Source organism: Dactylosporangium sp. NPDC005555, assembly GCF_040605635.1.
GTDB lineage: Bacteria > Actinomycetota > Actinomycetes > Mycobacteriales > Micromonosporaceae > Dactylosporangium.
In genome coordinates this window covers 1-57671 of record NZ_JBEXDG010000019.1, presented here as the reverse complement: position 1 = coordinate 57671, position 57671 = coordinate 1, and the positions used below count along the sequence as shown (strand labels likewise).

Sequence of the window (57671 nt, the reverse complement as noted above, 5' to 3'; positions counted from 1 at the left end):
GCAGGTGGAAGTGGTTCGCCGGGGTGGTCGGCACCGCGACCCGCATGTTGTCCTCGGCGCACAGCTGCAGGTAGCGCTCCAGGCGGCCCGACGTGTGGTCGGGGCCCTGGCCCTCGTGCGAGTGCGGCAGGAGCAGCGTCACGGCCGTGCGCTGGCCCCACTTGACCTCGCCGGAGGAGATGAACTCGTCGACGATCGACTGGGCGCCGTTGACGAAGTCGCCGAACTGGGCCTCCCACATGACGAGCGCGTCGGGGTTCTCCACCGAGTAGCCGTACTCGAAGCCCATCGCCGCGAACTCCGACAGCAGGGAGTCGTAGATGAAAAGCTTCGCGTTGCCCGTGATCAGCGCGGACATCGGCATGTAGTCGCCGCCGGTCTCGGCGTCGACGATGCCGGCGTGCCGCTGCACGAAGGTGCCGCGGCGCGAGTCCTGACCGGAGAGGCGGACGGTGACGCCCTGCTCGACCAGCGAGCCGAACGTGATGATCTCGGCGAAGCCCCAGTCGATGTCGCCCTCGGCGGCCATCTTCGCGCGGCGGTCCAGCAGCTGCTGGACGCGCTTGTGCGGGGTGAAGCCGTCGGGGAGCTTGACGTGCGCCTCGCCGATCGCCTGCATGACGGAGGGGTCGATCGCGGTCTCGACCACCGGCTCCGCCTCGGGCTCGCGGAGGCGGGTGAGCCGGGACGCCGGGTTGGAGGAGGCGTCGCGGGTCGCCTTGAACACCGTCTCCAGTTGCTCGTGGTAGTCCTTGAGCAGCGCCTCGGCCTCGGTGATCGGGATGTCGCCGCGGCCGATGAGCTCCTCGGTGTAGATCTTTCGCACCGAGCGCTTCTGGTCGATGATCGCGTACATCAGCGGGTTGGTCATCGACGGGTCGTCGCCCTCGTTGTGCCCGCGCCGGCGGTAGCAGACGAGGTCGATGACGACGTCCTTGTTGAAGGCCTGGCGGTATTCGAAGGCGAGCCGCGCGACGCGGACCACGGCCTCGGGGTCGTCGCCGTTCACGTGGAAGATCGGCGCCTGGATCATGCGGGCGATGTCGGTGGAGTACAGCGACGAGCGCGAGTACTCCGGCGCGGTGGTGAAGCCGACCTGGTTGTTGACCACGACGTGCACGGTGCCGCCGGTGCGGTAGCCGCGCAGCTGCGACAGGTTGAGCGTCTCGGCGACCACGCCCTGGCCGGCGAACGCGGCGTCGCCGTGGATGAGCAGCGGCAGGACCGTGTAGCCCTCGAGCTTGAGGTCGATCGAGTCCTGCTTGGCCCGCACGATGCCTTCGAGGACCGGGTTCACGGCCTCGAGGTGCGACGGGTTCGCGACCACGGAGACGGTCGTGGCGTGCTCGCCGTCGGGGTGCGTGAACTTGCCGGTCATGCCCAGGTGGTACTTGACGTCGCCGGACCCGTGCGCGGACTTGAGGTCCAGGTGCCCCTCGAACTCCGAGAAGATCTTCTCGTAGGGCTTGCCGACGATGTTCGCGAGCACGTTGAGGCGGCCGCGGTGCGCCATGCCGATGACGACCTCGTCGAGGCCGCCCTCGGCGGAGTTCTGCAGGATCTCGTCGAGCAGCGGGATCAGCGACTCGCCACCCTCCAGGGAGAAGCGGCGCTGCCCGACGTACTTGGTCTGCAGGAACGTCTCGAAGGCCTCGGCGGCGTTGAGGCGGTTGAGGATGTGCTTCTGCTCGGCGGTGTCGGGCTTCTCGTACGGCTTCTCGACCCGCTCGGCGACCCAGCGGCGCTCCTCCGGGTCCATGATGTGCATGTACTCGACGCCGACGCGGCGGCAGTAGGAGTCACGCAGGACGCCGAGGACGGCCCGCAGCTTCATCTTCTGCTTGCCGGCGAAGCCGCCGACGGGGAAGACCCGGTCGAGGTCCCACAGCGTCAGCCCGTGCTCGAGCACGTCGAGGTCGGGGTGGCGGCGGATGCGGAATTCGAGGGGGTCGGTGTCGGCCATCAGGTGGCCGCGGACCCGGTAGGCGTGGATCAGCTCGACGACCCGGGCCGCCTTGTCGATCTGGCCTTCGCTGGTGCGGGCGACGTCGCGCACCCAGCGGACCGGCTCGTATGGGATCCGCAGGGCGGTGAAGATCTGGTCGTAGAAGCCGTGCTCGCCGAGCAGCAGTTCGTGCATGACCTTCAGGAACTCCCCGGACTGCGCGCCCTGGATGATCCGGTGGTCATACGTGCTGGTCAGCGTCAGGATCTTGCTGATGCCGAGGTCCGCCAGGGTCTCGTCGGACATGCCGGCGTAGGGCGCCGGGTATTCCATCGCGCCGACGCCGATGATCGTGCCCTGCCCGGCCATGAGCCGCGGCATGGAGTGCACGGTGCCGATGCCGCCGGGGTTGGTCAGCGAGACCGTGGCGCCGCTGTGGTCCTCCATGGTCAGCTCGTTGCGCCGGGCGCGGCGCACGATGTCCTCGTACGCCGACCAGAACTGCCGGAAGTCCATGGTGTCGGCGGCCTTGATGCTCGGCACCACCAGGTTGCGCGAGCCGTCGGGCTTGGTGAGGTCGATCGCGATGCCGAGGTTGACGTGCTCGGGCTGCACCAGGTTGGGCTTGCCGTCGATCTCGGCGAACGAGTTGTTCATCTCAGGGTGCGCGGCGAGCGCCCGGACCATCGCGAAGCCGATCAGGTGCGTGAAGCTGACCTTGCCGCCCCGGCCGCGGGCCAGGTGGTTGTTGATCACGACGCGGTTGTCGGACAGCAGCTTCGCCGGGACGGCGCGGACGCTCGTGGCGGTCGGCACCTCCAGCGAGGCGTCCATGTTCTGCACGATGCGGGCCGCGATGCCCCGCAGCGGGGTGTGCTTGGCGCCACTGCGCGGAGCGGCCGCCGGCTTCGTCGGCGCGGGCTTCTCGGCCGGCCTGGCGACCGGCTTGGCCGCGGCCGGAGCGGGCGCGGCGGCGGGAGCCGCGGCCGGCGCGGTCTTGACGGGAGCGGGCGGAGGCGACGCCGCCGCCTTGGGTGCCGGGGCAGCGGGAGCGGTCACGGCCGCCGGCTCAGCCTGGGCGGGCGCCTCGTCGCCGCTGGGCTTGTAGTCGGCGAAGAAGTCGTGCCACGCGGGGTCCACGCTGGCCGGGTCGGCGAGGTACCTCTGATACATGTCCTCGACGATCCACTCGTTCGGGCCGAAACCCGCCAAGGGGTTCTCCTGCGAGTTGGTCGCTTGGGTCGACACGGCTGCTGATCGCCTCTTCCAAACGGAGTTGCTGGGGTCACGGATCCGCGTCAAGGCTACGCGCTGCCGAACGCCCGTTCGTCGCCGACGCCACCGGAGTGACCATGTCGACGGCGGTATGGGTCCGTCCCATACAGCTGTGGCCGCCATTCGGCGGCCACAGCTGTCCTAGATCTGCCTCAGGAGCACTAGGCGATATCGCGCTTCCGGGTGATCAGCGTGCCGACGGTGCCGAGCACGACGGCCCAGACGATGAGCACGAGCGCACCCGCCCAGCGCGGCGGCAGGTCGGTGTCGCCGAGCTGCGTGGCCAGGCCGCCGACGACGTGCATGGACGCCAGCGGCGGGATGTAGACGGCGCTCTCCAGGACCCAGTCCTTCTTGATCACCAGCTCGTGGATCAGGGTGAGGAAGATGATCGCGGCCCAGGTGCCGACGGTGTACAGGACCGCGGCGGTGATGGTCGCACCGATCTGGCTGCGGATCAGCACGCCCACGCCGATGCCGAAGACCGCCCACAGGACATACACCAGCAGGTTGAGCAGGATGGCCTGCTGTGCCGTCCAGTGCCCGAGGCTGTTGGTGAGGTCCTCGGCGCCGAAGTAGAGCACCCCGCCGACGACCGAGATCGCGGTGGTGATCACCCAGAACAGCACGCCCGCGAGGCCCGCGGTGATGAGTTTCGCGGTGATGACCTTGGTCCGCTTCGGCGTCGCGAGGAACGTCGCGGTCGCGGTCTGGTGGTAGAACTCGTTGGTGATCACCAGGATCGCCAGGAGCATCACCAGCAGCAACCCGAAGAACTGGCCCGAGGTGTAGATGTTCGCGGCGTACTTGGCGACCTGGCCGGCGGCGTGCGCCTTGGCGACCCGGGCCGCCTCCTCCTGCTCGTACTGCCGCTGGCTCGCCTCGAACTCGGCGCGCTGCTCCTCGGTCAGGTTCGGCGGCGGGTCGCCCTGCGAGTAGGCGGTGAAGTGGTTGGTCAGCTCCGACTTGGTCTGCTCGATGTTGATCCAGATGGCGAGGGCGGTGAAGACCAGCGACGTCAGCAGGAAGATCCACCACATGTTCGTGGTGCGCAACTTCAGCAGCTCGCTGCGGATCAACCGGGTCATGCCGTCACCTCCGCTGCGCTCCGGCGCCGGCCTGACCCCAAGCCTGCGCCCATGATGACCAACTCCTCGCTTCGCTGCGGGTCGTTCATCGGATGGTTGCCTTTCCCTGGGTCAGTTCGAGGAAGACGTGCTCCAGGTCGGGCCGTTCGTTGACCAGCTCGTGCAGCTCGATCCCGGCGGTGAGGGCCAGGTGGCCGACGGCCGGGGCGTCGAGTCCGGTGATCACGTGGCTGTCGTTGCCGTTGGGCTGGATCGTGGCGCCGGCCTCGCGCACCGCGGTGACCAGCTCCTGCAGGGCGGGGGTGCGGACCCGGGTGCGCGGCGCGCTGGAGCCGCCGCCGACGATCTGCTCGACCGGGCCCTGGGTGACGAGCTTGCCCGCGGCGATGATGACCACGTCGTCGGCGAGGATCTCCATCTCCGACAGCAGGTGGCTGGAGACCAGCACGGTGCGGCCCTGCTGGGCCAGGCCCTGCAGCAGCCCGCGCATCCAGCGGATGCCCTCCGGGTCCAGGCCGTTGGCGGGCTCGTCGAGGATCAGCACCTGCGGCTCGCCGAGCATCGCCTGGGCGATGCCGAGCCGCTGCTTCATGCCCAGCGAGTAGCCGCGGAACTTGCGCTTCGCGGCCGGGGTCAGCCCGACCAGCTCCAGCATCTTGTCGACCTGCGAGTCGGGGATGCCCGCCGCGGCGGCGACGATGCGCAGGTGGTTGCGCGCGGTGCGGCCCTTGTGCGCGGCCGAGGCCTCCAGGATCGCGCCGGCCAGCCGCAGCGGCTCGGCCACGTCGGAATACCGCCGGCCGCTGATGGTCGCGGACCCCGACGACGGGGTCACCAGATTCAGGATCATGCGAAGCGTGGTGGTCTTGCCGGCGCCGTTGGGGCCGAGGAACCCGGTGACCCGACCCGGCTCGACCACGAACGACAGGTGATCCACGGCCGTGACGTTCTTATAGCGCTTTGTCAGGTCGGAGACCACGATCTGTCCGTTGGACAACGTGCCGCTCCCTCCAAGAGAGTGAAGCCGTCAATATGGCACGTCCCGGCAACCGACGGAGCCCCGCCCCGGCCCTGGATCAAGGCGAGGAAAACTCGCCCATAGCGCACCGTATCCACGTATACACGAAAGGTGGCTTTCAGGATCGCGGTCGTGGCGCTGCTGCTCTTCCCGGCGACAGTGCTGGCAGGGGCGGGGGAGGCCGCCGCGGGCGCGGACGGCACCGTCGTCTACACGCCGGAGGCCGGGTTCTCCGGCGTCGACACGTTCGGCTACGCCGTCTCCGACGGCCGGGGCGGGCTCGGCACCGCGACCGTCATCGTCACCGTCTTCAACCAGGCCCCGGTGGGCGTCGCCGACACGCTGCGCGCCCCCACCGGGAGCGCGGTCGTCGTGCCGGTGCTCACCAACGACACCGACGCCAACGCCGACCCGCTGCGGGCCGTCGCCGCCACCGGCGCCGCGCACGGGACACTGCAGATCGTCGCCGGCACCGTCCGCTACGCACCGATGGCCGGTTACCAGGGCGCCGACGCGTTCACGTACACGCTGAGCGACGGCAACGGGGGGACCGGCACCGCCGCGGTGACCCTGACGGTCGGGGGCGGCGCACCGGTCACCGGCGCGGACAGCGCGACCACCACCGCCGGCGTCGCCGTGACCGTGACGGTGACGGGCAACGACAGCGACCCCGACGGCGACCCGCTCACGGTCACCGGCGTGACCCGGCCGTCCGGCGGCACCGCCACGCTCAACGCCGACGGGACCGTCACCTACTCCCCGGCGGCGGGCCGCAGGGGGACGGACACCTTCACCTACACGCTGCGCGACGGATCCGGCCTCGTGTCGACCGGCACCGTGACCGTGACCGTGACGGTGCCTGCCGCCGGTGGCGCGCCGGTCGTGGTCAGCACGCCGACCGTGACCACGCCGAGCGGCAGCGGGGCGCAGACGATCACGCCGCTGGACAACGTCAAGGACCCCGACGGTGACCCGCTCAAGGTCCTTGCCGTGACCCAGCCGGGCAACGGCACCGCCGTGCTCAACGCCGACGGCACCGTCACCTACACCCCGGACCGGGGCTTCGCCGGCGCGGACACCTTCGGCTACACCGTCACCGACGGCACCACGTCCGTGGCCGGCACCGTCGAGGTGATGGTCGGCTCCGTCGATCTGCCCGTCACCGGCGGCGCGGCGGCGCCGCACGCGATCGCCGGCCTGGTCATGCTGCTCGCCGGCTGGCTGCTTCGGGTCGTCACGCCCTGTCGGCGACCCGGATCACGTGCTTGAGCCCCGACCACACGTCGTCGATCGCGCAGACCTTGACGTCGACCCGGCCGTGCGCGAGGGCGAAGTCGCGGACGTGGTTCTCGTCCAGGTCGGTCGCCAGGCCGGAGGCGCGCTTCGGCCAGGCGACCCACAGCGCGCCGGCCGGTGGCGTCAGCCGGTGCAGCGCCGGCCAGCGCCGCCGCAACCGGGCCTGATCAGGGCAGAAGCAGACGATCACGTCGTAGAGCCCGGGCGCGGTGCGGCGGTGCAGCACCACGTCGGACGGCAGCTCGCGCAGCTCGAACCCGGCCGGAGCCCCGTCGAGCAGCACGCGGTGCCCGGCGCTGACGCCGAGCTTCTTGGGCAGTGGAGTCCCTGAATATCCCGCCATGCCTGACCACGGTAGTCATCGTTCACCCGCCCGCCATGCGGGTAACCAGTCATCGTCAGCCAGCCGCAGGGGTCGAGCCTTACACCGAAAGCATGACGATTCTCGCCGTCGCCGCCGACCCGGTCGGGGTCGACGAAACCGATCGCTACACCCTGCTGGTGGCCACGGACGGTGACCAGGTCCGGGCCGCACAACGGCTCCGCCACGACGTGTTCGCCGGTGAGCTGGGCGCCGCACTGCACTCCGGCACCCCTGGCCTCGACGTCGACGCCTTCGACGAGTACTGCGACCACCTCATCATCCGCGAGGAGCGCACCGGCGACGTCGTCGGCACCTACCGGATGCTGCCGCCGGACCGCGCCGCCGCCGCCGGCGGGCTCTACGCCGACACCGAGTTCGACCTCGCCGGACTGCACCCGCTGCGCGGCGACCTGGTCGAGACCGGCCGCTCCTGCGTGCACCCCGACCACCGCAGCGGTGCGGTGATCAACCTGATGTGGGCCGGGATCGCGCGGTACATGCACCTGCACGGGCACCGCTGGCTCGGCGGCTGCGCGTCGGTGCCGCTCGCCGACGGCGGCGCCACCGCGGCCGGGGTCTGGGACCTGGCGCGGCGCAAACACCTCGTGCCGCCCGCCTGGCGGGTCCGGCCGCGCAATCCCCTTGCGCTGCAGGGGCCCGTGCCGGCGAAGGTGGACGTTCCGGCGCTGCTCAAGGGATACCTGCGGCTCGGTGCCTGGATCGGCGGCGAGCCGGCGCACGACCCGGACTTCGACTGCGCCGACTTCTACGTGCTGCTGTCGCTGGACCGCGTCAACCCGCGGTACATGCGGCACTTCCTCGGCGAATCCCTCGGCCGGGACCTCGGACAGGGGTGACGCCGTGACGGTCGTCGACTCCCTCTGGCTGCCGCGCTCGACCTGCGACGTGAGCTGCCTGCCGGCTCGCTCCGACGAGCACGTCCCGGTCGCGACGATCCTCAAGCGGGTCGTCGTGACCGGGTCGGTCCTGCTCCTCGGGGTCCTCGCGGTGCCGATCCTGGCGCTGCTGCCGCAGCGCGCGCTCATCGTCGTCCAGCGCTACCTGGCCCGCGCGATCCTCGCCGGGCTCGGCATCTCCCACCGCGCGATCGGCCGGATCCCGCAGGGCGGCGCGCTGCTCGTGGCCAACCACGTCTCGTGGCTCGACGTCGTCGTGATCCTGGCGCACGCGCCGGCCAAGCTGCTCGCCAAGCGTGAGGTCCGTGCGTGGCCGCTGATCGGCCGGCTCGCGGCCACGCTCGGCACGGTCTTCGTCGACCGGTCCCGGCCCAAGACCCTCCCGGCGACCGTCGGGCGGATCCGGGCCGAGCTCGCCGCCGGTGGCGTCGTGGCGGTCTTCCCGGAGGGCACCACCTGGTGCGGCCGGATGGGCGGCACGTTCCGGCCGGCGATGTTCCAGGCCGCGGTCGACGCGTCCGCCCCGGTCGTGCCGGTCCGGCTGAACTTCGCCCAGGGCGGGACGCCGTCGACGGTCGCCGCGTTCATCGGCGACGAGACGCTGGTGACCTCGCTGAAGCGGGTCGTCGCGGCCAGGGGGCTGTCGATCGAGCTGCGGGCGCACTCGAAGCTGTATCCCGAACCGTCCTCCTCGCGCAGGCTCCTCGCCCGGGCGGCGACGTCGGTGGTGCTGTAGACGCGACAGTCGCGATGTATCGCGTTTGTCTGCTACCTTCGGTGGCATGACGACGTGGAACATCGCCGAGCCGACGCGGCTCGACCTGAAAGGGGAGGTCAAGGATCTCCAGGTGCGGCTGGTCGGCGGGCGGGTCAACGTCGTCGGCGCCGACGGCCCCCCTCGCGTCGAGGTCTCCGCGATCGGTGAGCGCCCGATCACGGTCACCCTCGACGACGCCGGCGTGCTGCGCGTCTCGCACGGGAACATCCCACGATGGCCCGGCTTCTTCTGGTGGCTCTTCCACAGCCGGTTCAAGGTCGACGTCTCGGTCATGGTGCCGTCGCAGACCCCGGCCTCGCTGCGCGTCGTGTCCGGCTCCGTCATCGTCTCCTCGCTGCGCGACGGCGTCCGGGTCGACACGACCAGCGCCCGCGTCACCCTGCTCGGCCTCGACGGCCGCGTCTCGGCCAAGGTGATCTCCGGCTCAATCGAGGCGCTCACCCTCGACGGCGAGGTCGACCTCGAGACGGTCTCCGGTGAGATCGTCGTGGCCGACTCGACCGCCCACAAGGTCCACGCCCGCGCGGTCTCCGGCTCGATCACCTGCGACCTGGACAACCCGCCGGTCGGCACCGACGTGCGGCTCGACACCGTCTCCGGCGAGATCACCGCCCGGGTCCGCGAGGACAGCGACCTGCGCGTCCACCTCAACGCCGTCTCCGGGCGGGTGGTCAGCGCCTTCCCCGGCCTGGAGCGGGTCGGCCGCAACACGGTCGTCGGACAGCTCGGCGCGGGCACCGGCCGCATCGCCGCCAACGCGACGTCTGGCACGATCACCCTGTTGCGCAGGCCGGTCGACCTGGACGAGGAATCCTCATGAGTGCGGTGTTCAGCCACGGCCGTCTGCGCCTGTACCTGCTGAAGCTGCTCAACGAGGGGCCCCGGCACGGGTATGAGCTGATCCGGCTGCTGGAGAACCGCTTCCACGGTCTCTACGCGCCGTCGGCCGGCACCATCTACCCGCGCCTGCAGCGCATGGAGGCCGACGGGCTCGTCAGCCACACCGCGTCCGGCGGCCGGAAGGTGTACGACATCACCGAGGCCGGACGGGCCGAGCTGACGCAGCGCGCCGCCGAGCTGGAGACCCTCGAGACCGACATCAACGCCTCCCTCGCCGACCTGTCGACCCTCGCCGACGAGGTCGAGCAGGGGGTGCACGGCTCCGTGCGCGACCTGAAGCGGGAGCTGAAGGAGGCCGGCAAGCAGGCCCGCAGCGCGCCCGCCTGGGGCTGGGGCTACCCGCCGCGCCCCGGCGCCACCGGACCGTCCCGGCCCGCGCCCGCGCCCGGCGACGCCGCGGCCGAGCTGGAGGAGAAGGCCGCCCAGCTGCTCGCCGAGGTGCGCAGGCTGGCCCGCGCCGGCCGCGCCGGCCAGGAGACGATGCGTGCCACTCTGGTCGTCCTCGACGGCGCACTGGACCAGGTGCGGCGCCTTCTGCGCTAGCTTTGGGGTGACGGGACGGGTTGCTCAGGAACTTCCCAGGCAACCATCAGCCCCACTCCAGCAGGAGGCGGAAAGATATGCGCATGGGGGTACGAGGCGGCGTCGCACAATCCGGGGGTGCTCCGTCGCCAGGCGTGGCGCAGGCTGAGGCGAAACTGCTCGTGGTGGAGGACGATCCAAATATCCGCGAGCTCCTTTCGGCCAGCCTGCGTTTCGCCGGCTTTGCGGTTGAAGCGGTGACCACCGGTGCCGAGGCGGTCACCGCTGCCCGCGAAGCCAAGCCCGACCTGGTCGTCCTCGACGTGATGCTGCCCGACCTCGACGGCTTCGAGGTCATCCGGCGGCTCCGCGAGGGCGGCGTCCGGCTGCCGGTCGTGTTCCTCACGGCCCGCGACGGCACCGAGGACAAGGTCCGCGGGCTCACCCTCGGCGGCGACGACTATGTCACCAAGCCGTTCAGCCTGGAGGAGCTCACCGCGCGCATCCGCGCCGTGCTGCGCCGCACCGCCGGCGACCCGGGGCCGAACCGGCTGGTCTTCCAGGACCTGGAGCTCGACGAGGAGACCCACGAGGTGTCCCGCGCCGGGCAGACGATCGCCCTGTCGCCGACCGAGTTCAAGCTGCTGCGGTATCTCATGCTCAACGCGGGGCGCGTGCTGTCCAAGGCGCAGATCCTCGACTTCGTGTGGAACTACGACTTCCGCGGCGACGACAGCATCGTGGAGTCGTACATCTCCTATCTGCGGCGCAAGGTGGACATCGCCGAGCCGCGCCTGATCCACACCCTGCGCGGCGTGGGCTACGTCCTGCGCCTGCCCGTCTGAGGCCCGCCGATGGTGCGGTTCATCGCCGACGTGCCGCTGCGGGTCAAGCTGATCGCGGCCGTCCTCACGCTCGTCACCATGGCGCTGCTGGTCATCGGCGTCGCCAGCGCCCTGGTCATGAAGAGCAGCATGTTCGACAAGGTCGACCAGCAGCTGCGCACCATGGCCGAGACCGTCGACCTCAGCCGGCTCGCCACCACCACCAGCAGCACCGACTCGATCCTGCAGAGCAACTACTACATCGCCTGGGTCACCCAGCTGGGCTCCGGCAAACTCGTGACCGGCGTCGTCGGCACCCGTGAGCAGGCCGACGCGCCACCGATCCCGGACACCGTCGAGATGCTCGAGTCGCGGCTGGGCGTGCCCTACACGGCGACGACCGCGAAGACCCACGAGCGCTGGCGGATCCTGATCATCGATCGCGGGGAGACACTGCTGCTCGTCGCCGAAAGCCTGTCGATGGTCGACAGCGCAGTCGACGAGCTCGTCGCCGCGGAGCTGTTCGTCGGCGCCGGCGTCCTCGTCGTCCTCGCCGCCGTCGGCGTCGCCATCGTCCGGGCCAGCCTCCAGCCGCTGCGCGAGATCGAGCGCACCGCCGCCGCCATCGCCGCGGGCGACCTCACCCGGCGCGTGCCGGAGAGCCCGCCGGAGACGGAGATGGGCCACCTCGCCGCCGCGCTGAATGCCATGCTCGCCCAGATCGAGGGCGCCTTCAGGCTGCGTGAGGCGTCCGAGGACCGCATGCGGCAGTTCATCGCCGACGCCTCCCACGAGCTGCGGACCCCGCTGACCACGATCCGGGGGTTCGCCGAGCTGTACCGCCAGGGCGCCGCCCGCCAGCCGGAGGAGACCGGGGCGCTGCTGCGGCGCATCGAGGACGAGGCGGCGCGCATGGGCCTGCTCGTCGAGGACCTCCTCATGCTCGCCCGCCTCGACCAGGAGCGCCCCCTGGCCCTGGCCGACATGGACCTGCGCGTCATCGCCAGCGACGCGGTCGCCGCCGCCCGCGCCGTCGCCCCCGACCGCGACGTCCACCTGGAGATCGAGCGCGACGAGCCCATCGAGGTCCACGGCGACGAGTCCCGCCTGCGCCAGGTCGTCGGCAACCTCATGACCAACGCGCTCACCCACACCCCGGCCGGCACCCCCGTCTCGCTGCGCCTGCGCCGCGACGGCACCGACGCCCTCATCGAGGTCGCCGACCACGGCCCGGGCCTCACCGACGAGCAGGCCGCCCGCGTTTTCGAGCGCTTCTACCGCGTCGACAAGGCCCGCACCCGCAGCAAGGCCAGCGGCTCGCACAGCGGCAGCGGCCTGGGCCTGGCGATCGTCGCCGCCCTCGTCGCCGTGCACTCCGGCACCGTCTCCGTCTTCGTCACCCCCGGCGGCGGCGCCACCTTCCAGGTCCGCCTGCCTCTCACAGGCGGTTCCCAGGCCGCGGTCAGTGGTTTGCAAGCTGCCGTAGCCAAGCTCAAGTCATGAGCGAACAGCAGCAGGGATGGGCGCCGGACCCAGCCGACGAGCAGGGTCGGGCGTCGAGCCCGGCCGCCCAGCCAACCAGCACCCCGCCGGCGAGCACCCCGCCGGCCACCGCCCCCACCGACGTGTGGGCCTCGTCCGCCGCGCCTACCGCCCCGCTCGGCTCCGCGCCGGTCGACGCGCCGGCCGCCCTGCCGGGCTCGCCGGCCGCCGACGCCGCTGCCGGGTCCATGCCGTTGAGCGCCGCGCCGCTCGGCTCCGGGGAGGACGGCCCGCGGGGCACGCAGGGGGATCTGCCGGGCATGCCGGCTGGCTCGCCTGCCGCCGTGGCGCACGACCACCCTGTGCGCGCCGACGGTGTGCACGCCTGGCCGATGAACCCGGCCGACCCGATCAGCCCGGCCGCCCCCGCCATCGCCGCCGGCAACGTCCAGGACACGACCCGCACCTGGCCGACCGCGCCGCCCGCCGCTCACGACTTCCGGCCGGCGCAGCACGCGCAGCCGGCGCAGCACGCGCAGCCGACACAGCACGCGCAGCCGACACAGCACGCGCAGCCGACACAGCATGCGCAGCATGCGCAGCACGCGCAGCACGCGCAGCCGCCGCGGGACTTCCGGGTCGCCGGGCAGGGCAGCGGGCCCGCCGTCGGAGGACCCATCCAGACCTGGCCCACGTCACAGCAGCCCGGCGGCCTCCACGCCGTAGGGCAGGCTCCGCACGTCGGCAACCCCGACGCTCCCGCACAGGGTCACCGGCCCTTCGTGGACGGCCCGATCCAGACCTGGCCCACGGTGCAGCAGCCCGGCGCAGCACAGCCCCCGCGGGGCTGGGCGGCCGCAATGAGCGGCGCCGGGATGAGTGCGGGGCAGGAGCAGCCGCACCTGCCGACGGCGCAGTTGCCGCCGCACGTGCCGCACATGCAGCGGCCCCCGCAGTGGGCGCAGCAGCCGCAGCCGGGGTCGGTGTTCGTGGCGCCGGCGGTGCGCAGGCGGAGCAGGGTCGGGCTGGCCGTGGCGGGGATCGTCGCGGCGGTCGGGCTGTCGGCGGTGTCGGCGTTCGGTGGCGGGCTCGCGGCCCTGGAGCTGCGGCCCGGGACCTCCGACACGGTGGTGAGCGCGACCAACTCCTCGGGCTCCGGCACGCAAGCGACCACGACCCTTCCCGACGTCGCGGCGCAGGTGCTGCCCAGCGTCGTGTCGATCAGCACCGGCAACGCGGTCGGCTCGGGCGTCGTCATCACCGACGACGGGGCGATCCTCACCAACAACCACGTGGTGGCGACCGCTCGTGGCACGACGGTGCAGGTGACGTTCTCCAACGGCCAGACCGCGCAGGCGAAGATCGTCGGCACCGAGCCGAGCAGCGACCTCGCCGTGGTCAAGATCGTGGGTGGTGGCACGTACACGCCGCTCGCATTCGGTGACAGCTCGTCCGTGAAGGTCGGTGACACGGTCCTCGCCGTGGGCAGCCCGCTCGGCCTCGACGGGTCCGTCACCGCGGGCATCGTGAGCGCCGTCAACCGTACGATCGACGAGGGTCAGGACGGCCAGTCCGCGGCCGCGAAGATCACCGGCGCGATCCAGACCGACGCCGCGATCAACCCCGGCAACTCCGGCGGCGCCCTGGTCAACACCGCGGGTCAGCTGGTCGGGATCAACACCGCGATCGCGACCTCGGGCAACACCGCCGGCAACATCGGCGTCGGCTTCGCCATCAGCAGCAACACCGCCAAGACCGTCGCCCAGCGGCTGCTGAGCTGACCGTCACAGACCGGTTTCCCTCCGGAAAACAGAGATCCGGTGGTGCGCCTGGCGGGGCGCCCACCGGATCTCTGCGATACGGAGGACTAGGCCCAGCCGAACGACCGCTCGACCGCCTTCAACCACGAGGCGTGCCCGCGGTCGCGGGCGTCGGCGGACATGGCGGGTGACCACTGCCGGTCGGCCTGCCACTTCGAGCGCAGCGTCTCGGTGTCGGGCCAGAAGCCGACGGCCAGACCGGCCGCGTACGCCGCTCCCAACGCCGTCGTCTCCGACACCGTCGGGCGGACCACGGGCACATCCAGTACATCGGCCTGGAACGCCATCAGCAGGTCGCTCGCGGTCATCCCGCCGTCGACCTTCAGCGTCTCCAGCGGCACGGCGGACTCGGCCATCATCGCGTCGACGACGTCCTTGACCTGCCAGGCGGTGGCCTCCAGCGCGGCCCGCGCGATGTGGCCCTTGGTGACGTACCCGGTGAGCCCGGTGATGACGCCGCGCGCGTCGGGGCGCCAGTGCGGGGCGAACAGGCCGGAGAACGCGGGCACGATGTAGCAGCCGCCGTTGTCGGTGACGGTGGCGGCCAGGTCGTTGATCTCGGGTGCCGAGCCGATCAGGCCCAGGTTGTCGCGGAGCCACTGCACGAGCGAGCCGGTGATCGCGATGGAGCCTTCGAGGGCGTACACGGCGGGGGCGTCGCCGATGCGGTACCCGACGGTCGTCAGCAGCCCCCGCGTGCTCGGCACGGGCTGGTCGCCGGTGTTGAGCAGCAGGAACGAGCCGGTGCCGTAGGTGCACTTCGCCTCGCCGGGCGAGAAGCAGGCCTGGCCGAACAGCGCCGCCTGCTGGTCGCCGAGGGCGCTGGCCACCGGGACGCCGTGCAGCATCGTCTTCGCCTCGCCGTAGACGTGCGAGGAGGGGCCGATCTGCGGCAGCATGACCCGGGGGATGCCGAACGCGGACAGCAACTCGTCGTCCCAGTCCAGCGTGGTGAGGTTCATCAGCATCGTCCGGCTGGCGTTGGTGACGTCGGTGACGTGCCGGCCGGTGAGTTTCTCGATGAGCCAGGTGTCGACGGTGCCGAAGTGGATCTCCCCGGCCTCGGCGCGGGCGCGCAGCCCGGGCACGTTGTCGAGCAGCCAGACCACCTTCGGCGCGGCGAAGTACGTCGCGAGGGGCAGCCCGCAGCGCTCGCGGAAACGGTCGGGGCCCGCGTCGCCGGCGAGCGAGCGGATGAGGGCGTCGGTGCGGGTGTCCTGCCAGACGATGGCCGGGTGGACCGGCTCGCCGGTGGCGGCGTCCCACAGGATCGTGGTCTCGCGCTGGTTGGTGATGCCGATCGCGGCGACGTCGGCGCGGGAGAGGCCCGCCTGGTCCAGGGCGCGGGTCGACACGGCCTGGACCTGGTGCCAGATCTCGACGGGGTCGTGCTCGACCCAGCCTGGGCGGGGGTAGTTCTGGCGGTGTTCGCGCTGGTCGAGCGCCACGATGGCGCCGTCGGCGTCGAACACGATCGCGCGGGTGGAGGTCGTGCCCTGGTCGATGGCGAGGATGTACACGCTGCCATCTTCGCCGAAGAGTTGTCACGTTCGGGACGGAACCTTCCCGTGGTTGCGGCTGGGCCTTACGCTGCCTGCCGGAACAGTGGCCCTATCAGGAGCGATCGTGGCCGTCATCGAGACGCGCATCAGTGTCTGGGAGGCCCTCGCCGGGCGCGCCCCAGGGGTCCCGCTGGCCCCCGCAGACCACGGTCTGTGGCAGGCGGTCACGGACCGGCTCAACCCTGCACGGGCCCGGCCGGCGCTCCGCAAATCGGTCGAAGCGGTCACGCTGACGTCCGCCCGTGGTGCCGACTACGTGATGGTGCGCTCGCCCGACCGCGGCGAGGCCTGCTACCTGCGGCTCACGCCGGACGAGTGGAGCCTGGCGCAGCTCATGGACGGCACGCGGACCGTCGCCCGGCTCGTCGCCGACTTCGCCCGCATCTCCGGCCGGCTCGCCCCCGACCAGGTCACCAGGATCGTCGCCGACCTCGCCGGCAACCGCATGCTCGACGAGCTGCCCGTCGACGCGTTCCACCGGCTGCAGCGCGTCCACCGCCGCCCGTGGCCGATCCGGCTCGGCAAGGCGATCGTCGCGACCGCCCAGGGCCGCCGGGTCGTCATCGCCCGCGTCGACCCGGTCGTCACGTTCCTCTACAAGGCCGGCGGCCGGCTGTTCTTCACCCGGATCGTCGCCGTGCTCGCGGGCCTGATCGCGCTGGCCGGGCTCGGCGTCTTCGTCTTCAACTGGTTCCGCGCCGACCAGTCGGTGTTCCTCACCCAGGACTCGTACTTCACCGGCGCGCTCGTCCTGCTCGGGCTCAACGTCGTGGCGCTCGCCTGTCACGAGCTCGGGCACGCGCTCGGGGCGAAACACGCGGGCCGGAAGGTTCCTGTCGCGGGTTTCCTGGTGTACTTCGGCATCCCGTCCGTCTTCGTCGACACCACCGACGTGTGGATGGCCGGCCGGCGCGCCAGGATCGTCACCACGATCGCGGGACCGGCGACCGGCCTGGTCCTCGCCGGCGCCTGCCAGATCGTCGGCCTGCTGTATCCGGAGCTCCAGCCGTGGACGTTCAAGCTGGCGTTCGCGTGGTACCTCAACGCGCTGTTCAACCTGAACCCGTTCATGGCGCTCGACGGCTACTACCTGCTCATGGACTGGCTGGAGGTGCCCAACCTGCGGGCCCGCGGCCTGGCCTGGGTCATCGCCCGCCTGCGCCGGCGCCCGCCCCGCTTCGGCGAGCTCGACCGCGAGGGGCGCCTCGTGGCCCTGTACGGCATGCTCGCCGTCGTCTGGCTCGCGATCGCCGTCAACCTCATGTACCGCATCTACACCGACCGGGTCGCCGGCGTCGTCACCGGCCTGTGGAACGCCGGCTGGGCGGCCCGCGCCCTGCTCGCCGTCATCGTCGCGGGCCTCCTGGCGCCGCTGGTGTACCTGCTGTTCTCCTGGCTGCGCCGCCGGGCCCGCCGGGTCCGGGACCGGCTCGGCGAGCGCAAGCTGTCCCGTGACGAGCCCCGCCGGCTCGCCGCCCTGCGCGGCTCGAAGCTCGCCGACCTGCCGCCGGCCGCCCTCGCCAAGCTCGCCGAGCAGGCCCGGTGGGTGCATCCGCGGACCGGCGAGCAGCTCGTCTTCGCCGGTGCCGCGCAGCAGTCGGTGTACGTCGTCGTCGACGGCGCCCTGGAGGCGCGCCGCCCCGGCGACCCGACCGGCACCGTCCGGGAGCGGGTCGGCAAGGGCGGCGTCGTCGGCCTCGCCAACGCGATCACCGGCGCGCCCGCGGCGCTCGGCTGGCTGACCGCCGGCACGACCCTGCTCGCGATCCCGCCGTCGACGGTCGCCGCCGCCGTCGGCCCGCTGCCCGGCCCGCCGCCGGTCGAGTGGGCCGAGCTGGAGGGGCTCCTCGCCGAGGCGCCGGCCCTCGCCGGGCTCGGGCCGGAGGACCGGCTCGGGCTCATGACCCGCGCCCAGCCCGCGCAGCTGATGCCCGGCCAGCCGGTGCTGCTGAGCAGCGGCAGCGACGCGATCGTGGTCGCCTCCGGCACCCTCGCCCTGCCCGACGGCGGGCAGCTCGGCAGGGGCGCGATGATCGGCCCGTACGGCGACACCACCCCCGGCGAGGTCGCCACCGCCCGCTCCGCCGCCCGGGTCTGGGTGCTGCCCGCCGTCGCGGGCCTGCCGCTGCTCATCGGCGGCCCCACGCCCGGCGGATCCGCCGCCGGCGGCCGCGCGCCGTCGTCGGGCGCCCACCCGCCGTCGGTGTACCCGCCGCTCGCCGCCCCGCCCGGCGTCTACGGCACGTCCGACGACTCGGTCGACAAGCGCTTCGAGAAGAAGCTGTGGTGGCTGCTGATCCTGCTGCTGCTGTTCGCGCTCTTCCTGACCGGCAGCAACCTCTTCTCCGCGCCCGTGTGGGCCGAGATGCCGACCGACCGGGCCCTCGTCACCGTCACGCGGGGGCAGACGACGGTCACCATCAACGGCGAGGACCGCGTCCTGCGTCGCGATGCCAAGGCGTACGTCGAACGCGGCGACACGGTGACCGTCGCCGACCGGTCGACGGCCACGATGACCTTCCGCGGCGGCAGCGTCACGGTCCTGTGCGCCGGGTCGCGGCTCGACGTCGGTGAGCTGATCAGCTCCGTCGACCGCCGCCCGATCCAGCCGACCGGCGCGTTCACGCTGCGCTCCGGTCGCGTCCTCGTCGACACGACGAGCACCACGACGGCCTTCGACCCGCTGAAGCTCACCGTCACCGGCGCCGGCGACCCGGTCGGCAACGACGGTCGGGCCAGGTTCGCCCTGACCGCGGGCGGCTCCTCGCCGGTCGTCGGCTCGGGCGTCGTCACCCAGGGCGGCTCGGCCGTCACCGTCGACACGTCCGCCGAGCTGACCTGCGGCGACGGCGTCGCCCTGCCGAAGCCCGGCGGGACCCCGACCGTGGCGCCGACCCCGTCGGACACCCCGTCGGAGTCCCCGTCACCGTCCCCGTCGGAGTCGGTGTCGGAGAGCGCCTCGACGTCCCCGACGCCCGGCACCACCCCGACGAAGACGAAGACCCCGACCCCGACACGTGGCACCACGACGACCGCGCCGCCGCCGACCACCTCGCCACCGCCGCCGCGCGACACCACCGTGCCGACGGTGCGGCTGACGTTCGCGACCCAGCAGACCTACGTCTACCCGCCCGGCTGCCGCTACGGTGGCCCGTCCACCGTGCCCCTCACGGTGTACGCCGTCGACGCGGTCGACCCCACCTCGACGCTGAAGGTGACGATCAGCGCCAGGGTCGGCAGCGGTTCGGCGAAGTACTCCGGCGACGGCAAGACCTTCACGGCTACCTTCGGTGGGGTGACCGGCACCGCCGACGCCGACATCGTGGTCTCCGCGCGGGTGGTCGACCCGGCCGGCAACAGCAGGACCGCCACCATCTCCGTCCACTACTACTCGATCTGCATCGTCGGCTGAGGGAGCTCGAACGTGCTTTGTTGGTTCTGCGCCAAGGCGGCGCGGGGGTCGTGCCGGTTCTGCGCGCGTGGGCTGTGCGAGGACCACGCGAAGTTCGGCCCGTACCTGCTGGAGGTGCACCGTTCGCAGAGTCGCGGACGCGCCGAGGGTCTCGTCGTCGAGGACGCCGTGCAGTGCGGCACCTGTCGTCCGCGTCCGCAGCCGGTACCGATGCCAGAGCTCGACTGACCGTAAAACACCTGGGGGACTGTTCCGATGAGCGACTTCGACGACGTACTCGAGCGGCTGTTGACCGACCCCGGCTTCCAGGACCGCCTGGCCGCCGACCCGGCCGGCGCGCTCGCGGGGTACCGGCTGACCGCCGACGAACTGGAGCTGCTCCAGGCACAGGTCGGCGGCGCTGACGCGGGCCAGTCCCGGGTCGAGCAGCGCACGAGCAAGGCCAGCATGTTCGGCCTGTTCTCCTCGATCGGCTCGGGCATCGGCGACGTCGTCCACGGTCACGGCGGTGGTCACGGCGGGGGTCACGGCCTGGCCGACAGCGCGCAGGGGTCGGGCGCGGGGCAGAGCGCGGCCCGTGGTCTCGGCGCGCTGGAGCAGTCCGGCGGGCGGCACGCCGCCGTCGAGCCCGGCCCGGGCGGCCCGGGCGGCCTGGCCGCGCACCTGCAGGACGCCGTCGACCACGGCGCCCACGCGTCGGCCGGGGGTGCCGAGGCGCACGCTGGTCCCGGCGGCGCGTACGCCTCGGCCGGTGGCGTCACCGCCCAGGCGGGTGACGCCCAGGGCGGCGGCTACGAGGGGCTGAGCGAAGCGCCCGACACCACGCAGGGCCACGGCGGCCTCGCCGAGGCGTCCGAGGCCCCCCGCACCTACGCGTCGGCGGACCACGGCGGTCTGTCCGAGGCGACCGACACCCCCCGCACCTACGCGTCGGCGGGCTACGGCGGCGGCCAGGACAGCGCCGGCCTCGCCGAAGCACCGGATCCGCAGGATCCGCAGGGCGGCGCGGGTCTCGCCGAGGCGACCCCTTACGGCGGGCACGGCGCCGGCGGCGGCCTCACCGAGGTGCACTCCAGCAGCGAGGGCACCGTCTACCGCTCCAGCACCGTGTACACCTCCAGTTCCGCGAACCTCGGCGAAGCGCCGGCCGACGGCGCCGGCCAGGGCCGGCACGGCATCGCGGCTGGCCTGGACGGCATCTCGGAGCAGCATTCGGCGGACACGGGTCACGAGGGCGGCCACCGGGCCGGCATCGGCGGGGCCCTGCGCGACGGCATCCCCGACGGCGCCGGCCAGGCGCCCACCGACGGCTACCACACCCGGGTCGACTGGGACGGCGACGGCCGCTGGGACCAGCACACCTACGTCAACCGCGCCGATGGCGGCGTCGACATCGTGGTGGACACCGACGGCGACGGGCGGCCCGAGTTCGTCGGGCACGACACCGACCGCGACGGCCTGATCAACTCCTCCGAGATCGACACCAACCACGACGGTGTGATGGATCAGCGGTACGAGGACGTCAACGGCGACGGCTGGCTGGACCGCCGCACCCGCTGAAATGTGAACGGATTTCGCCTGGCAGACATCAACATGTATCGACGCGTTGCGCCGGGTGGCGTTCGCTGTGGGCCATGAGCGAACACGACCACCCCCATCACCACCACAGCCATGCGGGCATCGACCGCCGGGGCCTGCTTGCCGCGGGCGCCGGTGGTCTGCTCGTCCTCGCCACGCCCGGCGTCGCGCACGCGCAGAGCCGGACCACCCGCGCCGAGACCGGCACCGCGGCGACCGTGGGCGCCGGGCCGGCCGTGCTGACCGGGGCCGCCCGTGCCTCCGCGATCACCGCACCGGGCTGTGGGTGACGCAGAACACCCGCGCCGGCGTCCTGGAGGCGATGCGGGCCCGCCGGTTCTTCGCCACCCGGGTCTCCGGCCTGCGCGTTGACGCCACCGCCGACGACGTGCGGATGGGTGGCGTGCTGCCGATCGCCAGGGGCGACGTGCGCTTCGCGCTGGACCTCGACCGCGGCCCGGACTGGAGCGGCAAACCGGTCCGCATCCAGGTGCTGCGCCCGGGCGTCCTCGCCCCGACCGTCGCCGACGTGATCGACACCGTCGCCAACCAGGTCGTGCGCTTCACTGTGCCGCTGGACGTGGCGATGGGCAACTGGGTCGTCCTGCGCGTGTCCGACCCCACGCGGCCCAACCCGAGCCCCGGCCCCAACGGTCACCCGTGCAACGACTTCGGCCTCGCGTACACCAGCCCGTGGTGGCTGCAGCCGTAGCGCCGCACGGCCGAAGAGGCGTCATGGCACGTTTCGGGGATCAGCCGAACGGCGGACCGGCCTACCGTTTCTGAGGTAACCAGACGAGCCGGGAGCGGGCCATGAGCGACTATGACATCGACTGGGAGATGGAGGACGGCCTCCACGTCGACACAGACGGTGGCGCTGACCTGCTCTCCTCGGACCACCAGTTCGCCGAGCACCACGACGCGTTCGGCACGCAGGGCGCAGAGGGCCACGACGGCGGGGACGCCGACGGCACCCACGGCACCCACGGCACCCACGGCACCGACGCGCTCGGCGACTACCACGACGAGCAGCCGAGCTTCGGCGACGTGAGCGACGACCCGCAGTACGTCGACGAGACCGACCTGCCCGAGTTCCAGTTCGATCCGGGCTTCACCGACGGGTCCTACGACCTCGTCGGCGCGGACCGGCACGAGGCGGACCTGTGGTCGCAGCTGATGGTCGACATGAACGAGGACGTCAACCCCTACGCGCTGGGTTAGAGCTTGATCGCGGACGCCGGTCCGGCGCTCGCGTAGTACCACCCTTGCGCGGTGTCACAGCCGAGGGCCAGCAGGCGTTCGGCCTGCTCGGCCGTCTCGACGCCCTCGGCTGTGACGCTCAGGTTCAGCGCGTGGGCGAGCCCGATCACCGCCGCGATGATCTTCTGGTCGACCGGATCGGCGCCCTCCGGCGGCCGCAGCCCGGCGACGAACGAGCCGGCCAGCTTCAGGCTGTGCACGGGCAGGTGCCGCAGGTAGGCGAAGTTGCTGTAGCCGGTGCCGAAGTCGTCGATCGCGATCCGCGGCCCGAGCGCGGCGAGCGCGTTGAGCGCCTCCGTCGGCTCGCCGCCGCTGCCCATGACCGCGCTCTCGGTCAGCTCGAGCTGCAGGCGGCCAGGGGCCAGCCCGGTCTGCTCCAGGATCGCCTGCACGTCCCGGACGATGGTGCGGTCGCGCATCTGCCGGACCGCCAGGTTGACGCTCATCAGCGGCGCCTTGTCGCCGTGCTCGCGGTGCCAGCGCGCGGCCTGCTTGCACGCCTCGTGCAGCACCCACCGGCCGAGCGGCACGATCAGGCCCGTCTCCTCGGCCATGCCGATGAACGCGTCGGGTCCGAGCACCCCGAATCGCGGATGCCGCCACCGTACGAGCGCCTCGACGCCGATCGTGACGGCGTCGCCGAGCCGGACCAGCGGCTGGTACTCGACGAAGAACTCGCGCCGCTCCAGGGCGGCGGGCATGCTGGCCGACAGCTCGTAACGGGTCACCTCGCGGGCGTGCCGCTCGGCGTCGAAGAGCGCGAGCCGGTTGCGCCCGTCGGCCTTCGCCCAGTAGAGGGTCGTGTCGGCGGCCTTCATCAGCTCGCCGGTGCTCGTACCGCGCAGCGGCTGCTCGACCACGCCGATGCTGGCCGAGATGCTGATCTCGTGCCCGCCGACGTGGACCGGCGCCCGGACCGTGTCCAGCGCCCGCTCGGCGACGGTGACGACGTCGTCGGTGCCGGACACCCGCTCGATGAGGACCACGAACTCGTCGCCGCCCATGCGGGCGACCAGCTGGCCGTCGCCGGAGATCGAGCGGGCCAGCCGCCGGGCGACGGTCTGCAGCAGCTGGTCGCCGACGTCGTGGCCGAGGGTGTCGTTGATGACCTTGAAGCCGTCGACGTCGAGGTAGCACACGCCGACCCGCTCGTCGGCCTCGGGCGCGTCGTCAGCGCCGGCCAGCAGCTCGGCGAGCCGGTCGAAGAACATCGTCCGGTTGGGCAGCTGCGTCAGCGGGTCGTGCAGGGCCTGGTGGCGCAGGCGCAGCTGGAGCAGGTAGCGCTCGGTGATGTCCTCGAACATCGCGACCAGCCACTTCGGCTGGCCGTCCTCGTCGCGGATGATCGAGGCGACGAGGTCGGTCCACACCTGGTGGCCGTCCCGGTGGATGTAGGGCTTCTCGATGCGGAACTGGTCGCGGCCGCCGGACAGGACCTCCTCGAACATCCCGGCGGCGACCGCCGGGTCCTGCGGGTGCACGAAGTCCTCGAACGTCATCGCCCGCAGCTCTTCGGCGGTGTAGCCGAGCATGTCGCACAGCGCCTGGTTGACCTCGATGACGACGCCGTCGACGGTGCTGACGCTCATCCCGATCGCGGCGCCGGCGAAGATCGCCTGGAAGCGGGCCTCGCTGACCCGGCGGCTCTCCTCGGCGCGGGCCCGGGCCCACAGCGCCGCGGTGCGGATCTCCTCCTGCTCGTCGAGGACCCGGTCGCGCAGCGCCTGCGCGTAGCCGGCGGCGAGCGCGCCCTGGATCTCCGCGACCCGCCGGGTCGGCGCCTTCGCGAACTGCTCGCTGATCACCGCGACCGTGCGCTCCAGCGTGGTCGGCTCGGTGAAGTGCGCGGCGACGAGCGTGGAGCCGACCTCGCGCACGTCGTCGAGGTCGCACGTCTCGGCCGTCAGCGCGTGGATGAGCCGCGACGACAGGGCGGTGAGGAAGTCCTGCACCTCCAGGCCGCTCATCGACACGTAACTGGTGCCGGCGATGGCCAGCGACCAGCTGCGGGCGAGCCGCTCGGCGGCTCGGTCACGCGGGCGGTCCCACGACGTCGGTGTGGGGCTGAGGGCGGTCATGATCAGTGGGCGCACTAGTCCTTGCGGGCGACGGCGGCGGAGCCGATCGCGTTGCCGTCGGGTGGGGTCTCGTCGTCGGGGACCGGCCGCCACTCGTGGGTGGCGACGACGCCCGGCTCCAGCACGGTGAGGTCACCCAGCAGCCTCGCGACCTCGTCGCGGCTGCGCAGGATCAGCGGCGTCGGGGACTTACGGTAGATCTCCCAGGCCTCGTCCTCGGCGGGGGTCAGCGGCCGGTCGAGACCGGCGTGGGAGAGCACGACATAGCTGCCGGGCGCGCCCGCCGCGGCATAGCCGCCGACGATGTCGGCCGGGCGCTCCTCGTCGGGCACGAAGTGCAGCACCGCGGCGAGCACGAACGCGATCGGCTCGCTGAAGTCGAGCAGCTCCTGCACCTGCGGGGTGGCCAGCACGTCGGCGGGGGCGCGCAGGTCGGCGGCGACGACGGCGGTGCCCGGCACGTCGGCGAGGATGGCGCGGCTGTGCGCGACCGCGACCGGGTCGTGGTCGACGTAGACGACCTTGCCGCCGGGCACGAGCTCGTGCACGTTGCCCACCGTCGGGATGCCCGAGCCGAGGTCGATGAACTGGCGCACGCCCTGCGCGGCGAGCACGCTCACGGCGCGGCGCAGGAAGGCGCGATTGCTGCGGGTCAATGCCGCGACGGCGGGCATGACCTTGAGGATCTGCTCGGCGAACGCCCGGTCGGCGGCGAAGTTGTGCGAGCCGCCGAGGTAGTAGTCATAGACGCGGGCCACGCTCGGCCGGTCGAGGTCCACGTCCGCGGGTGCCCAGCTCGGTCGCTCCACCGATCAACACCTTTCGACCTCGGTGCAATTGTGTTCAGGCGCCTGCGAGCATACGTGTGGGCGGGCGGGAGCAAAACCCGCCGCCCGCCCACACGGCCGTTGATCAGGTGCGATCAGGCGATCTTCGTGATCCGGGTGCCCGGGCCCGGGGCGATCGGACCGGGCGTGAGGTAGGCGGTGAGGGCGTCGACGTCGAAGCCCGGCGCGTAGACCCGGCCGGTGCCGAGCGCCAGGTTGGAGAACCCGTCGCCGCCGTTGGCCAGGAAGTCGTTCGTGGTCACCAGGTAGCTCGCCGCCGGGTCGATCGGCGTGCCGTTGACCGCGATGTTGCTGACCTTCGAGCCGGCCGCGGCCGACGCGCTGTACGTGTAGGTCAGGCTCGCCGACGGCTGCAGGATCCGCTGGACGGTCTGCCCGCCGAAGCCGACGAACTGCTGCTCCAGCACGTTCTTGATCTGCGCGCCGGTGAACGACTGCGTGACGACCAGGTTGTTGAACGGCTGGACCGTGAAGGCCTCGCCGTAGGTGACCTGGCCGGGCGCCTCGCCGCCGGGGGAGTTCGCGTAGATCAGCGACGCGCGGATGCCGCCCGGGTTCATGAGCGCGATCTGCGCGCCCGCCGAGGTGGTGTACTTGAGCTGGGCGTCGGCGATCACGTCACCGAGTGCCGACTCGCCGTTGGCCAGCGCGGTGTTGGTGATGTCGGCGGTGATGCTGCCGAGGACCTTGTTCGCCAGCGGCGCGACCGCCGTGCGGTACTTGTCGGCGATGACCTTGATCTTCGGGTCGACCAGTGCGGGGTTGCGGACGAAGTTGCCCGCCGCGTCCTTCTGCCAGGTCCCGTCGGCGTTCTTCACGCCGTTCTCGACGATGACGTTGGTGCCCGCCGCGTCGACGAACTTGCGCGACTTCTTGTCCAGCGTCACCCGGATGTCGGTGACCAGGGTGCCCGCCGTGCCGGCGCTCGTGACCAGCGAGTTGGCGCCGGAGGAGTTCGGCAGCTCGCAGGTGTAGAAGCGGTGCGTGTGGCCGGACACGACGACGCCGTAGGCCGGGTTGAGGCCCTTGACGATGTCGGTGATCGGGCCGGCGAAGTTGGCGCAGCCGGACGGGTCCAGCGGCGCGGGCGGGCTGCTCTGCAGGCCACCCTCGTGGATCAGCAGCACCATCGACCTGATGCCGAGCCATCCCAGCAGCGTCGCGTACTGGTTGGCGGTCTGCACCTCGTCGCGGAAGTCGACGGTCTTGATGCCGGCCGGGTTGACGATGCCGGGCGTGGCCTCGAGGGTCATGCCGACGTAGGCGACCGGGACGCCGTCGTAGAACTTGATCGTGAACGGCAGCAGGATCGGCAGCTTGTTGGACTTGTTGGTCACGTTCGCCGCGAGGTAGGGGAACTTCGCGCCGGAGAAGCCGTCGCCGTCCTGGCAGCCGTCGACGGGGTGGCAGCCGCCGAACTGGATGCGCTTGAGCTCGTCGACGCCCTCGTCGAACTCGTGGTTGCCGACGGAGGAGATGTCGACGCCCATCGTGTTGAGGACCTCGATCGCCGGCTCGTCGTGGAACGCGGCGCTGACCAGCGGGGTGGCCCCGATGCTGTCACCGGCGACGACCGTCTCGCTGTTGCGCACGCCGTCGGCCTTCGCCGCGTCGCGCAGCTTGGTCAGCCAGGTGCTGAGATACTCGGCGCCGCCTGCCGGGGTGCCGTTGATGAGCCCGCCACTGCCGAGCGGGGGGTCGATGTTGCCGTGGAAGTCGTTGAACCCGAGCAGCTGCGCGGAGGTCGTCGGCCCGGTCTTCTGGGCGAACGACACGTTGGCCGGCGTGAGCGGCGACCAGCTGTCGGCCTTCTCGGGAGCGCCGGACTTGGCTAAGGGCAGCAAGGCGACAACCGCGACGGCGAGCGCCGGCACCATCAGGTGCCGGGCGATCCGCCGCACGCGGGCGCGGGGCTGGGTCATGGTCTCTCCTTTTGGAAGACATGCGTCGACGGACATCCTTCCGTAGCCGTCGATCCGGCACGAGCGTCCACAGGAGACGTGTTCATTGCATGCGGGTGAATGCGAGGGTCGCCAAACGATCGGGCCGCCAGGTGCGCACGATCGTCGACGTTCAGCGATGCTGTGCGAACGGAAGGTATCCGGTAGGTTTTCCGGCGAGGGGGCTGACACCATGCTGAGGCGAGCCGCGACCATCCTGGTCGTCGTCGCGTCCGCGATCTGGGTGGTCCCCGCGCCGGTCCTCGCCGTGGATCCGGCGGACTGGACGCCGGTCTTCTCCGACTCCTTCGACGACCCGGGCACGCTGCCGCCGGGCTGCGCCGCCTACGACGGCTCGTCCGAGGGCGCCGAGGCGACGTATTTCCGGCCGGAGGCGGTCACGGTCTCCGGCGGCAAGCTGCACCTCGCCCTGCATCGGCGCGCGTATGGCGGCAAGCCGTTCGTCACCGGTGAGCTGCGCTGCCTCGGCGCCGCTCAGCAGTATGGGCGCTACGAGTTCAGGGCGCGGGTGCCGGTCGGCGCGGGCATCTCCTCGATCGCGATGCTGCGCCCCGTCGACCCGCAGACCGCCGCCCAGAACGCGTCGCAGCTGGAGATCACCGCCCGGCCGGGCGACGAGACGGCCCTGGTGCGCAACGGCTCCGGCGCCGACACCTCCGTGCGGAGCCTGCCGGGGCCGTTCAGCGACTGGCATTCGTATGCCATCGAATGGTCGCCGGCGGGCTTCAAGGTCTTCGTCGACGGCAAGGAGCGCTACGCCGACCCGGGGGTGTCGGCGGCGCAGCGCTGGTTCGGCTTCGCGGTGACCACGAGCGGGTCCGGCCCGCCCGGCACGTCCACGACGCTGCCCGCCGAGTTCCAGGTCGACTTCCTGCGGGTGTATGCGTTCGCGCCGGCGTCCTCGCTGCCGGCGGTGGCCGTGCCGCCCTCGACGGTGCCCAACGCGCTGACCGGATCGCCCGGCGGGCACCGGTGGTCGCTGTGGCTGGCGGTCGTGGCGACGGTGATGGCGGCGGCCGCCCTGTTCGTCCTGGTGGTGCACAAGACGAAACCGCACCGCCCACCGCCGTCGCATCGAGCCTGACCGAAGCGGCACGCTCTGAGCGAACACGGCACGCTCACAGCGAACAGGGCGGCGGGTTCCCGGCACCGCGGCGAAGGATCGTCCGATGAGAATCCTCGTCCTCGGTGGCACCGTGTTCCTCGGCCGGGCGGTCGCCCGGCAGGCCCTCGCCGCCGGCCATGACGTCACCTGCGCGGCCCGCGGCACGTCCGGCGACCCCGTCGACGGCGCCATGTTCGTCACCGTCGACCGCGACGACCCCGACGGCCTGCGCGCCGTCGAGGGCACCTTCGACGCGGTCGTGGACGTCGCCCGCCGGCCCAGTCACGTCCGGCACATGGTCACCGCGCTCGCCGGCCGGGTCGGGCACTGCACCTTCGTGTCCAGCTGCTCCGCCTACGCCGACGCCGCGACCCCGGACCAGACCGTCGACACCGCGCCGACGCTTCCGCCGGCGGACCCGGGCGACGAGGACCCGTCCGCGAGCGCCGAGTCCTACGGCCGGTGCAAGGTCACCTGCGAGCAGCTCGTCCGCGAGGGTTTCGCCGACACGTTCGTCAACCGGGCCGGGCTGATCGTCGGCCCGGAGGACCCCACCGGCCGCTTCGACTACTGGGTGGCCCGGCACGCCCGCGGCGGCGAGATCCTCGCCCCCGGCGACCCGGACGAGCGCCTGCAGTTCGTGGACGTCCGCGACCTGGCCGACTGGATCGTGCGCGCCGCGGAGGAGGGCCTCACCGGCACGTATGACGGCATCGGCGCCCCGATGACCCGCCGGGAGTTCCACGCGGGCTTCGGCGGGACCGGGTCGCTGACCTGGGTGACGCAGGACTTCCTCACCGCCCACGCGGTCGAGCCCTGGTCCGGGCCCCGGTCCCTGCCGTTGTGGCTGCCGTTGCCGGAATACGGGGGGTTTCTCACCCGGAACATCACCCGGTCGCTCGCCGCGGGGCTGCGGACCCGGGCGCTTCCCGAAACGGCGGCGGACACACTCGCCGCATTCGGTGACACTCGCCACATTACTGGTATCACGGAAGAGGAGGAAGTCGAGCTGTTGCGGGAATGGCACGCTCAGTAGGCGGGAGTGTGACGCGCTCGTCAGCATTTCGACAGGCGGCGGCCCGCGTCGATTCCTGCGGATTCATACGCATTTGCCTGTCATGCCGCCGACTCTTGCCGATGAACAGCGGTGACCCCGGTCCCATCGAGCGTCGTTCCCAGGGAACTCACAGCGAGTTTAGGCGTCTGACGGGCAGGAATACCACGTATCACTTGTTGCAACCGAAGCGAACCGGAGTAGCTCCCGCGTCGTCTAGGTAAGTGGTGCAACTCTCACGGGTCGTCACCGAATCGCCCGCGAGGGTGGAATTCGGCAGGCCACGTGACTGTTGTGTAGGGGGCATACCCGGGGGGCACCCGTTTTAGCAGGGTGAAACGGGGAAGGCGAAGGATGGACGGGGAGGGCCCGAAGGTGGAGAACGTGAAAGTGGAGATGCGACCCGATTCAGGTGCCGAAGAGCGTGACCTGGTTGGTGTCTACCTGCATGAGATCTCCCGCACGCCGCTGCTCGACGCCGCTTCTGAGGTCGAGCTTTCCAAGGCGGTCGAGGCTGGTCTGTATGCGGAGCACCTGCTGGACGAGGACGAGCTGCCCGACGGCGTGAGCGCCGCCGAGCTGCAGCGCCTCGTCGACGAGGGCGAGCGGGCCAAGGACCGGTTCATCCGGGCCAACCTGCGCCTCGTGGTGTCGATCGCGCGGCGTTATGTGCGGTCGGGCATGCCGATGCTCGACCTGATCCAGGAGGGCAACACCGGCCTGGTCCGCGCCGTGGAGAAGTTCGACTACGTGCGTGGCTACAAGTTCTCGACATATGCGACGTGGTGGATCCGCCAGGCGATCAGCCGGGCGATCGCGCAGCAGGAGCGCACGGTCAGGCTGCCCGTCCACCTCGTCGAGGACGTCAACCGGATGCGCAACGTCGCGCGTCAGCTCACCCGTGAGCTCGGCAACGATCCCGAGCCCGAGCAGCTCGCGGCCGCACTCGGCGTCCCCGTCGAGCGTGTCCACGAGCTCAAGCGCTGGTCCCAGGACACCGTCTCGCTCGACACCCCTGTCGGCGACGACGGCGACACCAGCCTCGGCGACCTGGTCTCCGACTCCGACGCGCCGTCGCCGGAGGACGTGGTCCTCGCCGCCCTGGAGCGCCAGCGCATCGAGGGCCTGCTCAACCACCTCGACGACCGGTCCGCGGGCATCATGCGCGCCCGCTACGGTCTGGAGGACGGTCGCGAGCACTCGCTGACCGAGGTCGCGGGCCGGTTCTCGCTGTCCCGCGAGCGCATCCGTCAGCTGGAGATCCAGGCCCTCGGCCGGCTCCGCGAGCTGGCCCGTGCCGAAGGCCTCCAGGCCGCCTAGCCGACAACGACGCCGCTACCGAAACCGCGCAGCCCCTGACCGGACCGGTCGGGGGCTGCTTCCACATCGTGGGACGCTTAGGTCTCGTTTAGGTCACTGATCGTCACGCAAGGTGCCGAGCGCGGTGAGCGCGGCCGGACGCCCCGGGCGCTCCCAGGTCGGTGACGCTGCGTCAGTACGGGTCGCCGCAGATCTCCCAGGTGCCGGCGTCCTTCGTCAGCTGGAAGGTGTGCGCGTCCCGCCCGCCGCCGGCGTAGGAGATGTCCGCCGTGATCGAGGCGGTCTCGCGGCCGTTGCTGTTGTCGTACCCGCCGCCCCAGTGCACGTCGTGCGAGACCGGCTTGCGCCGGTTGACCACCTCGGCGAAGGACGGCTGCTCGTAGCGGGACCTCGTCGCGTCGCACAGCCGGTCGTAGGCCGCCGTCAGGTTCCCGGCCTGCAGGTCGGTCAGGAACGCCGAGGTCGCCTCGCCGGCGGCCTTCGTGGCGCCGTTGAAGAAGAAGAACGCGCCCGCGCCACCGCCGCAGCAGCACAGGACGGCCAGGACGGCGATGACGGTCAGCACGATCTTCGCCGAACTGCGGCGGCTGCGCGATTGCTCCACGGGCGAGATCTTAGGTTCGCCGCGCCACCACGAACAGACGCGGAAACGGCAGGATCGTCCCGAACGGTTCGCGAGGGTACCGCTCGCGCAGGTGCGCCGCGACCCGGGCGCGGAAGTCGTCGAGCTCCGCACCGGACAGCGCGGCGAAATACGGGCGCAGCCCCGTGCCGCTGAACCACTCCAGCACCGGGTCCTCGCCCGGCAGCACGTGGAGGTAGGTCGTCTCCCACGCGTCCACGGTGAGGCCCAGCGCCGACAGGGTCCGCACGTACCAGGCCGGCTCCTGGACCGGCGACGCGCCGCGCGGGCCGGCGACGCCCGGATCCAGGAAGTCCAGGACCGGGCCGCCGGTCGGGACCTGGAAGGCCAGGGTGCCCCCGTCGTCCAGCGCCGCGGCGAGGACGGGCATGAGCGCGGCGTGGTCGTCGACCCACTGGAGTGAGGCGTTGGCGACGATGACGTCCACCGAGCCGCGCTGGGGCCGCCATCCGGCGATGTCGCCGAGCTGGAACGACAGCTGCGGCGTGGCGAGCGGGGCGGCCTCGGCGAGCATCTCGGGGGAGGAGTCGATGCCGAGCACCGCCGCGTCCGGATACCGCGTTGCCAGGGTCGCGGTCAGCGTGCCGGGCCCGCAGCCGAGGTCGACGACCGCGACCGGCGCGGTGGTCGTGATGCGCGCGACCAACTCGTGGAAGGGCCGCGCCCGCTCCTCGGCGAAGCGGCTGTACTGATCGGGATCCCAAGAGGCCATGCCCCAATCTTGCCGGGCATGGCCTCTTGGGAAGGACGGGACTAGGCGACGACCTTGACGCGGCCGAAGCCCCGCAGGTTGCTGCGGTTGATCGAGGACTTCTGCACGGTCTTGCCGGTCGTCGGCGCGTGGATCATCTCCCCGCCGCCGATGTAGAGCCCAACGTGGGTGATTTTGTCGGTGGAGGAGCCGAAGAAGACCAGGTCACCCGGAGCGGCGTCGGCCTGCGAGACACGGGCGGTGCCCTTGTACTGGTCCTGGGCGATCCGGGGGATGCCCGTGCCGGCGGCCTTCCACGACGCCAACGTGAGACCGGAGCAGTCGTAGCTGCCCGGACCGGCGGCGCCCCACTTGTAGGGCTTGCCGATCTGGTTCCACGCGAAGGTGACGGCCTTGCCGGCGACGCCCGACACCGCGGGCGGCGGACCGGCCGGCTTGGTCGCCGCAGCGGTCTTGGTGCTGCCGGCCGCGGAGGCCCGGCGCTTGAGGTCCTCGAGCTTCTTGACGTCGCCCTCGATCTTCTTCTTCTGGACCTCGAGGTCGGCCTTCTTCGCGTTCTCCGCGGCGATCGTGTCGTCGATCTTCTTCTGCTCGTCGGCCAGTTGTGCCTTGGCGACCTTCAGAGCGCCGATCTCCGACTGCTGGTGCTTGTTGATCTGCTGCAGGGTGGAGAGCTGGTCGATCAGCGAGTCGGAGGACTGCGACCCGAGGATGACCGACAGCGTGGCGAAGTTGCCCGAGGTCTTGAACGCGGCGACCGCGAGCACGTCGACGTTGGCGGTGGCGGCGGCCGCGCTGGCCTCGAACGGCTGCAGCTTCTTCTGCAGCTCGGCGTTGGCCGCCTGGGCGTTGGCGAGCTCTTCGTTGACCTTGTTGTAGGCCTCGACCGTCGCCTCGAACTCGTCGCCCACCTTGTCGAGCTGGGCTTCGATCTCGGCGAGCGTGGGGTCGGCCTTGGCGACACTCGCGGGCGCCACGATGACCAGCGACACGGCCCCGATGATCAGGGTGCGCAGCAGGGATCGTCTGGCGCGGTGTCCGACGGACAAGGGATGACCCTTCTTCACCGACCGCCTACCGGGTTAGCTGACGGGTTCGGGCGGGAAGAGAGTGCGCCCTACCGCGGCTTCGCGGATTCACCCCAAGGAACCTGGGTCCCCGGCTCGCACAGCGCCGTGACGGCGCTCGATTCGGCGGCGCTTGCCGGCGCCGCCCGGGCTGGGCGACGGACTGCCGGGCAGGCCGGGACCTAACTTAACGTGATCACCAGCGAAGCGAAACCCGTGCGAGTCGTTCAATATCTATTGTACTGAAAGTCCGTATCACCACGAGTTGTCGCTCCACATCGGACGGTGATGCACCACTGAAGACGGTGTTGACGGACACACAATTGGGGCTTGATTCTGCTCTGGAACCCGGTTAAATACACGTAACTTTATTCACCGTCGATGCACATAGTTCGCCCACTCCGAACACCCCCGGAGGAGCGTCACCGGATGTTGCGTGTCCAGAACCTCGAGGTCGTCTACGACGACGTGATGCTGGTCCTGCGGGGCGTCAGCCTGCAGGTCCCACCAGGACGCATCGTCGCGCTGCTCGGCGCGAACGGTGCGGGCAAGACCACGCTGCTGCGGGCCCTGTCAGGCCTGCTCGGCGTCCACGACGGCGCCATCACCAAGGGCGCCATCACGCTCGACGAGAAGCCCGTCCACAGGCTGCGGCCGGCCGCCGTGGTCCGCCGCGGCGTCTCGCAGGTGATGGAAGGGCGCAGGACCTTCGCCGAGCTCACCGTCGAGGAGAACCTGCGGCTCGGCGCCCACACCCGCCCGAAGGGCCGGGCCGAGGCCATGGACCGCATGTACGACCTCTTCCCCGTCCTCGCGCAGCGCCGCGGCAGCATCGCCGGATACCTCTCCGGCGGCGAGCAGCAGATGCTGGCGATGGGGCGGGCGCTCATGTCGGACCCGACGTACCTGCTGCTCGACGAACCCAGCCTCGGCCTCGCGCCGCGCCTGGTGGAGCAGGTCCGCGACCTGATCGTGCAGATCAACCGGGCCGGCACCGGCGTGCTGCTGGTCGAGCAGAACGCGACCATGGCGCTGTCCATCGCCGAGCACGGATACGTGCTGGAGACCGGCAAGGTCGTGCTCGACAAGCCCGCCGCCGAACTGCTCGCCGACGACGACATCCGCGAGTTCTACCTGGGACGGGCCGAACGGTCCTTCCGCGACGTGAAGCACTACAAGCGCCGTAAACGCTGGCTGTCGTAGCAACAAAAGGAGTCGCCGTGCTGCGTTTCGAAGACGTCCGGCTCAGCTTCGCCGGCGTCAAAGCCATCGACGGTGTTTCGTTCACCGTCGCCAAGGACGAGCTCTTCGCCGTCATCGGGCCCAACGGGGCCGGGAAGACGTCGATCTTCAATGTGATCTCCGGGGTGTACCGGCCGCAGCAGGGCAGGGTGCTGCTCGACGACGTCGAGCTCACCGGCCTGCGCCCCGACAAGGTCGCCAAGCTGGGGGTGGCCCGCACTTTCCAGAACGTCGAGCTGTTCCAGCACCTGACCGTGCTGGAGAACCTCATGCTCGGCCGGCACCACCACATCCGCTACGGCACCCTCGCCGCCATCGCGTGGCTCGGCCGCGCCCGGCGCGAGGAGATCGCCAACCGGGCCGTGGTCGAGGACATCGTCGACTTCCTCGAGCTCGCCCAGTGGCGCCGCCTGCCGGTGGGGCTGCTGCCGTACGGCGTGCAGAAGCGCGTCGAGCTCGGCCGGGCACTCGCGATGGAGCCGAAGCTGCTGCTGCTGGACGAGCCGGTCGCCGGGATGAACCTGGAGGAGACCGAGGACATGGCCCGCTTCATCCTCGACGTCCGTGAGGAGCTCGGCATCCCGATGATCCTCGTCGAGCACGACATGGGCCTCGTCATGGACCTCGCCGACCGGGTCATGGTCGTCGACTTCGGCGTGCCCGTCGCCACCGGCACCCCCGCCGAGGTGCAGAACAACCCCGACGTCCTGCGCGCCTATCTGGGCGAGGTGGAGGCGGCATGACCAGGCCGGAGCGAAGCGGAGCGCCTGGGCATCGTGGGCGCGGTGTCAGGTCAGGCCGACGCCGGAGCGCAGCGGAGGTGGCGGCATGACCATCGCCGAACTCGTGAAACAGCACGCGGAGCGGACGCCCGACGCCGTCGCGCTGCGGGAGAAGCACCGCGGTATCTGGCGCGAGATCACCTGGCGCGACTACTGGAAGACCGCGGAGACCGTCGCCCGGGCGCTCAGGTCGCTCGGCGTCCAGCCCGGCGACCGCGTCGCGATCCAGTCGGAGAACCGCTCCGAGTGGCTCTTCGTCGACGTCGCCACCGTCGCGGTCCGGGCGGCGACCGTCGGGCTGTACCCGACGAACCCACCCGATGAGGTGCGTCACATGCTCGCCGACTCCGGCGCGCGGATCCTCTTCGCCGAGGACCAGGAACAGGTCGACAAGGCCCTCGCCGTGCTCGACGACTGCCCCGACCTCGAATGGATCGTGTACCTGGAACCCCGGGGCATCCGCGGCCGGTACACGAACCCGAAGCTCATCGCGTGGAGCGACCTCCTCGCGTCCCACGAGGACGGCGAGCCGGTCGACCTGCGATCGGAGAGCGACGACGTCGCCACGCTGATCTACACGTCCGGCACCACCGGGCGGCCCAAGGGCGCGATGCTCACCGTCGCCAACGTCGACTTCGCGATCCGGGTCCTCGTCGAGGGCGGTGGGTTCTCCGACCCGCCACCCGGGCCGCGTGACCTGACCCTGTCGTACCTGCCGCTGTGCCACGTCGCGGAGCGGGTCTTCACGGTCTGGTTCAACGCCGCGGCCGGCGTCACCGTCCACTTCGGTGAGTCGATCGCGACGGTGCAGGCCGACCTGCGCGAGGTGCAGCCGACGATCCTGTTCGGGGTGCCCCGCATCTGGGAGAAGATGATGGCCGGCGTCACGGTCCGGCTGGCCGGCGCGTCGCTGATCAAGCGGACCAACGCGCGGCTGTGGCTGCGGGTCGCCGACCGGATCGGCGCCACCCTGGAGGCCAACGGCGGCCGGCACACCGCGGGCAGCCGCCTGCGCTACGCGATCGGCTGGCTGCTGTGCTACCGGGCGCTGAAGGAGCGCATCGGGGTCCGCCGGGTCCGCTACGCCGCCAGCGGCGCCGCCCCCATCGCCCCCGACGTGCTGCGGTTCTTCATGGGCATCGGGGTGCCGATGTACGAGGTGTACGGCATGACCGAGAACACCGCGATCAGCACCGCCAACCGTCCCGGCCGGGTCAGGCTCGGCACGGTCGGCGAGGCGCACTCCGGCGTCGAGATCCGCATCGCCGACGACGGCGAGATCCAGACCCGGCACCCGGGCACGTTCGCCGGCTACTTCCGCAACCAGGCGGCGACGGACGAGGCGATGACCCCGGACGGCTGGCTGCGCACCGGCGACGTCGGCGTGCTGCTCGACGGTACCCACCTGAAGATCACCGACCGGTCGAAGGACATCATCATCACCGCCGGTGGCAAGAACGTCGCGCCGAGCGAGATCGAGAACGCGTTGAAGGCGTCGCCGTTCGTCAAGGAGGCGGTCGTCATCGGCGACCGGCGGGCGTTCCTGACCGCGCTCATCGGCATCGAGCTCGACACCGTCGGGGAATGGGCGCAGCGCCGTGGCATCGGCTACACCACCTACCGCGACCTGTCCGCCAAGCCCGAGGTCCTCGCCCTCGTCCAGGGCGTGCTCGACGCGGTCAACGCCGGCCACAACCCGGTCGAGCAGGTCAAGACGTTCCGGATGCTGCCCAAGGAGCTCGACCACGAAGACGGTGAGCTCACCGCGACGCAGAAGGTCCGCCGCGGCGCCGTCGCCACGACCTTCTCCGCGCTCGTCGAAGACATGTACGGGAGCCGAGTGGGGGGATCAGTGTGAAGGACTTCCTCGAGAGCGTCCTGCGTGGCATTGGCACCGGCAGCGTCTACGCGCTGCTCGGCCTCGGGTTCGTGATCATCTACAAGGCCACCCGGGTCATCTCCTTCGCCCAGCCGGCGTTCATGCTGGCCGGTGCCGTCCTGGTGACCTACCTGGTGGGGCCGCTCGGCTTCTTCCTCGCCCTGGCCGCGGCCGCCGTGCTCACCGGCGGCATCGCGCTGGGCGTCGAGCGGCTCGCGGTCCGGCCGATGATCGGCCGCCCGGTCTTCACCGTCGCGATCATCACGCTCGGCATCGACATCGCCGTCCGGGTCGTCGTCAACGGCGCCATCGGCCTGGACGTGCGGCAGGTCGGCGACCCGTGGGGCCTGAAGGTGTGGAAGCTGCCCGGCGGCGTCCAGGTCGAGCAGCGGCACGTGGCGATGGTCCTGACCACCGCCGTCCTCATCGCCCTGCTGTTCCTCTTCTTCCGGTACACCCGGACCGGACTGGCCATGCGGGCCGCCTCCTACGACCAGGAGGCCGCGCTCGCCCAGGGCGTCAGCGTCGGATCGGTCTTCGCGCTGTCATGGGCCCTCGCCGGTGCCCTCGCCGCGGTCGCCGGCACGTTCGCCGCGGTCGGCGGCAGCGTCAGCGAGTCGCTGTGGCTGATCGCGCTGACCGCCCTGCCGGTGATCATCCTCGGCGGCCTCGACTCGCTGCCCGGCGCCGTCATCGGGGGGCTCGCCGTCGGCACCGTCCAGGAGCTCACCGCCACCTACCAGGGCTCGGTGCCGTGGCTCGGCGGCAACATCTCCGTCGTCACGCCCTACGTGGTGATGTTCCTGGTCCTGCTCGTGCGCCCCTACGGCCTGTTCGGCACCCGGGAGGTCGAAAGGGTATGAGAAACCGTCCACTGCTGCGCACCTCCTACAACCAGGAGCTGGCGCTGCTCGACACCACCTCGAAGAAGGTGGCCGCCGGGATCCTCCTCGCGGTCGGTGCGGCGCTGCCGTGGCTGGTCGAGGACCAGCTGCTGCAGCTCCTCGGCCTCGCCTGCGTCACCGCGATCGGCGCGATCGGGCTCAACATCGTCACCGGCTACGCCGGCCAGGTGTCGCTCGGGCACGCGTTCTTCCTGGCGATCGGCGCTTACACGGCGGCGGCCATCGCCGGCGACCCCGACGCGCGGACCATCGGCTTCGGGGTCCAGGAGATCCTGATCTGGCTGCCGGCCGCCGGTCTCGTCGCAGCGGTCGCCGGTGTACTGGTGGCCCCGCTCGCCACCCGCCTGCGCGGCCTGTACCTGGCGATCGTCACGCTCGGGCTGGTCTTCATCGGCGGCCACGTCATCAACGAGTGGTCGTCGCTGACCGGCGGGCCCGGCATCGGCCGACAGCCCCCGGCGCCGACCCTGCTCGGCTACGACCTCAACACCGGCGACGCCTTCCTCACGAGAGATCAGAAGCTGTACCTGCTGATGCTCGTGCTGCTCGTCCTCGCGGCTCTCGCGGCGCGCAACCTGGCGCGCTCGCGGGTGGGCCGGGCCTTCACCGCCATCCGGGACCGCGACATCGCGGCCGGCGTGATGGGCGTGAACCTGGCCAGATACAAGACGATCGCCTTCGGGGTGTCGTCGTTCTACGCCGGCTGCGCCGGTGCGCTGCTCTACGTCGGCGTCGGCTACTTCGACCCGACGACCTTCAACCTGCTGCTGTCGGTGCAGTACATCGCCATGGTCCTCATCGGCGGTGCCGGCACGGTCAGTGGCGCGATCCTGGGCGCCTTCCTCATCACGCTGCTGCCACGGCTGATCCGTGAGGTCCCGTCGTTCCTGCCGTTCATCAGCAACTCGCCCGCGGAGTCACCCAACGCCTACCAGCTCGAAACCGTCCTGTACGGCGTGTTGATCATCGTGTTCCTGATCTTCGAGCCGCGCGGGCTGTTCGGCATCTGGATCCGGCTCCGCAACTACTGGAAAGCCTGGCCGTTCTCGTACTGACCTTCGTCGTAAGGAGCTCCTCAATGAAGAGGTTGGGCATGTTTGCCCTCGCCGCGGTGATGACCGTCGGCTCACTCGCCGGATGTCGCGGCGCGGACAGCACGCAGGACAAGGGTTCGTCGGGCGCCAAGTCGGACGTCGGGATCACCAAGGAGCCCTGTCCGAAGTCCGAGCACAAGGACCGGGGCTGCATCTACCTCGGCATCATCTCCGACCTGACCGTCGGGCCCTTCCACGTCCTCGCCGTGCCGATCACCGACGCGCAGAAGGCGTTCTGGAAGCGGGTCAACGCGCAGGGCGGCATCGGCGGCTACGACGTCGACGCGGAGACCTACGTCCGCGACAACAAGTACAACCCGCAGACGCACAACGAGGCCTACCAGGAGATGAAGGGCAAGGTCCTGGCCCTGGCGCAGAGCCTCGGCTCGCCGACCACGGCGGCGATCCTGCCCGACATGAAGGCCAACAACATCATCGCCGCCCCCGCGGCGTGGACGTCGGCCTACGCGTTCGAGGACAACATCCTCGAGTCCGGCGCCAACTACTGCATCGAGTCGATGAACGCCGTCGACTACGCCAAGGAGAAGTTCGCGCCGAAGACCGTCATGGCGGTGCACCTCGCCGGCGACTACGGCGACGACGCCGCGGCCGGGGCGAAGATCGCCGCGGAGAAGCTCGGCATGACGTTCATCAACGTGAAGACCGACTCCGGCACCGACAAGCAGGCCGGCGCGGTCACCGCGATCGTCACACAGAAGCCCGACCTGGTCATCCTGACCACCGGCCCGGCGGACGCGGCCGCGATCGTCGGCGGCGCCGCCCAGCGCGGCTTCACCGGCAAGTTCATCGGCACCAGCCCGTCCTGGAACCAGGGCCTGCTCGCCACCGCCGCGGCACCCGCGCTGAAGGCGCTCTACCTGCAGTCCTCGCCGTGGAAGTCGTGGGCGTCGGACACCCCCGGGCACAAGGCGATGCGCGAGGCGCTGCCGGGTGTCACGCCGAACGACGGCTACACGTCCGGCTGGGTCTGGTCGTACCCGATGCTCGCCGCGCTGAAGAAGGCCCAGGCCGACGGTGACCTGACGCGGGCCGGCCTGCTCAAGGCCGCCAAGTCGCTCGCCAAGGTCGACTACGAGGGCATGCTGCCCGACGGCGCCGGCAACTACGCCGGCGGCGCGGACGGCATCTTCCGCCAGTCGCTCATCTACAACCCGACCGTCGGCGCGGGCGGCCCCAACGAGATCAAGCTGGAGAAGGACTACTTCACCGGCTCCGTCGCCAAGGACTACAAGCTCGACAAGCCCTGCTACGAGAAGCTCTAGGCACGACGACGACCCGTTCGGCCGGCTCGGCCGAACGGGTCGTTTTTCGTATTACTTCGTCCCTTCCGGACTGTTTTACGGTGAGTTCCGGCGGTGTTCGTCGGCAACGCGACAGTTCCTCACGTCATTCCCCCTGGTTAGGCTGGCGCAATTTCATGCGGGACTCCCGCCTCTCTGCACCGCCCAATGAGAGGACGGTTCATGTCGATGCGTCGACGTACCGTGCGCGCTCTGCTCGCCGCCATCCTTACGGCCGGCGTGGTCGTGCCCCTGAGCGGTCCGCCGTCGGCGACCGCCGCGATGCTCCCGCCCGACTTCCAGGAGCAGACCGTCTTCAGCGGCCTGACCAACCCGACGAACATCGAGTTCTCGCCCGACGGCCGGGTGTTCGTCGCCGAGAAGAGCGGTGTGATCAAGGTCTACGACAGCCTGTCGGACCCCACCCCGGACGTCTTCGCCGACCTGCGCACCAACGTCCACGACCAGTGGGACCGCGGCCTGCTGGGCCTCGCGCTCGCGCCCGGCTTCCCGACGAACCCGTGGGTCTACGTCCTGTACACCTACGACGCGTTGCCGGGCGGCTCCGCGCCGAAGTGGAACGACGTCTGCCCCAATGCCAACGACGGCAACTGCGTCGTCACCGGCCGGCTGTCGAAGCTGCAGGCCAGCGGCAACCACATGACCGGCACCGAGCAGGTGCTGATCACCGACTGGTGCCAGCAGTACCCCAGCCACTCCATCGGCGACCTGCACTTCGGCGCCGACGGCGCGCTGTACGCCTCCTCCGGTGACGGCGCCAGCTTCAGCGCCACCGACTACGGCCAGTTCGGCAACCCCGCCAACCCGTGCGGCGACCCGCCGTCGGCGGCCGGCACGGCGCTGAGCACGCCCACCGCCGAGGGCGGCGCGCTGCGCTCCCAGGACATCCGCACCACCGCCGACCCGACCGGGCTCAACGGCACCGTCATCCGGATCGACCCGGTGACCGGCGCGGCGCTGCCGACGAACCCCAACTTCGGCTCCGCCGACGCCAACGCCCGGCGGATCGTCGCCTACGGCATGCGCAACCCGTTCCGCTTCACCATGAAGCCCGGCACCAACGAGGTGTGGAGCGGCGAGGTCGGCTGGAACACGTACGAGGAGATCAACCGGATCGCGAACCCGGTCGCCAGCACGATCGGCAACTACGGCTGGCCGTGCATCGAGGGCCCGAACCCGCAGGGCGGCTACGACGGCGCCAACCTCAACCTCTGCGAGCCGATGTACGGCGCGAACCCGGCCGTGCCGAACGTCCAGCCGTACTACGCCTGGAACCACAGCTCGAGGGTCGTCGCCGGCGAGTCCTGCCCCAGCGGCGGCTCGTCGTCCTCCGGTGTGGCGTTCTACCCGGACAGCGGCCCCTACCCGGCCGCCTACCGCGGCGCGCTGTTCTTCTCCGACTACAGCCGCGACTGCATCTGGGCCATGATGCCCGCCACCGCCGGTGGGCTGCCGTCGACGTCGAACATCATCACGTTCGCCGCCGGCGCCGCGAACCCCGTCGACCTCGCCATCGGCCCCGGCAACGAGCTGTACTACGTCGATCTCAACGGCGGCACGGTGCGCCGGATCCGGCACTACAACGGCAACAAGCCGCCCGTCGCGTCGATCACCACGAACCGGACCTCCGGCGGCACGCCCCTCGCCGTGACCTTCGACGGCTCGACGTCGTCGGACGCCGACCCCGCCGACCAGGGCCTGCTGAAGTACAAGTGGGACTTCACCGACGACGGCGTCTACGACACGCCGGACCAACCGGCCAGCGTCACCGCCAGTTACACGTACACCACGCCGGGGACCTACACGGCGAGGCTGCGGGTCACGGACACCCTCGGCGCCACCAACGACAAGACGGTGACGATCACCGCCGGCAACGACGCGCCGACCGCGATCATCGACACGCCCGCGTCCTCGCTCACCTGGGCGGTCGGCAACCAGATCAGCTTCACCGGCCACGCGACCGACCCGCAGCAGGGCACCCTGCCCGCGTCGGCGCTCAACTGGGCGATCGTGCTGCACCACTGCTCCTCGCCCGGCGTGTGCCACGAGCACCCGATGCAGACGCTCACCGGCGTCGCCGGCGGGACGCTCAGCGCGCCCGACCACGAGTACCCGTCGTATCTGGAGTTCCGGATGACGGCGACCGACGCGGGCGGGCTCACCAGCACCACCACCGTCAACGTGCAGCCGAAGACGGTCGACCTGACGTTCGTGAGCAACCCCGCCGGGCTCAACCTGACGGTCGGCGCGACGAGTCAGCAGGCACCGTTCACCCGCACCGTCATCCAGGGCTCGACCAACACGGTCAGCGCGCCGACGCCGCAGCTGTACAACAACGTGCCGCACGCCTTCGGTACGTGGTCCGACGGCGGGGCGCAGACCCACGTCATCACCGCCCCGGCGACCGCCGCCACGTACACCGCCGGCTACGTGTCCTCGTGCAAGGACACCTTCGGCTACGTCTGCTCGGTCGCGCCGCGGGCGTTCGTCCCCGCCGACGGGACCGTCCTGCCGCTGACCGGCGACGACAACATGAGCCAGATCCCACTGCCGTTCGGCTTCAAGTTCTACGGCACGACGTACAACTCGGCGTGGATCGACACCAACGGCCGGATGAGCTTCGCCAACCAGGGCTCCTCGACCACGGCGCACGGCCCGATCCCGTCGACCGCGACGCCGAACTCGTCCATCTACGCCTACTGGACCGACCTCGTCGTGGACGGCTCGGCCAGCGTCAGGACCGCGGTGAGCGGCTCCGCGCCCAACCGGCAGTTCGTGGTCGAGTGGCGCAACGCCTACCAGTACGGCTTCACGTCCCGGCGGATCAACGCCGAGGCGATCCTGTTCGAGAACGGCGACGTCGTCACCAACTACTCCGGCATCGACAACACCGCCGAGGCCGGCGCGTCCTCCACGGTCGGCATCGAGAACGCCGCCGGCACCGTCGGCATCCAGTTCTCCAACAACACCTCGGCGCTGCAGAACGGCATGGGTGTGCTGTTCAAGTCGCCGGGTGGCCCCGCCGACCCGCCGCCGGTCACCGGGACCGTCACCGGCACTGTCACCAACCAGGGCAGCGGCACGCCGGTGGCCGGCGCGACGGTGACGCTCACCCCGGGCGGGGCGACGAAGACCACCGCCGCGAACGGCACCTACACGTTCACGAGCGTGCCGGCCGGCTCGTACACCGTGAACGCCTCCGCCGGGTCCGGCGGGCAGTGCGGCGGTGGTGGGGCCTCGGCCCCGGTGACCGTCGCCGCCGGCACCTCCACCGTCAACCTGGCCCTGACGCAGGGCGCCGACGCGTTCGGCTACACCTGCGCGGACGGGCCCCGGACGTTCATCGACGGCGACACGCCACTGGCGCTCACCGGTGACGACGCGATCGTGCAGCTGACCACGCCGTTCCCCGTCAAGCTGTACGGCACCTCGTACACCTCGGTCTGGGTCGACACGAACGGCAAGGCGAGCTTCGTGAACCCTGGCGCGGCCAGCGCCGACCACACGACCCTGCCCACGACCGTGGCGCCGAACGCCACGGTCTACCCGTTCTGGTCCGACCTCGTCGTGGACGGCCAGTCCAGCGTCCGCACCGCGACGACCGGTGCGGCGCCGAACCGGGCGTACGTCATCGAGTGGCGCAACGTGTTCCTCTACGGCAACACGTCGCGGCGCCTCACCTTCGAGGCGGTCTTCTACGAGAGCGGCGACATCGCGTTCGCGTACAAGGACCTCGACAACGCGTTCGAGCAGGGCAGCAACGCCACCGTCGGGATCGAGAACGCCGCCGGGACCGTTGCCTACCAGTACTCCAACAACCAGCCGGTGCTGGTCAGCGGCAACGGGATCCTGTTCCACCCGCCGGCCTAGCTTTTTCGGCTACCCGCGTTTCAGCTCGGCGGCCACGTGCCGCATGAGGTCCACCGAGGCCTCATGCGGCAGGGCCTTCGCCGCCAGCCTGCGCAGGCCCTCCGCGTGCTGGGCGATCAGCTCCGGCTCCTCGAGCAGCTGGCCGCCCTTGTGCAGCATCCCGTCGTCCGCGCCGAACTCGAGCACCGTGAAGGCGCCCTCCCACCCGATGTGGTGACCGGCGTTGAACGGCACGATGCGGACGTCGGTGTACGACCGCTGCGCGAACTCGACGGCGTGCTCGATCTGGTCGACGAGGATCGCCTCGTCGTCGTGCAGCGGCAGCCGGCGCAGCACCGACTCGTCGATCAGCGCCTGGAACTTCGACGGCTCCTCGCGCTCGAACAGCTCGCTCTGCCGGCGCAGCCGGAACTCGACGCGCTGCTCGTGATCGCCGGCCTTCTGCTCGTCGGTCGTCGCGGTCGCGTACCGCCGGGTCTGCATCAGCTCCGGGAACTGCATCGGCTCGAACGCGCCGACGAACACCGCCTCGGCCTCGAAGCCCACGTAGGTGAGCAGAGGGCCGGGCAGGGTCGCGCGGTACTCGTCCCACCACATCCGCCGTTTCGCCGCCCTGGCCAGCTCCAGCAGGTCGTCGACCAGCTGGGTGTCGTGCAGCCGGTAGTAGGCCAGGAGGCTGCGCAGGTCGCTGACCGAGATGGCGACGGTGCCGTTCTCGATCCGGATCAGCTTCGACAGTGACCACTCCATTTCGGCGGCCACCAGGTCCTGGGTCAGTTCACGCTCCCGCCGGAGCCGTCGCAACTCGGCTCGAAGGCGACGCTTGCCCACGATCGGTCCACTCATGGACTCTTCCCCCAAATCGCGTCCAGATGGCAACGCGGCGTCTCTACCCTCTTTGCGGCAAATGCACCTGGTGATTTCAGCCCGGTGACGTCAGCTCAGGACGTGTGTGGGCGCGGTGGCGATCTGCCCGGTGGGCGGTGCCGGCGCGGCGCCGCTGACGCTGCCGCGCCTGCCGAGGTTGAGTCCGACCAGGATGCCGGCGGCGACCGCGAGCGCGACGACGATGACGCCCGCGGCGATCCACCACGCCGTCGCGCTGCTCGGCGCGGGTTCGGCCGGCAGGCGCGCCGGGACGGCCGGCTGGGGCTGTGCCGTGCGCCGCGGCGCCTGCTCGTCCCGCTCGTCCTCGTCCCGCTCGTCCTGCTCGCCCTGTGCCGGCTTTCGTGTTTCCTGAGTCTTTCGCGCCGGCGGAGGTGGGGGCTCGGCCTCCGCCGGTGCGAACGTGTCCTCGTCCGTGAGCTCGTCGTCCTCGGCCGTCGCCCAGGGGGAGGGGCGGACGGTCCAGCTGGACGCGCGGGCGTAGTAGGCCGGCGCCTCCGCGGGGTGCGCGTCGCCGCCCGGCGGCCGGGGTGGTGACTGGCGGGCGGGCGTCGGCGCCGCCGGCGGAGGGGCCGGCGGGATCTCCGGTGCCGGCCGGTCCGGTGCGGTCGGTGCCCAGGGGGAGGGGGTGACCGGCCTGACCTGCGGCGTTGTCCGTGAGCGTGGCACCTCACGCGGCGGCGGGAAGTAGATCCCGTCCTCCGTGTGGTCGTCGACTCGACGTCTGTGGTGCCGGCCCTCGGTCATCGAGTTCCCTTCTCGTCGGCGAGGCCGCTACGCAGCGCAAAGATGAGGATGCACGCTGCGGTCAACCTAGCACCGGGAACCGTCGATGTGTGACCGTGTGGCTACCCATTGATCAAGGGTGCTTCGCATCATCTGAGGATCGCGCAATTACGACAATTTACTTGAATCTCTCAGATCTGGCGCCACCTGGCCGAATGTCCAGCACGTTCTCGGACGGCTGTCCGTGCTTTCGCCTGTGGGGGCTCCTGTCGATGTCGGTCGATGCGCGGTCGGTGCGGTCGCATCCCGCACTGCGCGGTGCCGTGATCCTCGCGGTCCTGAGCACCGGCTGGCTCGCCGCGCAGTGGCCGCACGTGCTCGTGCACCCCGCGATCGGCTGGATCCCCGTGCCGCTCAGCGCGGGGGTCGCCGCGGCCGTGTGCTTCCGCACCGCACGCCTCGCCGACCCCGCCGGCCGCTTCTGGCGCCACCTCGGCGTCATCATGCTGATCCTGCTCGCCGGCGTCGTCAGCAGCGCCGTGGACAGCCTCGCCGGGCCCGGCGCGCCGACCCAGCGCTCCGGCAGGGTCACGATGGTGCTGTACCTCGGCGCCGTCCTGGTCCTCGTCTGGGCCCTGATCCGCCTGCCGGTCCGCCGCCGCATGATCACCTTCGGCCTCGACCTCGCCGTCGTGGTCTGCGCCGCCAGCCTCATGAGCTGGTTCTACGTCATCCAGCGCTCCATGGAGCTGACCAGGGTCACCGGAACCGCCTGGACCATCTTCGGCATCCTGCTCATGCTGTTCGCGGGCCTGCTCGCCGTCGCCAAGGTCGCCCTCGCCGGCACCGGCGGCATCGACCGCACCGCGCTGTGGGTCCTCGGCGGCACCGTCCTCACCGGCGCCGGCCTCGGCGCGATCGCGCCCCTGCTGGAGTCCCGGCCGTACCTCAACGACTGCCAGCTGTCCATTCCGGTCTGCGCCGCCGGGATCGTCCTCGCCGCCCTCGTCCAGCGGCACGCCACCCCGGCGTCGCCGGCCGCCCCACGCAAGCCGCCCAGGCCGTTCAGCCTGCTGCCGTACCTCGCGGTCATCGTCGCCGACGGTTTCGTCCTCGCCGGGATCGGCCCCGACCGGACCAACACCCGCGTCCTCGTCGGCGGCTCCGTCCTGCTCACCCTCCTCGTCGTCGCCCGGCAGCTCGTCTCCTTCTACGAGAACTCCAGCCTGCTCGCCCGCGTCGACGCCAGCATGCTGGAACTGCGCCGGCACGAGCGCCGCTTCCGCTCCCTCGTGCAGAACTCCAGCGACATCTTCGCCGTCACCGACGCCGGCGGCCGTGTCACGTACGCCAGCCCGAGCCTCACCCGCTTCTACGGCGTGCCCGCCGACCAGTTCATCGGCAGCACCGTCAGCGACCGGATCCACCCGGACGACCTAGCCTCCCTGCGCCGGCAGCCCGCCGTCCCCGGCACCGCCCGCACCGCCCAGCTGCGCATGCGGCACGCCGACGGCAGCTGGCGCTGGTTCGAGGTGGTCACCACCAACCTCCTGCACGACCCGAGCGTCCGCGGCATCGTCAGCAACGCCAGGGACATCACCGAGAGCCGCCGGTATCAGGACCAGCTCGCCTACCAGGCGTCCCACGACGCGCTCACCGGCCTCGCCAACCGCGCCCTCTTCCACACCGGCACCGTCGAGGCCGTCCGCGCCGCTCTGGTCGGTCACGGTGCCGGCCTCGCCCTCGCACTGGTCGACCTCGACGACTTCAAGGCCATCAACGACCGCCTCGGCCACGCCGTCGGCGACGCGCTCCTCGTCGAGGTCAGCGAGCGCCTCCGCGCCAGCGTCCGCCCCGGCGACCTCGTCGCCCGCCTCGGCGGCGACGAGTTCGCCATCCTCCTGCCCTCCAGCACCGCCGCCGAGAGCGCCCGCATCGCGGAGACCTTCATCGACGCGCTCGCCGCCCCCGTCCGCGCGGCCGGCTACGAACTGCTCATCCAGGCCAGCATCGGCGTCGCCCGGCACACCGCCGACTGTGACGCGTCGGACCTCCTGCGCCGCGCCGACATGGCCATGTACGCCGCGAAGGAGCTGGGAAAGAGCCGCTGGGTCGAATACCGCCCGGAACTGGACGCCCACGCCGTCGAACACGCCCAGATCGCCGCCGAGCTCAGCCAGGCCCTCGACCGCGACGAGCTGTACGTCCTCTACCAGCCCATCGTCGGCCTCCCCGACGGCGACGTCCGCGGCGTCGAGGCCCTCGTCCGCTGGCGCCACCCGACCCGCGGCCTCGTCTCACCCGTCACCTTCATCCCGGTCGCCGAACGCACCGGCCTCATCGTCCCCATCGGCGCCTGGGTCCTGCGCCAGGCCTGCGCCCAGGGCGCCCTCTGGGCCGCCTCGCTGGGCGACCGCGCCCCCTGGAAGATCAGCGTCAACGCCTCCGCCCGCCAGCTGCTCGAACCCGCCTTCGTCGCCACCGTCGCCGCCACCCTCGCCGACACCGGCCTCGACCCCGCCCGCCTCACCATCGAAATCACCGAAACCGCCGTCTTCGGCGGCGGCCGCGCCCTGGACACCGTCCGCGCCCTGCACGCCCTCGGCGTGAAGATCGCCCTCGACGACTTCGGCACCGGCCACTCCTCCCTCGGCCTGCTCCGCACCTGCCCCGTCGACGTCCTCAAGGTCGACAAGTCCTTCGTCGACGGCGTCACCGGCACCGTCGAACAGGAGGCCATCGCCACCTCGATCAGCGAGATCGCCCAGGCCCTGCGCCTCGAAGCGGTCGCCGAGGGCGTCGAGACCGCCGCCCAGGCGGCGCGGCTGCTCGAACTCGGCTACCACCTGGCCCAGGGCTTCCACTTCGCCCGCCCGCTCCCCGCGGACGAGATCGCCCCTCTCTGCACCCGCACCGCGGCAGCGGCCTGGGGCGCCTGAGGGGAAGGCACGCTCTCCAGTCCGCTGCCGCTGGCCAGGTTGTGTCAGGCGGTCGCGCCCCACATCGCGGCGAACGCGGCCGCCTCGCCGGCCAGCCAGCGCTCGACCTCGCCCGGCTTGACGGCCGGGTCGGGGCGCAGGACGTCGCCGCGGCGGAGGTCGACGAGGATCGGTGTGGCGTTGGGCAGGACGAGGTCCATGTGGCGGGTCATGAGGTGCAGGGTGGCGACCGCCGCCTCGTCCTGCGGCGGGTCCTCGTCGAAGTGCAGCCGGACCGCCTCGCCGTGACCGTCCGCATACCGCAGGCCGAAGTGCGGGTTGATCTTCACCGGAAGGTTGCCCAGCATGCCGAGGGTGTCGCGGGCCGGGGTGACCTCCACCTGCGACAGGTCGCCGATCGACTCGATGTACCGCAGCGCGCCGGGGACGACCGACTCATACAGCGGGCGCCACCGCGCGTTGACCTGATCGACGACCGCGTTGAGATAGGTGCCGCCGGTCCGGAAGCGGATGTCGGCCTTCAGCGCCTTGACGAGCTGACCGTGCGGGTTGAAGCCGGAGCCCGACTCACGCTGGCGGCGCAGGCCGCCCACGAAGCTCGCCTTGCGCGGGCCGGTGCGGCCGACATAGCGCGTGAAACTCAACAGGGTCGCGTACGGAACGGACCCCGGGGTGACGGTGGACACGGTCACTTGCGCTCTCCTCCCAGCCAACGAAAGTTGCCCAAGAACCCCAGCTCAAGAGTAGCTTTCGTACACACATTCTAATCGATCGGCGCCACATTTCCCAGTCTCGGGAGACTGTCTGTGAAACACACCAGTTAAGTAGGTAAGGTGACCGCATGACGACGTACCACTGGTTCCTCCCGACGACCGGCGACGGCGATCAGGTCGGCGCGGCCACCGTCTCCGCCGGAGCGGCCGCACATGTCCGGACGCCCACCGTCGCCTATCTGTCGGAGGTCGCCCGCGCCGCCGAGGAGGCGGGGTTCGCGTCGGTACTGACACCGGTCGGCGCCGGATGCCTTGACCCGCTCGTCATGTGCACGGCGATCGCCCAGCACACGACGACGCTGCGGATGCTCGTCGCGTTCCGGGCCGGGTTCACCCTGCCGACGCTCCTCGCCCAGCAGGTGGAGGCCTTCCAGTGGATCTCCGGCGGCCGTCTCGCCCTCAACGTCGTCACGGGGGGTGACCAGCAGGAGCAGCGCGCCTACGGTGACTTCGTCGACCACGACGGCCGCTACGCCCGCACCGCCGAATATCTCCAGGTGCTCCGCAACACGTGGAAGGGTGAGCGGTTCGACTTCCACGGCGACTACTACCACATCGAATGCGGCGGCCTCGGTACGCCACTCGCCGACGTCCCACCGATCTACTTCGGCGGTGCGTCACCAGCGGCCGAAGCAGTGGCCGCCCAGCACGCCGACGTCTACCTCATGTGGGGCGAGCCGCCGACCGCGATCGCCGAGCGGGTCGCGCGGATGCGCGCCAAGGCCGCGGCACACGGCCGGACGCTCCGCTTCGGGCTGCGCGTCCACGTCATCGTCCGCGACGACGCCGACCAGGCCTGGGCGGAGGCCGACCGTCTGCTGCGTGGCATGGACCCGGCCAGGATCACGGCGGCGCAGGCGCGGTTCGCCAGGATGGACTCCGTCGGCCAGGCGAGGATGACGGCCCTCAACGCCGGCACACCCGACGGCCTGGTCATCGCCCCCAACCTCTGGGCAGGCGTCGGCCTGGTCCGCGAGGGCGCCGGCACCGCGCTGGTCGGCAGCCCCGAGGAGATCCGGCAACGCCTCGCCGAATACGAGGGCGTCGACGAGTTCATCCTCTCCGGCTGGCCCCACCTCGAGGAGGCCCACCGCGTCGGCGCCGCCCTCCTCGGCAAGAGCTCGGATCTGACCCCGGCCCTGACCTGACCCATCCGCCGAACGAGCCGGCAGCCTGACGCCGCGCCGCGCCGCGCCGCGCCGCGACACAGACCGTCGGCGCTGCCGCTGGTCCTCGAGTCGTCCATGTCCCGAGCGCGGGCGAGACCGGAACGACCAGGTCCGCGACGGTGACGCCCCGGCGCCGGCCGCCGCGCAGATCTACGCGGCCGCCGCCTCCTGCCGTCGTCACGGTCCAGGCGCTCGACGGTGGCTGGGCGGTGGGGGGTCAGCCGATCAGGTCCGAGACCGGGCCCAGCATGAGCCGCGTGCCGAAGGCGAGGGACGCCAGCGAGACGATGACGAAGAACGCGACGAAGACGATCGCCGGCACGCGCGTCAGCCGGCCGATCTGGTCGGCGTCGGAGTTGGCCGCCTGGCGGCGGAAGCGGGACTGCTGCAGCTCGAACACGGCCCTGACCCCGCCGAGCAGCATGAACCACGAGAACGCGTAGGCGAACGCGCCCTGCACCTGGGGCGAGCCGAACCATGAGACGCCGAAGATGATGGCGCCGGCGACGACGACAGAGACCACGCCGTAGACATTGCGGATCATGATGAGCATCGCGGCGAGCAGGATCAGCAGCAGCCAGAGCAGGACCGTGATGCGGCCCGCGCCGAGGATCGCCGCGGCGCCGAGCCCGAGCAGCGACGGCGTGATGTACCCGGCGAGACCGGTCACCACCATGCCGATGCCCTTGGGCCGGCCCTTCGACAGCGTCAGCCCCGACGTGTCGGAGTGCAGGCGGATGCCCGAGAGCCGCCGCCCGCTCAGGACCGCGGCCAGGGCGTGCCCGCCCTCGTGCGCGATGGTGACGAAGTTGCGCATGACCCGCCAGGCGGGCCGCAACAGGACGGCCAGCAGCGCCACGACGGCGGTGGCGATGACGACCTCGCGCGGGGGCGCGGGCAACCGGCTGAATGCGTCGCTCCACACATCGAACACGAATGCAGAGCCTGCCACCTGACGTGTTGAATGAACAGCGTGGAGATCAGGCGCTTTGTCGACACCGACTGGCACGGCGAGCAGGCGGGGCTGTGGGACACCTGGCACGAGGTCGTCACCGCCGGTGAGAGCTATGACAACGACCCGGCCTCCACCGAGCAGGACGCCCGCGCGCACTGGCTGCTCCCGCCGCCCTTCGAGGTCTGGGTGGCGGCCGAGGACGGCGACGTGCTCGGCACCTACAAGGTCGGCCCCAACAAGGGGCGCCTCGGCGACCACGTGGCGAACGCCAGCTTCATGGTGTCGTCCCGTGCGCGCGGCCGTGGCCTGGGCCGCACCCTCGGCGAGCACTGCCTGGACCGGGCCCGTGAGCTCGGCTACACCGCGATGCAGTTCAACGCGGTCGTCTCGACCAACACGGTCGCCCTGCGGCTGTGGCGCTCGCTCGGCTTCATCATCGTCGGCACGATCCCGGACGGCTTCCGCAGCACGAAGCACGGGTTGGTCGACTTCCATATCATGTATCGGCAGCTGTAACGGTCTACGACGCCGAAAAGGTCCCCCACATGGGGAGTAATGCCTGGTAACGGTTGTGACCTTCATCCTGCGTTCTGTACGAATACCCCGATGCGTACTCCCCCCGAAGCGCGCGACGACACCGACGACGGCCTCCGATCGCTCAGCGAGGATCTCACCGGCTACCGCATCGGTGACGCCTATCAGCTGATCGAACCGATCGGCGGCGGTGGCACCGGCACCGTGTGGCGTGCCCGTGCGCTGCAGGGCGACGACGAGGTCGCCGTCAAACTGCTGCGCGAAGACCTCATGGCGGAGCCGAAGGCGGTCAACCGCTTCGTGCAGGAACGCGCGATCCTGCTCATGCTGCGCCACCCGCACATCGTGCGGGTCCGTGACCTGGTCACCGTCGGCACGTCGCTCGGCCTCGTCATGGACCTCGTCGCCGGCGGCAGCCTCCGCGACCACCTGCACGAGCACGGCACCCTGGCGCCCGCCGCGGCCGCGACGCTGCTCGCCCAGGTCGCCGACGCCCTGTCGGCGGCGCACCGGCGCGGCATCGTGCACCGCGACCTGAAGCCCGACAACATCCTGCTCGACTGTGAGGGCGACGAGCCGCACACCCGGCTCACCGACTTCGGGATCGCGCGTGTGCTGGACACGCCGAGCATGACGACGCCGGGCGCGCTCGTCGGCACCGCCAACTACATCGCGCCGGAGGCCGTCTACGGCGGGCGGCCCGCACCCTCCGCCGACGTCTACGCCCTCGGCGTGGTGCTCTTCGAGCTCGTCACCGGACGGCCGCCCTACGCGGGCGGCCCGGCGTGGGCGATCCTGCGCCGGCACGTCGACGAGTCGCCGCAGCCGGTGGACGGGATGCCTGAGGCCGTCTGGCGGGTCGTGGAGGCCTGCATGGAGAAGCGACCGGGCCGCCGCCCGACGGCGAAGGAACTGGCGCACACGCTGCGCGTGGTGGCGAAGCGCACCGAGGGCGACCCGCCGCTGCCGCCTCAACCCGTGCTCCATGAGCTGCCCTCCTTCGACCCGCCGGTGCCGAAGCCCCGACCGCCGACATCATCGCGCTCACGTATGACACTTCTCGCCGTCGTGCTCGCGTTGACGGCAGTCGCCGCGGTCCCCGCGTGGAGGCTCGTGCGGCGGCCGGCCACCGGGACCGCGGTCCAGCGGCCGGTCACGCCACCGGCGAGCGCCGGCGGACAGGCCGCGCAGCCGCAACCGGGCACCGTGTCGCCGGGGCCGAGCGGTAGTCGTACACCGGGCGGCGCGAGACTCGGAGCGGGTGCGGCGACGCGTTCGGCCGGTCCTGTCGAGGCGATCGTGTGGAGCGGCTGGCAGTGCGCCGACGCATACACCTGGGACCTCGGCCATCCGGTCCTGGCGCAGCCGTGCCATCAGACCAGCTCCGTCGCCATCCGCATGACCGGGCACACGCAGGCGCTCCCGGCGATCCAGGTCGACATCTCGATCTCGCTCCAGGACGCCGACACCAAACGGGTCGTCGACGGCCCGCACACGTGCAAGGAGCTGATGTTCAGCGACTTCGCCCCGGAGCACGAGTGCGGCCCGTTCGAGGTCACCCCGTCGCGCGGTCACCGCTACGTCGTAGTGCAGAAATGGGTCTACACGAGCCGGGCGATCCTGCCCGGGGGAGAGGTCAGCGGGATCGCGTTCGACTGGTAGGAAAAGCCGCTGGAACTGTCGTACCCATGTGGTGGGGTGTCGGCATGATAGCCACCGAGCCCCCGGGCCTCGACCAACTTCTCACCGATCACCGGGCGGACATCGCCGCACTCGCCCGCCAGCTGCGGGACGTCATCGTCGGCGCCCGGCCCGAGTTGACCGAGCGTCTCTACAAGGGCTGGCACGGGCTGAGCTTCCACCATCCCGAGCGCGGCCACGTCGCCGCGATCTTCCCCGGCGCCGATTCGGTGTCGGTCGGCTTCGAGCACGGCGCGGACCTGCCCGACCCGCACGGCCTGCTGCGCGGCACCGGCAAGCGGCTGCGCTATCTGCACTTCGCGCCGGGCATGCCCGAGCCGACCCACGAGCACCTGGTCGAGTATCTGGACCTGGCGATTCCCTAGCCGAGCGCCACCGGCAGACCGTCGGACCGCATCGCACGGCCGTCCTCGGTGACGACCGCGCACTCATGGCCGGGCAGCTGGGCCAGCCAGTCGATGCCCGCCTCGCCCATCGCCAGGGCCGCCGTGGCGTAGGCGTCCGCCGTGCCGAGCTCCGGCCCGACGACGGTCACCGAGCGCAGGGCGGACGCGGGCTCACCGGTGAAGGGATCGAAGACGTGCAGACCACGCTCATAGGTGCCAGACGTCGCCACCGCCATGTCGGTCACCTCCAGGACCCACGCCAGCGACAGCGCCTCCCACGGATGGCGCACGCCGACCCGCCACGCCGAGCGTCCGGGCGCCGCGCCGCGGACGAAGATGTCACCGCCGGCGTTCAGGCAGTGGTGGGAGGAGCCGAGCAACCGCAGCCGGTCGCAGGCGCGCTGCACCGCCCACCCCTTGACGTAGCCCGACGGGTCGAGCCGGCCGCCGGCCATGATGTCGAAGTAGCCCCGCGTCTCGTCCCAGAGCTGCGCGCACCGGTCGAGGACCTCGCCGACGAGCGGCGAGCAGTCCTCCCGCCGCAGTTCGCCGCGGCCGAGCCGGCTGATCTCACTGTCGGTCTTGTAGGTGCTGAAGATCGTGTCGACCTGCCGCAGCCAGGCGAAGACCTCGTCGGCGAGGCGTTCGAGCTCCGGCACCGGCAGCGCATCGGCGAGGTCGAGGCTGACGGCCATGCCCATCACGTGCTCGACGCGCACCAGCACGGGTCACGCCTGAAACGCGCGGTCGATCGCCGACTGCAGCGACAGCTTGTAGCCCGAGCTGGTGTAGGTGGCGCCGGAGACCGTGTCGATGTTCGCGCTCTGCGACGACAGGGCCTGCGACCTGAGCTTCGGCAGGGCGCTGTTGTTGATCTGCACCGACCGGGAGTGGTCGCTCGGCGAGTCCAGCACCTTGATGTCGGTGATCTTGCCGCCGGAGACGACGATCGACAGCTCGACCGAGCCGTATTCGACATAGATGCTGTTGCCGCCGAAGGTGCCGTCCTTCATCGTCGTGCGCGGCGGCTTCGGCGCGGCCGTGGTCGGCTTCGGCGCGGTCGTCGTCTTCGTGCCACCGCCGGCGGGCGGTGCGGCCGCGGTGGTGGTCGTGGTGGTCGCCCCGCCGTTGCCGGGCGGCATCGACGCCGGGGGAGCGGCACCGCCCGAAGGTGGTGGCACAGAGCCGCTCGGCACGGGCCCGGTCGCGCCGGCTGCCTGCGGGTTCAGAGGGCGGTCGGTGGGGCTGCTGAAGCCGGCCTTGGCACCCACCAGCAGGACGGTGCCCGCCGCGGTGCCCATCAGGGCGATCATCGCGCGTCTCACGAAGGACCAACTCTCATGAACAGGGGAGCACAGCTGTCAGAACTCGAAGGGGTCGAGGTGGATCTGCCGCCGCGGCACCCGAAGCCGCCGCAGCACCTGCAGCGACTGCGTGACGAGACCGTCCGGGCCGCACAGGTAGATGTCGCGTTCGGTGATGTCGGGCACCAGCTCACGCATGCCCGGCGGGGTGAAGAGGCGCCGCGGGCCGGGGTCGCGCCGGTCGCCGACGACGAACCACAGCGTGGCGTGCCGCAGGTCGGCGATGTGTTCCAGCTCGTCGCGCAGGTGCAGGTCGTGCACGGCCGACGCCCGGTAGATCACGATGGCGCCCGGCGGCAGCTCCTCCAGCAGCGCCCGGATCGGCCCGATGCCGCTGCCGGCCGCGATGAGCACCGTCCGCGACTTGACCCGCCGGCTCGCCGTGAAGTCGCCCCACGGGCCCTCGACGAAGATCCGCACACCCGGGCGCAGGTCGCGCATCGCCATCGTGTGGCTGCCGACGGTCTTCACGGTGAGCCGCAGCCAGCGCCCGTTCGGCGCGGCGGACAGCGAGAAGGGATGCGCCTGCCACCACAGCCCCCGCGACAGGAAACGCCACCTGAAGAACTGCCCGGCCTGCGCGTCCAGATCGTGCAGCCGGTTGCCGGTGATGTAGATCGACACCATGTCGGGGCCCTCGGCGACGACGTCCGCCACCTCCAGCCGGTGCCGCAGGTTCAGCGTCAGCGGCGCCACGATCCGGCCCCAGACCACCGCGACGATCATGACGCCGTAGAAGACCATCCACAGCGTCCGCCCGAGACCCGGCCTGAAGAGCTCCTGCCCGTTGGAGAACTGGTGGGCGAAGCCGAGCAGCAGCGCCAGGTAGGCGGTCAGGTGCAGGAAGTACCACAGCTCGTAGGGCAGGGCCCGCCGCAGCCCGCGGATGCTCAGCAGGCCGATGCACACCAGCATGCCGGCCGCGAGGAAGGCGGTGACCATGTCCTCGTACTCGGTCAGGATCGTGCCGAGCTCGCTGACGAAGCCGACCCGGTCCGCGTAGGCGTAGCCGACAGTGATCAGCGACGCGTGCGCGAGGATCATGACCAGCACCGACCCGCCGAGCTCGCGGTGCCACAGGCCGAGGTGCCGGGCGCCGATCCAGCGCTCGAGCATCACCAGCCGGCTCATCAGGATCACCTGCACCAGCAGCAGGTAGCCGGCGATCAGGCCGGTGACCCGGCCCGCCGACTGGAAGAGCTCGGCGGTGGTGTCGATCGAGCCCGGCTTCGTCCCGAGCCACCACGGCAGCAGCGCGAGCGCGAGCCCGCCCCAGAACAGGGTGCGCAGCAGGAACCGTCCGGCACTGTTGTGCTCGACGGGGCGTGCCGCGGGGGCCGCCAGGCTGCCCGCCTGACGCTGTTGCCGGGGGACGGTCATGGTTGATCTTGTCTCATGTGGTTCCACTGCCATTGGTCGTATCAGAAGCCGCTGGCCAACGGCCATGGGCTTAAGCCGGACTTCAACCTGCGCACAAGATGCTCGCACGTGCATGTGGCAGGCGTGCACCTGGAAGGCGCGCCCCTAGAATGGCGCGATGCAGCGGTTCTGGCGAATCGCCCTGATCGTCCTCGCGGTGGTGGCCGCGATCGGCGCGACAGGGCTCGGCGTGGCCTACTCGCTCGGTGTCTTCACCGAAGCGGGCCGTTTCCAGGCCGCCCCTGACTGCGCCGTGCTCGACGCGTCGTCGGTCGCTGCTGTGGTGCCAGCGGCGAAGGTCGAATCCGACGGCGGCAACTGCACGGCCGGCGACGGGCAGACACAGCTCAACGTCGGCTTCACGGTCGTGCAGAAGAAGGGCACCGTCGGTGGTCCGGAGCTCGCGTCCCGCTACCTGGACGTGGTCGGCGGCACCGACACCGAACGCCTCGACGGCGTCGGCGACCAGGCGATCCGCCAGCGGGTCCGCGCGATCGGCCAGCCGCAGATCATCACGATGCGGGTCAGCAACCTGATCGTCGTGCTGTCGGTGGCCAACCTGGGCGGCGGCGAGCTCCCCGCCTCGGCGGACACGGGCCTGGTCGGCGTCGCCAGGTCCCTGGCCACCAACCTGAGCCGCTGACCACGACGGCCCGGTCGCGATCTCCGGGCCGGGTCCAACCGGTGGGGCGGGCCTGGGGCAGAGCAACCACCGCCCCCGGTCGCCCGGACTGTGGTACTCCTCGGTCCATGCATCGACACTGGCCTATTTTCCATGATCCGGAAGGCTTTGTGTCGTCATAGCGCAATGCCGGTGAGTTAAGGATTTGCGTCGAGGGTTGTCGATGCCGCGTGGCGGCTTGCGCAGCAACGAAGCTCCCGTTACACATGCTGTCG

The 57671-nt window shown here is 71.1% G+C and carries 47 protein-coding genes and 1 riboswitch (1 of these 48 running past the window's edge); of the genes, 29 read left to right on the top strand and 18 right to left on the bottom strand.

Annotation, left to right across the window (positions count from 1 at the left end; genetic code table 11):
* The 3 genes from ABZS58_RS22410 to ABZS58_RS22400 form a co-directional block, all read right to left on the bottom strand.
* Positions 1 to 3193 carry the 5' portion of a multifunctional oxoglutarate decarboxylase/oxoglutarate dehydrogenase thiamine pyrophosphate-binding subunit/dihydrolipoyllysine-residue succinyltransferase subunit gene (locus ABZS58_RS22410; protein WP_354784356.1) on the bottom strand. Its footprint begins 530 nt before the window's first position, so the window shows 3193 of its 3723 coding nt (coding positions 1-3193); its start codon is at positions 3191 to 3193; its stop codon lies off the left edge, out of view.
* Positions 3194 to 3381: 188 nt separating this feature from the next.
* Positions 3382 to 4308, bottom strand: coding sequence for an ABC transporter permease subunit (locus tag ABZS58_RS22405; RefSeq protein WP_354784354.1), 927 nt, complete (start codon positions 4306 to 4308; stop codon positions 3382 to 3384).
* Between the two features lie 85 nt (positions 4309 to 4393).
* Positions 4394 to 5305, bottom strand: a complete 912-nt coding sequence (locus tag ABZS58_RS22400) for an ABC transporter ATP-binding protein (RefSeq protein WP_354784352.1) — start codon at positions 5303 to 5305, stop codon at positions 4394 to 4396.
* Positions 5306 to 5437: 132 nt separating this feature from the next.
* Here ABZS58_RS22400 and ABZS58_RS22395 point away from each other — a divergent pair, with 132 nt between their 5' ends.
* Positions 5438 to 6595, top strand: coding sequence for an Ig-like domain-containing protein (locus tag ABZS58_RS22395; RefSeq protein ID WP_354784350.1), 1158 nt, complete (start codon positions 5438 to 5440; stop codon positions 6593 to 6595).
* On the opposite strand, the gene ABZS58_RS22390 is transcribed toward ABZS58_RS22395, so the two are convergent.
* On the bottom strand, positions 6561 to 6965 hold the full coding sequence (locus tag ABZS58_RS22390) for a DUF3052 domain-containing protein (protein WP_354784348.1): 405 nt from the start codon (positions 6963 to 6965) through the stop codon (positions 6561 to 6563). The genes ABZS58_RS22395 and ABZS58_RS22390 overlap by 35 nt on opposite strands.
* Positions 6966 to 7057: 92 nt before the next feature.
* Between ABZS58_RS22390 and ABZS58_RS22385 the strand changes: the two genes are divergently transcribed.
* The 7 genes from ABZS58_RS22385 to ABZS58_RS22355 all read left to right on the top strand — a co-directional run bounded on the left by ABZS58_RS22385 (position 7058) and on the right by ABZS58_RS22355 (position 14190).
* Positions 7058 to 7843, top strand: a complete 786-nt coding sequence (locus tag ABZS58_RS22385; RefSeq protein ID WP_354784346.1) for a GNAT family N-acyltransferase — start codon at positions 7058 to 7060, stop codon at positions 7841 to 7843.
* 4 nt (positions 7844 to 7847) lie between these two features.
* Positions 7848 to 8639, top strand: coding sequence for a lysophospholipid acyltransferase family protein (locus ABZS58_RS22380; protein ID WP_354784345.1), 792 nt, complete (start codon positions 7848 to 7850; stop codon positions 8637 to 8639).
* A 46-nt stretch (positions 8640 to 8685) separates the two neighbouring features.
* Positions 8686 to 9501, top strand: a complete 816-nt coding sequence (locus ABZS58_RS22375) for a DUF4097 family beta strand repeat-containing protein (protein WP_354784343.1) — start codon at positions 8686 to 8688, stop codon at positions 9499 to 9501.
* Positions 9498 to 10124, top strand: a complete 627-nt coding sequence (locus tag ABZS58_RS22370; RefSeq protein WP_354784341.1) for a PadR family transcriptional regulator — start codon at positions 9498 to 9500, stop codon at positions 10122 to 10124. Before ABZS58_RS22375 ends, ABZS58_RS22370 begins: the two co-directional genes overlap by 4 nt.
* Before the next feature lie 83 nt (positions 10125 to 10207).
* Positions 10208 to 10948 (top strand): response regulator transcription factor, encoded by a 741-nt coding sequence (locus ABZS58_RS22365; protein ID WP_354784339.1) that lies wholly within the window; start codon positions 10208 to 10210, stop codon positions 10946 to 10948.
* A 9-nt stretch (positions 10949 to 10957) separates the two neighbouring features.
* Complete coding sequence (locus ABZS58_RS22360; protein ID WP_354784337.1) at positions 10958 to 12430, top strand: ATP-binding protein; 1473 nt, start codon at positions 10958 to 10960, stop codon at positions 12428 to 12430.
* Entirely contained in the window at positions 12427 to 14190 is a 1764-nt protein-coding gene (locus tag ABZS58_RS22355) for a trypsin-like peptidase domain-containing protein (protein ID WP_354784335.1), read from the top strand. The genes ABZS58_RS22360 and ABZS58_RS22355 overlap by 4 nt, the downstream gene beginning before the upstream one ends.
* 86 nt (positions 14191 to 14276) lie before the next feature.
* Here the strand turns inward: ABZS58_RS22355 and glpK are convergent, their stop codons facing one another.
* Complete coding sequence (gene glpK / locus ABZS58_RS22350) at positions 14277 to 15749, bottom strand: glycerol kinase GlpK (RefSeq protein ID WP_354784333.1); 1473 nt, start codon at positions 15747 to 15749, stop codon at positions 14277 to 14279.
* Positions 15750 to 15855: 106 nt separating this feature from the next.
* Between glpK and ABZS58_RS22345 the strand changes: the two genes are divergently transcribed.
* The 5 genes from ABZS58_RS22345 (at position 15856) to ABZS58_RS22325 (ending at position 22002) form a co-directional block, all read left to right on the top strand.
* Entirely contained in the window at positions 15856 to 19203 is a 3348-nt protein-coding gene (locus tag ABZS58_RS22345; RefSeq protein WP_354784331.1) for a cyclic nucleotide-binding protein, read from the top strand.
* A gap of 255 nt (positions 19204 to 19458) precedes the next feature.
* Positions 19459 to 20763 carry an Os1348 family NHLP clan protein gene (locus tag ABZS58_RS22340; protein ID WP_354784329.1) on the top strand — a complete coding sequence of 435 codons (1305 nt, stop codon included), beginning with the start codon at positions 19459 to 19461 and terminating at the stop codon, positions 20761 to 20763.
* Positions 20764 to 20837: 74 nt separating this feature from the next.
* Positions 20838 to 21071 carry a hypothetical protein gene (locus ABZS58_RS22335; RefSeq protein ID WP_354784327.1) on the top strand — a complete coding sequence of 78 codons (234 nt, stop codon included), beginning with the start codon at positions 20838 to 20840 and terminating at the stop codon, positions 21069 to 21071.
* A complete protein-coding gene (locus tag ABZS58_RS22330) occupies positions 21068 to 21493 on the top strand; it encodes a hypothetical protein (RefSeq protein ID WP_354784325.1) in 426 nt (141 codons plus the stop codon). Before ABZS58_RS22335 ends, ABZS58_RS22330 begins: the two co-directional genes overlap by 4 nt.
* A 101-nt stretch (positions 21494 to 21594) precedes the next feature.
* The gene (locus ABZS58_RS22325; RefSeq protein WP_354784323.1) at positions 21595 to 22002 is read left to right on the top strand and encodes a hypothetical protein; all 408 of its coding nucleotides are present in this window, start codon (positions 21595 to 21597) and stop codon (positions 22000 to 22002) included.
* Here the strand turns inward: ABZS58_RS22325 and ABZS58_RS22320 are convergent.
* The 3 genes from ABZS58_RS22320 to ABZS58_RS22310 all read right to left on the bottom strand — a co-directional run bounded on the left by ABZS58_RS22320 (position 21999) and on the right by ABZS58_RS22310 (position 26889).
* Entirely contained in the window at positions 21999 to 24119 is a 2121-nt protein-coding gene (locus ABZS58_RS22320; RefSeq protein WP_354784321.1) for an EAL domain-containing protein, read from the bottom strand. The two genes, ABZS58_RS22325 and ABZS58_RS22320, sit on opposite strands and share 4 nt — an antisense overlap.
* Before the next feature lie 14 nt (positions 24120 to 24133).
* Positions 24134 to 24928: an SAM-dependent methyltransferase gene (locus ABZS58_RS22315; RefSeq protein ID WP_354784319.1), complete on the bottom strand. Its 795-nt coding sequence runs from the start codon at positions 24926 to 24928 to the stop codon at positions 24134 to 24136.
* 113 nt (positions 24929 to 25041) lie between these two features.
* On the bottom strand, positions 25042 to 26889 hold the full coding sequence (locus ABZS58_RS22310; protein ID WP_354784318.1) for a bifunctional metallophosphatase/5'-nucleotidase: 1848 nt from the start codon (positions 26887 to 26889) through the stop codon (positions 25042 to 25044).
* Between the two features lie 211 nt (positions 26890 to 27100).
* On the opposite strand from ABZS58_RS22310, the gene ABZS58_RS22305 reads away from it, so the two are divergent.
* The 3 genes from ABZS58_RS22305 to ABZS58_RS22295 all read left to right on the top strand — a co-directional run bounded on the left by ABZS58_RS22305 (position 27101) and on the right by ABZS58_RS22295 (position 30407).
* A complete protein-coding gene (locus ABZS58_RS22305) occupies positions 27101 to 28012 on the top strand; it encodes a family 16 glycosylhydrolase (RefSeq protein WP_354784316.1) in 912 nt (303 codons plus the stop codon).
* An 85-nt stretch (positions 28013 to 28097) separates the two neighbouring features.
* Positions 28098 to 29069 carry an NAD-dependent epimerase/dehydratase family protein gene (locus tag ABZS58_RS22300; RefSeq protein WP_354784314.1) on the top strand — a complete coding sequence of 324 codons (972 nt, stop codon included), beginning with the start codon at positions 28098 to 28100 and terminating at the stop codon, positions 29067 to 29069.
* 414 nt (positions 29070 to 29483) lie between these two features.
* The gene (locus ABZS58_RS22295) at positions 29484 to 30407 is read left to right on the top strand and encodes a sigma-70 family RNA polymerase sigma factor (RefSeq protein WP_354784525.1); all 924 of its coding nucleotides are present in this window, start codon (positions 29484 to 29486) and stop codon (positions 30405 to 30407) included.
* 172 nt (positions 30408 to 30579) lie between these two features.
* Here ABZS58_RS22295 and ABZS58_RS22290 read toward each other — a convergent pair whose 3' ends face one another.
* The 3 genes from ABZS58_RS22290 to ABZS58_RS22280 are packed head-to-tail and all read right to left on the bottom strand — an operon-like array spanning position 30580 to position 32811.
* Positions 30580 to 31011 carry a hypothetical protein gene (locus ABZS58_RS22290; RefSeq protein ID WP_354784312.1) on the bottom strand — a complete coding sequence of 144 codons (432 nt, stop codon included), beginning with the start codon at positions 31009 to 31011 and terminating at the stop codon, positions 30580 to 30582.
* Positions 31012 to 31021: 10 nt separating this feature from the next.
* Entirely contained in the window at positions 31022 to 31762 is a 741-nt protein-coding gene (locus ABZS58_RS22285) for a methyltransferase domain-containing protein (protein WP_354784310.1), read from the bottom strand.
* 41 nt (positions 31763 to 31803) lie between these two features.
* Positions 31804 to 32811: an NlpC/P60 family protein gene (locus ABZS58_RS22280; protein WP_354784308.1), complete on the bottom strand. Its 1008-nt coding sequence runs from the start codon at positions 32809 to 32811 to the stop codon at positions 31804 to 31806.
* Between the two features lie 8 nt (positions 32812 to 32819).
* Positions 32820 to 32968: riboswitch (cyclic di-AMP (ydaO/yuaA leader) on the bottom strand.
* Between the two features lie 290 nt (positions 32969 to 33258).
* Between ABZS58_RS22280 and ABZS58_RS22275 the strand changes: the two genes are divergently transcribed.
* The 7 genes from ABZS58_RS22275 to ABZS58_RS22245 all read left to right on the top strand — a co-directional run bounded on the left by ABZS58_RS22275 (position 33259) and on the right by ABZS58_RS22245 (position 43923).
* Positions 33259 to 34032 (top strand): ABC transporter ATP-binding protein, encoded by a 774-nt coding sequence (locus ABZS58_RS22275; protein WP_354784306.1) that lies wholly within the window; start codon positions 33259 to 33261, stop codon positions 34030 to 34032.
* A gap of 17 nt (positions 34033 to 34049) precedes the next feature.
* Positions 34050 to 34814 (top strand): ABC transporter ATP-binding protein, encoded by a 765-nt coding sequence (locus tag ABZS58_RS22270; protein WP_354784304.1) that lies wholly within the window; start codon positions 34050 to 34052, stop codon positions 34812 to 34814.
* 85 nt (positions 34815 to 34899) lie between these two features.
* The gene (locus ABZS58_RS22265; protein ID WP_354784302.1) at positions 34900 to 36711 is read left to right on the top strand and encodes a long-chain fatty acid--CoA ligase; all 1812 of its coding nucleotides are present in this window, start codon (positions 34900 to 34902) and stop codon (positions 36709 to 36711) included.
* Positions 36708 to 37595: a branched-chain amino acid ABC transporter permease gene (locus ABZS58_RS22260; RefSeq protein WP_354784300.1), complete on the top strand. Its 888-nt coding sequence runs from the start codon at positions 36708 to 36710 to the stop codon at positions 37593 to 37595. Before ABZS58_RS22265 ends, ABZS58_RS22260 begins: the two co-directional genes overlap by 4 nt.
* Positions 37592 to 38692, top strand: coding sequence for a branched-chain amino acid ABC transporter permease (locus ABZS58_RS22255; protein ID WP_354784298.1), 1101 nt, complete (start codon positions 37592 to 37594; stop codon positions 38690 to 38692). Before ABZS58_RS22260 ends, ABZS58_RS22255 begins: the two co-directional genes overlap by 4 nt.
* 23 nt (positions 38693 to 38715) lie before the next feature.
* Positions 38716 to 40014 carry an ABC transporter substrate-binding protein gene (locus ABZS58_RS22250; RefSeq protein ID WP_354784296.1) on the top strand — a complete coding sequence of 433 codons (1299 nt, stop codon included), beginning with the start codon at positions 38716 to 38718 and terminating at the stop codon, positions 40012 to 40014.
* Positions 40015 to 40221: 207 nt separating this feature from the next.
* Complete coding sequence (locus ABZS58_RS22245; RefSeq protein WP_354784294.1) at positions 40222 to 43923, top strand: PQQ-dependent sugar dehydrogenase; 3702 nt, start codon at positions 40222 to 40224, stop codon at positions 43921 to 43923.
* 9 nt (positions 43924 to 43932) lie between these two features.
* Here the strand turns inward: ABZS58_RS22245 and ABZS58_RS22240 are convergent, their stop codons facing one another.
* Both ABZS58_RS22240 and ABZS58_RS22235 read right to left on the bottom strand, forming a co-directional pair.
* The gene (locus tag ABZS58_RS22240; protein ID WP_354784292.1) at positions 43933 to 44769 is read right to left on the bottom strand and encodes a DUF5753 domain-containing protein; all 837 of its coding nucleotides are present in this window, start codon (positions 44767 to 44769) and stop codon (positions 43933 to 43935) included.
* Between the two features lie 90 nt (positions 44770 to 44859).
* Positions 44860 to 45555 carry a hypothetical protein gene (locus ABZS58_RS22235; protein ID WP_354784291.1) on the bottom strand — a complete coding sequence of 232 codons (696 nt, stop codon included), beginning with the start codon at positions 45553 to 45555 and terminating at the stop codon, positions 44860 to 44862.
* A gap of 251 nt (positions 45556 to 45806) precedes the next feature.
* Between ABZS58_RS22235 and ABZS58_RS22230 the strand changes: the two genes are divergently transcribed.
* Entirely contained in the window at positions 45807 to 48473 is a 2667-nt protein-coding gene (locus ABZS58_RS22230) for an EAL domain-containing protein (protein ID WP_354784289.1), read from the top strand.
* Between the two features lie 44 nt (positions 48474 to 48517).
* On the opposite strand, the gene ABZS58_RS22225 is transcribed toward ABZS58_RS22230, so the two are convergent.
* Positions 48518 to 49165: a hypothetical protein gene (locus ABZS58_RS22225; RefSeq protein ID WP_354784287.1), complete on the bottom strand. Its 648-nt coding sequence runs from the start codon at positions 49163 to 49165 to the stop codon at positions 48518 to 48520.
* 149 nt (positions 49166 to 49314) lie between these two features.
* On the opposite strand from ABZS58_RS22225, the gene ABZS58_RS22220 reads away from it, so the two are divergent.
* Positions 49315 to 50394 carry an LLM class flavin-dependent oxidoreductase gene (locus ABZS58_RS22220; RefSeq protein ID WP_354784285.1) on the top strand — a complete coding sequence of 360 codons (1080 nt, stop codon included), beginning with the start codon at positions 49315 to 49317 and terminating at the stop codon, positions 50392 to 50394.
* A 238-nt stretch (positions 50395 to 50632) separates the two neighbouring features.
* Here ABZS58_RS22220 and ABZS58_RS22215 read toward each other — a convergent pair whose 3' ends face one another.
* A complete protein-coding gene (locus ABZS58_RS22215) occupies positions 50633 to 51349 on the bottom strand; it encodes a M50 family metallopeptidase (protein ID WP_354784283.1) in 717 nt (238 codons plus the stop codon).
* 39 nt (positions 51350 to 51388) lie between these two features.
* Between ABZS58_RS22215 and ABZS58_RS22210 the strand changes: the two genes are divergently transcribed.
* The 3 genes from ABZS58_RS22210 to ABZS58_RS22200 all read left to right on the top strand — a co-directional run bounded on the left by ABZS58_RS22210 (position 51389) and on the right by ABZS58_RS22200 (position 53970).
* Positions 51389 to 51886, top strand: a complete 498-nt coding sequence (locus tag ABZS58_RS22210; protein ID WP_354784281.1) for a GNAT family N-acetyltransferase — start codon at positions 51389 to 51391, stop codon at positions 51884 to 51886.
* A gap of 90 nt (positions 51887 to 51976) precedes the next feature.
* The gene (locus ABZS58_RS22205; RefSeq protein ID WP_354784279.1) at positions 51977 to 53566 is read left to right on the top strand and encodes a serine/threonine-protein kinase; all 1590 of its coding nucleotides are present in this window, start codon (positions 51977 to 51979) and stop codon (positions 53564 to 53566) included.
* Between the two features lie 44 nt (positions 53567 to 53610).
* Positions 53611 to 53970 (top strand): DUF1801 domain-containing protein, encoded by a 360-nt coding sequence (locus ABZS58_RS22200; RefSeq protein WP_354784278.1) that lies wholly within the window; start codon positions 53611 to 53613, stop codon positions 53968 to 53970.
* Here the strand turns inward: ABZS58_RS22200 and ABZS58_RS22195 are convergent.
* From ABZS58_RS22195 to ABZS58_RS22185, 3 genes are read right to left on the bottom strand one after another with little or no spacing between them, the layout of a single operon-like run.
* The gene (locus ABZS58_RS22195) at positions 53967 to 54692 is read right to left on the bottom strand and encodes an FAD:protein FMN transferase (protein ID WP_354784524.1); all 726 of its coding nucleotides are present in this window, start codon (positions 54690 to 54692) and stop codon (positions 53967 to 53969) included. The two genes, ABZS58_RS22200 and ABZS58_RS22195, sit on opposite strands and share 4 nt — an antisense overlap.
* Before the next feature lie 27 nt (positions 54693 to 54719).
* On the bottom strand, positions 54720 to 55316 hold the full coding sequence (locus ABZS58_RS22190; RefSeq protein WP_354784276.1) for an FMN-binding protein: 597 nt from the start codon (positions 55314 to 55316) through the stop codon (positions 54720 to 54722).
* A gap of 36 nt (positions 55317 to 55352) precedes the next feature.
* A complete protein-coding gene (locus tag ABZS58_RS22185) occupies positions 55353 to 56735 on the bottom strand; it encodes a ferredoxin reductase family protein (RefSeq protein WP_354784274.1) in 1383 nt (460 codons plus the stop codon).
* A gap of 157 nt (positions 56736 to 56892) precedes the next feature.
* On the opposite strand from ABZS58_RS22185, the gene ABZS58_RS22180 reads away from it, so the two are divergent.
* On the top strand, positions 56893 to 57417 hold the full coding sequence (locus ABZS58_RS22180; protein ID WP_354784272.1) for a hypothetical protein: 525 nt from the start codon (positions 56893 to 56895) through the stop codon (positions 57415 to 57417).
* Positions 57418 to 57671 lie beyond the last annotated feature (254 nt).

Bases quoted from the DNA above. Each gene is read 5' to 3' on its own strand.
- ABZS58_RS22230 (WP_354784289.1), top strand. From the start codon at position 45,807: ATGTCGGTCGATGCGCGGTCGGTGCGGTCGCATCCCGCACTGCGCGGT.
- ABZS58_RS22205 (WP_354784279.1), top strand. From the start codon at position 51,977: ATGCGTACTCCCCCCGAAGCGCGCGACGACACCGACGACGGCCTCCGA.
- ABZS58_RS22250 (WP_354784296.1), top strand. From the start codon at position 38,716: ATGAAGAGGTTGGGCATGTTTGCCCTCGCCGCGGTGATGACCGTCGGC.
- ABZS58_RS22385 (WP_354784346.1), top strand. From the start codon at position 7,058: ATGACGATTCTCGCCGTCGCCGCCGACCCGGTCGGGGTCGACGAAACC.
- ABZS58_RS22335 (WP_354784327.1), top strand. From the start codon at position 20,838: ATGAGCGAACACGACCACCCCCATCACCACCACAGCCATGCGGGCATC.
- ABZS58_RS22285 (WP_354784310.1), bottom strand. From the start codon at position 31,762: ATGGCCTCTTGGGATCCCGATCAGTACAGCCGCTTCGCCGAGGAGCGG.
- ABZS58_RS22220 (WP_354784285.1), top strand. From the start codon at position 49,315: ATGACGACGTACCACTGGTTCCTCCCGACGACCGGCGACGGCGATCAG.
- ABZS58_RS22245 (WP_354784294.1), top strand. From the start codon at position 40,222: ATGCGTCGACGTACCGTGCGCGCTCTGCTCGCCGCCATCCTTACGGCC.
- ABZS58_RS22180 (WP_354784272.1), top strand. From the start codon at position 56,893: ATGCAGCGGTTCTGGCGAATCGCCCTGATCGTCCTCGCGGTGGTGGCC.
- ABZS58_RS22370 (WP_354784341.1), top strand. From the start codon at position 9,498: ATGAGTGCGGTGTTCAGCCACGGCCGTCTGCGCCTGTACCTGCTGAAG.
- ABZS58_RS22265 (WP_354784302.1), top strand. From the start codon at position 34,900: ATGACCATCGCCGAACTCGTGAAACAGCACGCGGAGCGGACGCCCGAC.
- ABZS58_RS22405 (WP_354784354.1), bottom strand. From the start codon at position 4,308: ATGACCCGGTTGATCCGCAGCGAGCTGCTGAAGTTGCGCACCACGAAC.
- ABZS58_RS22195 (WP_354784524.1), bottom strand. From the start codon at position 54,692: ATGGGCATGGCCGTCAGCCTCGACCTCGCCGATGCGCTGCCGGTGCCG.
- ABZS58_RS22275 (WP_354784306.1), top strand. From the start codon at position 33,259: ATGTTGCGTGTCCAGAACCTCGAGGTCGTCTACGACGACGTGATGCTG.
- ABZS58_RS22305 (WP_354784316.1), top strand. From the start codon at position 27,101: ATGCTGAGGCGAGCCGCGACCATCCTGGTCGTCGTCGCGTCCGCGATC.
- ABZS58_RS22295 (WP_354784525.1), top strand. From the start codon at position 29,484: ATGCGACCCGATTCAGGTGCCGAAGAGCGTGACCTGGTTGGTGTCTAC.
- ABZS58_RS22235 (WP_354784291.1), bottom strand. From the start codon at position 45,555: ATGACCGAGGGCCGGCACCACAGACGTCGAGTCGACGACCACACGGAG.
- ABZS58_RS22300 (WP_354784314.1), top strand. From the start codon at position 28,098: ATGAGAATCCTCGTCCTCGGTGGCACCGTGTTCCTCGGCCGGGCGGTC.
- ABZS58_RS22255 (WP_354784298.1), top strand. From the start codon at position 37,592: ATGAGAAACCGTCCACTGCTGCGCACCTCCTACAACCAGGAGCTGGCG.
- ABZS58_RS22355 (WP_354784335.1), top strand. From the start codon at position 12,427: ATGAGCGAACAGCAGCAGGGATGGGCGCCGGACCCAGCCGACGAGCAG.
- ABZS58_RS22375 (WP_354784343.1), top strand. From the start codon at position 8,686: ATGACGACGTGGAACATCGCCGAGCCGACGCGGCTCGACCTGAAAGGG.
- ABZS58_RS22240 (WP_354784292.1), bottom strand. From the start codon at position 44,769: ATGAGTGGACCGATCGTGGGCAAGCGTCGCCTTCGAGCCGAGTTGCGA.
- ABZS58_RS22310 (WP_354784318.1), bottom strand. From the start codon at position 26,889: ATGACCCAGCCCCGCGCCCGCGTGCGGCGGATCGCCCGGCACCTGATG.
- ABZS58_RS22340 (WP_354784329.1), top strand. From the start codon at position 19,459: ATGAGCGACTTCGACGACGTACTCGAGCGGCTGTTGACCGACCCCGGC.
- ABZS58_RS22365 (WP_354784339.1), top strand. From the start codon at position 10,208: ATGGGGGTACGAGGCGGCGTCGCACAATCCGGGGGTGCTCCGTCGCCA.
- ABZS58_RS22325 (WP_354784323.1), top strand. From the start codon at position 21,595: ATGAGCGACTATGACATCGACTGGGAGATGGAGGACGGCCTCCACGTC.
- ABZS58_RS22320 (WP_354784321.1), bottom strand. From the start codon at position 24,119: ATGACCGCCCTCAGCCCCACACCGACGTCGTGGGACCGCCCGCGTGAC.
- ABZS58_RS22200 (WP_354784278.1), top strand. From the start codon at position 53,611: ATGATAGCCACCGAGCCCCCGGGCCTCGACCAACTTCTCACCGATCAC.
- ABZS58_RS22390 (WP_354784348.1), bottom strand. From the start codon at position 6,965: ATGGCGGGATATTCAGGGACTCCACTGCCCAAGAAGCTCGGCGTCAGC.
- ABZS58_RS22360 (WP_354784337.1), top strand. From the start codon at position 10,958: ATGGTGCGGTTCATCGCCGACGTGCCGCTGCGGGTCAAGCTGATCGCG.
- ABZS58_RS22185 (WP_354784274.1), bottom strand. From the start codon at position 56,735: ATGACCGTCCCCCGGCAACAGCGTCAGGCGGGCAGCCTGGCGGCCCCC.